A 55,155-nucleotide genomic window follows, 5' to 3' on the forward strand; every position below is an offset into this window, starting at 1 on the left:
GGAGATGCTGGCGGACCGGCACGGCGCCGAGATCGTCGCGCACCGCCTGGACGCCCCGGTGATCCGGGGCGAGGCGCCGGTCCCCGCCCCGGACCTGCTCGACTGGGAGATCCCGCTGTACGAGCACGGTCTGACCGTCCCGGAGGCGCCGCCCACGCGGGTGGACCGGGAGGTGGAGGACGGTGACGGACTCGGCTTCGGTGACGGGGCCGTGGCGGTTCACCTTCCCGGTCACACGCCCGGTTCCATGGCCGTGCATCTGCCCCGGCACGGCGTCCTGTTCGCCGGGGACACGGTGGCGTCGGTGCGGGGCGTGACGTTCGGCGTCTTCCACGTGGACCGGGCGCTCGCCCTGGACTCGATGCGCCGCCTCGCGGCGCTCCGGCCCTCGGTGCTGTGCTGCGGCCACGGCGCGCCCGTGACCTCGGACGCGGCGGACCAGCTGGCGGCGGCTGCCGCGGCCGCGGCTTCCTGAGGGCCGGGGTGCGTCCGGACCCGGACGCACCCCGCGGGGCCCGGCGGACCGACCGGCCCACCGCCTCCCGGCCACCCATCCTGTTCCCCGCCGGTCAGCCCTGTCCCGTACCGGCTTGCCCCGACCCCGGCCGGCCGGCGGACCGGTCGTCAGCCCACCGGAACGCCCGCCTCCAGGTTGAGCACCGTGCCCTGTTCGCGGGCGCGCAGGGCCCAGCGGAGGCGGTCGTAGCGGACGGGGGGCAGGAGGTCGGCGGCCTCGGCCTCGGTGACGAAGCGCCAGTCGCGCAGTTCGGCTCCGGGGAGGCGGAGGCGTGCGGTGTCGGCGGCGTCGAGCCGGCCGCCGTCGTACAGCAGGCGCATCCCGCCGAAGCCGGGCGGCTTCGGCCGTTCCCAGTCGACCAGCAGCAGCCGGGGCACGGCGTCGAGCTGGAGTCCTATCTCCTCGGCGACCTCCCGCATCCCGGCGCGGGCGGGCGGTTCACCGGACTCGACGACCCCGCCGGGGAACTCCCAGCCCGGCTTGTAGGTGGGGTCCACGAGCAGGACGCGGTCCTGCGCGTCGAAGAGGAGGACACCGGCGGCGAGGGTCTCCCGCGTCGGCTCGGGTGTCTGGACGATGCCGCAGGGCGTGGCCCGGCCGGCCAGGACCGCGTCGGCGACGGCCCGGGCGGCCTCGGCCGGGGTGAGCGACGAGTTGTCGACGGTGTACGCGTCGGCGGTGAGCCAGCCGAGGGCCTCCCGGTAGGGGGCGATGTGGCCGTGGCACCAGCGGCGTACCCGTGCGTCGGCCTCGGGGTCGCCGTGCTCGGAGCGGCCGTCGATCCGCTTCCGCAGGATCGTTTCCTCCGGAGCGAGCAGAACGTGCCGCACGTCGATGCGGCGGGCGGCGAGGCCGCCGAAGATCTCGTCCCGGTACTCCTGCCGCAGCAGGGTCATCGGCACCACCAGGACCCCGCCGACCTCGGCCAGCAGGGCGGCGGCGGTGTCGACCACCAGGCGGCGCCAGATGGGCAGGTCCTGGAAGTCGTCGACCTCGGCGAGCCGCCGGGGCGGAAGCAGGGTGCTCAGGGCTCCGCCGACGTGCTCCGGGTCGAAGACGGTGCTGTGCGGGATCAGTCCGACCAGTTCACGCGCGGTCGTGGATTTCCCCGCGCCGAACGTCCCGTTGATCCAGACGATCACGTGTCCCCCTTTGTCGACGGCCCCCAGTGGATTGCCCGCAACACCCTGCCACGGAAACCACCGGCCGGGCCCCGGGGGCCGCCTCCGTGGAGGGTCCCACCGGCGCAGGCGCCCCCCGCACCGGCGCGTGCGCGGCCCCCGGGCGCCCCCGCGCACGCCGGTGTGCCGTCCTGGGATCCCGCGCTCCTGGCCGTCGCCCCGGGGACTCGATCAGTCGTCTCGGGCGCGGGACGGGAGCGGGCGGTGTGGTGAGGACGCGCCGTCAGCGCTGGTCGATCCGCGCGGCGGCCTCCTCCAGGTCGGCGACGCTCCCCGACATGATCGTCCGTACGTGCCTGGTGATGTGCCGCACGGGCCAGTCCCACCACGCCACGGCGAGGAGCCGGTCGACGTCGGCGGCGTCGTAGCGCGTGCGGATGAGCCGGGCGGGGTTGCCGCCGACGATGCCGTAGTCCGGGACGTCGCCGGTGACCACGGCGCCGGCGGCGACGATCGCGCCGTGGCCGATGCGTACACCGGGCATGACCGTGGCGCCGTGGCCGAACCACACGTCGTTGCCGACGACCGTGTCGCCCCGGCCGGGAAGGTCGGTGATCAGGTCGAAGTGCTCCGCCCAGGAGCCCCCCATGGTGGGGAACGGAAAGGTGGAAGGACCGTCCATGCGGTGGTTGGCGCCGTTCATGATGAACCGGGTGCCCGTCCCCAGCGCGCAGTACTTGCCGATGACAAGCCGCTCGGGGCCGTAGTGGTACAGGACGTTGCGCGTCTCGAACGCGGTCGGGTCGTCCGGATCGTCGTAATAGGTGAAGTCACCGACCTCGATCAGCGGTGACTTCACCAGCGGCTTCAGCAGAACCACGCGCGGGTGCTCGGGCATCGGGTGGAGCACGGTCGGGTCGGCGGGAACGGGGGGCATCGCGGCGGCGGTTCCTCTCGGACGAAATAAAGCGACAAGTGTCGCGTTAGGATGCTGGCACAGCTCTGCCACCTCGATCAACCGGATACGGATCGCCGATGACGGACCCACTGGACACGACCTCGGACCGCCGCCCGGGCGGTCGCACCGCCCGCGTCCGCGCCCAGGTTCTCGACGCGGTGCGCGCCGAACTCGCCGAAGGCGGTCACGAAGGACTCACGATGGAGGGTGTCGCGACGCGGGCCGGAGTGCACCGCGCCACGGTCTACCGGCGGTGGCGCGATGTCGGCGGCCTGCTCGTCGACGTCATCGACGCCGCCGGCGACATCGATTGGCAGCCGCCGGACACCGGCTCTCTGCGCGCCGATCTGACGGCCCTCAATCAGGAGATCCAGGAATCCCTGGTCGTACAGCCGTCGCTCGCCGTCGCCCTGATGGCCGCCTCGTTCCACTCCGAACAGGCCGCACGGGCCCAGACGCGGTTGTGGACGGACCGGTACGCCCAGTGCGAGATCCTCGTCGAGCGCGCCATCGAGCGGGGTGAACTCCCCGCACGGCACACGGACGCGCGGAGCCTGCTGATCGCCGCCACGGCGCCGCTCTACCACCGACTGGTGCTCCTGCGTGCCGATCCGGACCCGGAACTCCCGCAACGGGCCGCGGAGGCGGCAGTCCTGGCGGCGGCCGCGGGGGCCTTCTCCGTCCGCCGGGAAGAGAGCGTGTGATCGAGGGGAGGGGGAGCGGACGGAAACCGGATCCTTCGTCAGTTCGCGCCGGAGGCGCGCGGCGTGCGGGCGGCCGCCGCCGCGCCCAGGAGTCCGGCGTCGGTGCCGGTCCGGGCCGGGACGGCCGTCAGGCCGCGGACGAAGGAGAGCGTGGCGTACGTGGCGAGGTGGCGGCGCAGGGGGCCGAAGAGGATCTCGCCCGCGCCCGCCACACCGCCGCCGATGACCGCGATGTCGACCTCCACCAGGGTCGCCGTGGCGGCGATGCCGGCCGCGAGGGCGCGGGCGGCACGGTCGAAGGAGTCGAGGGCGACGGGGTCTCCGGCGCGGGCGGCGGCGGCCACGGCCGCCGCGGAGGTGTCGCCGTCCGGGCCGGGGCGCCAGCCGTTCTCCAGGGCGCGGCGGGCGATGTGCGGCCCGCTGGCGAGGCGTTCGACGCAGCCGCGGCCGCCACAGGCGCAGGGCTCGCCGTCCAGGTCGACGCTGATGTGGCCGAGGTGACCGGCGTTGCCGGTGGGGCCCGGGTGGACGCGGCCGTCGAGGACGAGGCCGCCGCCGACGCCCGTGGAGACCACCAGGCAGAGGGCGTTGTCGTGCCCGCGGGCCGCGCCGAGCCAGTGTTCGGCGGCGGTCATGGCCACACCGTCGCCGACGAGGGTGACGGGGCGTCCGCCGGTGGCCCGGTGGACGCGCTCGACCAGGGGGAAGTCACGCCAGCCCGGTACGTTCACGGGGCTGACGGTGCCCCGGAAGGCGTCCACGGGGCCCGCGCTGCCGATGCCGACACAACCGGCCCCCGGCCAGAGCGGCGATTCGGCCAGACCGGCGAGGACCTCCTCGACCGTCTTCATCACCGTCTCGCCGTCCTCCCGCGCGGGCGTCGGCCGCTGGACCCGGACCCTGATCCGCCCGGTGTCGTCGACCAGCGCGCCGGCGATCTTGGTGCCGCCGATGTCGAGCGCGGCGACGAGACCGGTGGCGGGGCCGCCGGCGAGGCGGGGTTCCGCGGCGGAGTCGGTGTGCATGGGCGGGCGGTCTCCAGTCGGCGGCACGGACGGGCGGAAGGGTGCTCCGTACAGTCTGTCCCGTCGTGACAACGTTGTCCAGGCCCTATGCTCGACCCGACGGCCCCGCGCGGGCCGTCTCCCACCCGCCCCCAGCCGACCGGAGGAACCGCGCACCGTGGCCGAGACCGCCCGCCGCCCCGACCGCCGCTACGGAAACCGGCCCACGATGAAGGACGTCGCCGCACGGGCCGGTGTCGGCCTGAAGACGGTCTCCCGGGTCGTCAACGGCGAACCGGGCGTCACCCCCGACACCGAGCGGCGGGTGCGCGAGGCCATCGACGCCCTCGGCTTCCGCCGCAACGACAGCGCGCGGGTGCTGCGCAAGGGACGGACCGCCACCGTGGGACTCGTCCTGGAGGATCTCGCCGACCCGTTCTACGGGCCGCTCAGCCGCGCGGTCGAGGAAGTGGCCCGCGCGCACGGCGCCCTGCTGATCAACGGCTCCAGCGCCGAGGACCCGGAACGCGAACAGGAGTTGGCGCTGGCGCTCTGCGCCCGGCGGGTGGACGGTCTCATCGTCATCCCGGCGGGCGACGACCACCGCTATCTGGAACCGGAGATGCGCGCCGGCGTAGCCACGGTCTTCGTGGACCGCCCGGCCGGCCGGATCGAGGCCGACGCCGTCCTCTCGGACAGCTTCGGCGGCGCGCGCGACGGCGTCGCCCACCTCGTCGCGCAGGGCCACCGGCGGATCGGCTTCGTCGGCGACCGCCCCCGCATCCACACCGCCGCCGAGCGGCTGCGCGGCTACCGGGCGGCGATGGAGGACGCGGGCCTGCCGGTCGACGACGCGTGGGTGTCGCTGGGGCCGACGGACCCGGAGCGGGTCCGCGGGGCTGTCGAGGAGATGCTGGCGGCGCCCGAGCCGGTCACGGCCCTCTTCGCGGGCAACAACCGGGTCACCGTGACGGCGGTCCGCACGCTCGCGGGACGGCCCCGGCCGGTGGCCCTCGTCGGCTTCGACGACATCGAACTCGCCGACCTGCTCGGCATCACCGTCATCGCCCAGGACGCCGCCGCCCTCGGCCGCACGGCGGCGGAGCGCCTCTTCCGCCGCCTCGACGGCGCCGACGAGCCCCCGGCCCGCACGGTCCTCGGTACGACCCTGATCCCCCGCGGCTCGGGCGAGACCCCGCCGGCCTGACCGCCGGCCCGGCGCCGGGCCCCCACGGGTCCCGCCCGTTCAGCAGACGGGCAGGCCGGGCACGGGGGCGTCGTTGTCTCCGCCCTTGATGTAGACGACGCTGAAGTACACGTCCGTGTTGCCGCTGTCGTCGTCGGTCTTCGCCCACCAGACGTTGGTCCACTCGCCGGAGGTCTCGCGGCGGCCGAGGTCGGCCTGGCAGGAGAAGTAGTTGACACCGGCGTTGAGGATGCCCCGGGGAGTGCCGTCCTGGCTGTACGTCTTCTCGGTGCGCCACACGGTGCAGTCGTACCGGCCGTCGGCGCGCGGGTGGCAGGCGGGGGCCTGAGGCGTGGGCGAGCCGCCGCCCGTGGTGGAGGTCCCCCCGGAGGAGCCACCGGTCGAACCGCCGGTCGCCCCTCCCGTCGTACCGCCGGTGGTGTCCCCGGACGTGCCTCCGCCTCCGGTGGCGCCGCCGGAGCCGCCGGAATCCGTGCCGCCGTCCGTGCCCGTGCCGGCCGTGGCGCCCTTGCCGGGGACGGGCGGCCGCGAGGGCGCAGGGGCCGAGGACGAGGACGAGGGCGTCGAGGGCGTCGAGGGCGAGGCGCTGGGCGAGCCGGTGCCGGCCGTCGACGGGGGCGCCGTGGGGGCCGTGGTGCTCGCCCCCGGCGTGAGGGAACCGGCGTCCAGGGCGCGGCCCGGGTCCTCGCCGGGGGCGACCGGGACCTGGCCGCCGGCGAAGTGGCCGCCCGGGGCGGCGGTCTCACGGCCGACCAGGGCGTACGTCACGCCGCCGCCCGCGAGCAGGACGGCGGCGACGGCCGCCGCGATCAGCGGCGTCGAGCGCTTCCTGGCGGTCGGGGTCGCGGGACGCGCGGCGGCCGTCACGGGCCCGGCCGGCCCGACAGGCCCCGGTCCGGTTCCGGAGGGTCCGAAACCACCACCGCCCGGCCCGGCGACGGGGGCCGGGCCGAATCCGCCGGTGCCCGGCGACGGGACCGGCGCGGGACCGAAACCGGCGCTGTCCGGGCCGCCGAGGGGTGCGGGACCGAAACCGGCGGACCCGCCGAGGGGCGTACCGGCACCGTACGGCGAGGGCTCTGCGCCCGGCCCGTACGAGGCGGCGGGGCCCGCCGAGGCTGCCGCGGCGTCCTGCCCGTGCGGGTCCGCCCCGGCGGTCTCCCGGCCCTCGGCGACCGCCGCCAGGAGGCGGGCCGCCGTCCGGGCGTCGGGGCGGCGGTCCGGGTCCTTGTCCATGAGGAGGCGCAGCACGGGCGCGAGGGGGCCCGCCCGGTGCGGTTCGGGCAGCGGTTCGACCACGATGGCGTTGAGCGTGGACCAGGTCGACGTACGGCGGAACGGGGAGGCCCCCTCGACCGCCGCGTACAGCGTGGCGCCGACGGCCCACACGTCGGAGGCCGGGCCGGGCTGCCGGCCCTGGGCCCGTTCGGGTGCCAGGTAGTCCAGGGAGCCGACGATCTCGCCGCTGCGGGTCAGACGGGTGGCGGAACCATCGCCGGGGTCCTCCATGGTGGCGATGCCGAAGTCGGTGAGGACCACGCGGCCGCCCCGGTCGAGGAGGACGTTGCCGGGCTTGACGTCGCGGTGCAGGACCCCGGCGTCGTGGGCGGCGGCCAGCGCCTCCAGGACGGCGGCGCCGATCCCGGCGGCCTCCCGGGGGTCGAGGGCCCCGCGCTCCCCGAGGACGCCGTCGAGGGAGGGCCCGTCGACCAGCTCCATGACGATGACGGGACGGCCCTCGTGCTCGGTCACGTCGTGCACGGCGACGACCCCGGGGTGCCGGACCCGCGCCGCGGCCCGCGCCTCGCGCTGCATCCGCAGGCGCAGGTCGTCGAGTTCGGGACCCGACGAGTCGTTGTACGCGCGCAGTTCCTTGACGGCCACCTCGCGGCCGAGGACCTCGTCCACGGCACGCCAGACGACGCCCATCCCGCCGCGGCCCAGCTGCGCCACGATCCGGTAGCGGCCGGCCAGCCGCTCGTACTCCCCCGAAGCCGAAGACACCGATGCCCCGTTCCCTGTCGTCCACGATCAACGCGTCACAGAGTACGGGGCGCCGGTGGCGGCTTTGGCGTCGGCCGCCCGGCCGTTATGCCGCCGTTGCCGTGCGGCGGCCCGCCCCGGCTGCCGGGGGCACCGGCACGAGGGGGCGTACCCGGCGGACGTTCGCCGGGGGTCGCGGTCCGGGAGGTCTCGCCCGTCGCGTGGTCTACTGCGCCGTCGCCGTGAGATCGCCGCGGCGCGGGGCGGCGAAGCGGGCGAGGTCGGCGCGGGTCATGCCGGTCAGGGCGTCGACCTCGGCCGTGTCGAGGGCGCCGCAGTCGATGCCGCGCAGCAGGTAGGAGGAGAGGGCCTTGGCGGTGGCCGGCTCGTCCATGACGTCGCCGCCCGCGTGGTTGGCGTAGGCGGAGAGGCGCTTGGCGGCGGTCTCGAAGCCCTCGCGGTAGAAGGCGAAGACGGCGGCGTACCGGGTGGGGATGTGGCCCGGGTGCATGTCCCAGCCCTGGTAGTAGGCCCGGGCGAGGGCGCGGCGGGTGAGGCCGTAGTGCAGGCGCCAGGCCTCGTGGACGTGCTCGGTGGAACCCACCGGCAGCACGTTGGTGGAGCCGTCGGAGACCCGCACGCCGGTGCCGGCGGCGGCGACCTGCATGATCGCCTTGGCGTGGTCGGCGGCGGGGTGGTCGCTGGCCTGGTAGGCGGCGGAGACGCCGAGGCAGGCGCTGTAGTCGAAGGTGCCGTAGTGCAGGCCCGTCGCGCGGCCCTCGGCGGCGCCGATCATGCGGGCGACGGCGGCGGTGCCGTCGGCGGCCAGGATCGCCTGGCTGGTCTCGATCTGGATCTCGAAGCCGAGGCGGCCGTCGTCGAGGCCGTGGGCCTTCTCGAAGGCCTCGAGGAGGCGCACGAAGGCGGAGACCTGCTCGGGGTAGGTGACCTTGGGAAGGGTGAGGACGAGCCCTTCGGGGAGGCCGCCGTTCTCCAGGAGGCCGGTGAGGAAGACGTCCGTGGTGCGGATGCCGCGGTCGCGTACGGCGGCCTCCATGCACTTCATGCGGATGCCCATGTACGGGGCGGCGGTGCCCCCGGCGTACGCCTCGGAGATCAGACGGGCGGCCCGGGCGGCGTCCTGGTCCTCGTCCTGGCCGCCGTAGCCGTCCTCGAAGTCGACGCGCAGGTCCTCGATCGGTTCGCGCTCCAGCTTGGCGCGGACGCGGCCGTACACGTCCGCGGCGAGGTCGTCGGAGAGGCCGAGGACCGAGGCGAAGGAGGCGGCGTCGGGGGCATGCTCGTCGAGGGCGGCCAGCGCCTGGTCGCCCCAGGAGCGGATGGTGCCGGCGTCGAAGAGGTTGCCGGGGACGTAAACGGTGTGGACGGGCTGGCGGGTGCCGGGGTCTCCCGGGTAGCGGCGGTCGAGTTCGGCGTCCACCGCGGCGAGGGAGGCGCTGATGTCCTCGCTGACCGCGCCCGCGAGGCTCGTCGACACCTTCTCCTGCTGACCCATCCCACATCCTCCTGTTTTCCGCTGCACGGAATCAACAATCCGTATAGCGAAGTTAGTAGTCCGCCGGGACTCGCGTCAATGGTTGTCCGAAACGGCCGGGGGCCGCACGGCGACAGATCGCCGTGCGGCCCCCGGGACCACTGGAACCGCAGGTCATCAGCCCTTGCGGGACTTGATCTCCTCGGTCAGCTGCGGGACGACCTCGAAGAGGTCGCCCACGACGCCGTAGTCGACGAGGTCGAAGATCGGCGCCTCGGCGTCCTTGTTGATCGCGACGATCGTCTTCGACGTCTGCATGCCGGCGCGGTGCTGGATCGCGCCGGAGATGCCGGAGGCGATGTACAGCTGCGGCGACACGCTCTTGCCGGTCTGGCCGACCTGGCTGGCGTGCGGGTACCAGCCGGCGTCGACGGCGGCGCGGGAGGCGCCGACGGCCGCGCCGAGCGAGTCGGCGAGCGCCTCGATGATCGCGAAGTTCTCGGCACCGTTGACGCCACGGCCGCCGGAGACGACGATCGCGGCCTCGGTCAGCTCCGGGCGGCCGGTCGACTCGCGCGGGGTGCGGGCGGTCACCTTGGTGCCGGTCGCGAGCGCGCCGAAGGACACCGACAGGGCCTCCACCGTGCCGGCGGCCGGGGCGGCCTCGACGGGAGCCGAGTTCGGCTTGACCGTGATGACCGGAGTGCCCTTGGAGACGCGGGACTTGGTGGTGTACGAGGCGGCGAACGCGGACTGGGTCGCGACCGGGCCCTCGTCACCGGCCTCCAGGTCCACGGCGTCGGTGATCAGGCCGGAGCCGATGCGGACCGCGAGGCGGGCGGCGATCTCCTTGGCCTCCGCGGAGGAGGGGACCAGGACGGCGGCCGGCGAGACGGCCTCGTACGCGGCCTGCAGTGCGTCGACCTTCGGGACCACGAGGTACTCGGCGAACTCGGGCGCGTCGGCGGTGAGGACCTTCACGGCACCGTGCTCGGCGAGCGCGGCGGCGGTGTCGGCGGCGCCGTTGCCCAGCGCGACGGCGACGGGCTCGCCGAGGCGGCGGGCCAGGGTCAGCAGCTCCAGGGTGGGCTTGCGGACGGCTCCGTCGACGTGGTCGACGTAGACGAGAATCTCAGCCATGGGACTTCTCCTGCGAACGAAAGGGGGCGGTCTGGGGGGCTCGCGCGAGCCTCAGATGAACTTCTGGCTCGCGAGGAACTCGGCCAGCTGCTTGCCGCCCTCGCCCTCGTCCTTGACGATCGTGCCCGCGGTGCGCGCCGGACGCTCGGCGGCCGAGTCGACCGCGGTCCAGGCGCCGGCCAGACCGACCTCGTCGGCCTCGATGTCGAGGTCGGAGAGGTCCAGGGACTCCACCGGCTTCTTCTTCGCGGCCATGATGCCCTTGAAGGACGGGTAGCGGGCCTCGCCCGACTGGTCCGTCACGGAGACGACGGCCGGAAGCGCGGCCTCGAGCTGCTCGGAGGCGGCGTCGCCGTCGCGGCGGCCGGTGACCTTGCCGTCCTCGACCTTGACCTCGGAGAGCAGGGTGACCTGCGGGACGCCCAGGCGCTCGGCGAGGATCGCGGGCAGGACGCCCATGGTGCCGTCGGTGGAGGCCATGCCGGCGATGACGATGTCGTAGCCCGTCTTCTCGACGGCCTTGGCGAGGACCAGCGAGGTGCCCATGACGTCGGTGCCGTGCAGGTCGTCGTCCTGGACGTGGACGGCCTTGTCGGCGCCCATGGACAGCGCCTTGCGCAGCGCGTCCTTGGCGTCCTCGGGGCCGACCGTCAGCACGGTGACCTCGGCGTCGTCCGCCTCCTCGGCGATCTGCAGCGCCTGCTCGACCGCGTACTCGTCGAGCTCCGACAGCAGGCCGTCGACGTCGTCACGGTCGACCGTCAGGTCGTCCGCGAACTTCCGGTCGCCGGTGGCGTCGGGCACGTACTTCACACAGACAACGATCCTCAAGCTCACGCCGGCTCTCCTACTGCATCGTCATAACTGGGCTGCCTTGTTGCTCGCAGCATAGGCGCCTGAAGGGCGGGTTTCCGGTCAGGGCGTCCGGTGCCCCACCGAGATATTACTCGTCAGTACACCCAGTTCGTTACCGCTGAGCAAGCGCTCAGGCATGTGACCTTGCCAACGCCCGGAGTGCCGTGGGTACGGGAACTCTCAGTCCCGCAGCGCGTTGAAGCGCCCCTGGTGGTAGAGCAGCGGCCGGCCCGTCCCGCCGGGGTCCCCGGCGACCGCCTCGGCGATGACGATCCGGTGGTCGCCGGCCGGAACCCGGGCGACCACCCGGCAGACCAGCCAGGCCAGGACGCCGTCGAGCACCGGCACGCCCTCGGGGCCCCTGCTCCAGCCGGTGCCCGCGCCGAAGCGGTCGGCGCCGCTGCGCGCGAAGGTGGCCGCGAGGTCCTGCTGGTGCTCCCCGAGTATGTGGACGCCGACGTGCCCGGCCCGCGCCAGGACGGGCCAGCTGGAGGAGCCCGTGCCCACTCCGAAGGAGAGGAGCGGGGGGTCGGCGGCGACGGAGGTGAGCGAGGTGGCGGTGAAGCCGACGGGGTGCTCGCCGTGCGCGGTGACGACCGCGACGCCGGCGGCGTGCCGGCGGAAGACGGAGCGGAGCAGATCGGGGGAGGCCTGCCGGGGCGCACCGAGGGTGGGAACGGTGCGGAGCTCGGGGGAAGCCGTCATGGAACTGTCCTTCTTCGGGGGCGGCGTGCGGCAGGTCCGGGAGGCGTCAGGCACCCGGACAGCGCGCGCTCGCGTGGCGTGCCAGGTCGACGTGGACCCGGCGGTGGAGAAGGAGTTCCTGAGGCACCCCGTCAGGGTGACGACGCGTGGCCGGGGCAGTCAAGTGGGTACCGGGATGTGGGAGGAGTGTCACGGCGTCAGACGGCCTGGCCGAGGGCGGCGATGACATCGGCCTTGCGCGGCTGCCCCGCCGCCCTGCGGACGACACGGCCGGAGCGGTCGAGGACGAGGACGGTGGGGGTCCTGGTGATGCCGAGGGCCCGGACGAGGTCGAGGCGTTCCTCCGCGTCGATCTCCACGTGGCCGACGCCCGGCACCATGGCGGCCACCTCGGCGAGGGTGCGGCGGGTGGCCCGGCAGGGCTGGCAGAAGGCGGTCGAGAACTGGACGAGGGTGGCCCGCTCCCCCAGCGCGGCGCCGAGCGCCTCCGGCCCCAGGACCTCTGCCATGCCGTCCCCTTCCGCCTTGTTCCGTCTCCGGCCGTCGGCCGGAGCACCCCGAGCGCGCCCGGGGTCCCGGCCTGATCAGCGTCCTGGGGACGCTCACGATTCCCGCCGGCCAGCCTCGCACGGGAGGGTTCATTTCCCGCCACCGGGACCTGGAGTGACGAGAATCTCCCCCTACGACGCCACGTGGGCTGGTTATGACGGCGTACTTGGGGCACGATCTGCCCAAAGCCGAAAACCTACGGCCGCGTAACTTCGCCGGGAGAGCCCTCCCCAGGCATTGAAGAAGGGGGTTCCTCTTCCCATGGCAGAACTCGTCTATCGTCCGGTCATCGGCGCCGCCCAGACCCTGTTCAAGGCGCTCGACCTGAAGATCGACAGCCAGGGCTCGGAGCACATCCCGAAGACCGGTGGTGCCGTTCTCGTCAGCAACCACATCAGCTACCTGGACTTCATCTTCACCGGACTCGCGGCCCTGCCGCAGAAGCGCCTGGTGCGGTTCATGGCGAAGGACTCGGTCTTCCGGCACAAGATCTCGGGGCCGCTGATGCGCGGCATGAAGCACATCCCGGTGGACCGTTCGCAGGGCGAGCACGCCTATCAGCACGCGCTGGAGTCGCTGCGGGCCGGAGAGATCGTCGGGGTCTTCCCCGAGGCGACCATCTCCCAGTCGTTCACGCTCAAGAGCTTCAAGTCCGGTGCCGCGCGCCTCGCCCAGGAGGCCGGCGTGCCTCTGATCCCGATGGCCCTGTGGGGTACGCAGCGGATCTGGACCAAGGGCCGCCCGCGGAACTTCCGGCGGAGCCACATCCCGGTGACCATCCGGGTCGGTGAGCCGGTGGAGGCCCCCGCCGACCAGTACGCGGGAGCGATCACGCGGCGGCTGCGCGAGCGCGTGCAGGAGCTCCTGGAAGCGGCGCAGCGCGCCTACCCGGTGCGCCCCAAGGACGCCGGTGACACGTGGTGGATCCCGGCGCACCTGGGTGGTACGGCTCCGACGCCGGCCCAGGTCAAGGAAGCCGGCTGACGCTGCCGCGCGGGTGAGGACGGTCCCCGGCCGGGGCCGCGCCCGCGTCCGGCCCCGTCGGGCCGCAGCCGGACGCGGGCCCTTACGCCGGGTCGCGGACGGTGATCCGCGCCCCGGGGCTGACCCTCCGCAGGGAGTCGGCCAGCTCCGTGCCCGCGGCGAGCAGTTCGTCGCGGGTCATCGGGGCGAGCGACTCCAGCAGGAACAGGGCGTCCGTGGTGTCCTCGTCGATCCGGGTCCGGGGTCCCTGGCGCCAGTTCCAGCGGCGGCAGGTGACCCCGGCCCCGTCGCACCAGACGACCTCGCCCGGCTCGGGACGCTCCACCGTCTCCTCGCCGCCGGCCACGGTGACGAAGGGCTCCTCACCGGTGGCCCGGACCAGTCTCATGCCGCCCCGGATCCTGCCGAGGTCCTCGCCGCCGACCGGGATCAGGTGGGCGACGCTGACCGCGTTGTAGGCGTCGACGAGCCGGTTGATCCGGGGGAGCCCGGCCTCCGTGAGGGCCCGGCGGGCCAGCGCCTCGGCCGAGTTGCGGGTCCGTGAGGGTTTGGCGCCGAAGGCGGAGTACGCGGCCCGCCAGGCGGCGACATGGGGATCCTGGTCCGGGGTCCGCCCGCCGAGGCGGTCGGCGAGGCGCCGTACCGCATCGTCCAGGAGCGCCGAACTCGTTTCGTCGCTGGGCCCGTTGACGAGGTCCCGGGCCTCGATGGCGAGGTGGGTGAAGCCGGGGACGAGGGCGTGGACCTCGTCGGAGACGGTGAGCGTGAGTGTCATGTTCCGCCGTTCGGTCTTCGGGACGTCACAGTTCCGAAGGGAGGGTCTGCCAGAGGTGCGGCCGGTCGGGCGCCTCCTTCAAGGCGCGCAGGACCGCCGGGTGCGGTTCAGTATAGAGCACCGGGTAGTCCACTTCGTTGAACTCCGGGCGTACGGTCCACGCCAGCCTCTCCCGGTCGAGGGAGAACTGGGCGTCGACGCCGGGCTTGTTGCCCCGGACGTCCTGGCGGGCCCAGCCCCGGGCTCCCGGCAGCCGCAGGGCGACCAGCCCGTGGATCGCGGGACGGGAGCCGTCGTCCTCGGCGAGCCGCTGGTAACAAAGGGCGGCGGGAATGCCGCGGGCCCGCAGCAGCGCCGCGTACGCGATCGACTTGGCGTAACAGATGCCGGTACGCCACTCCAGGACGTCGGAGGCGCGCCAGGTGACGCGGAGGTCGCCGGAGTCCTGCGAGTGCGGGATGGCGTCCCGGACGAACACATAGGCGGCTTCGGCGTATGAGTATGCGTCGCCATAGCGCTCTGATAGATGCGTGACGGTCTCACGCACCCGTGGGTGCTCGTGATCGACGGCCTCGCAGGCCGCCAGATACGCGGAGAGTTCGGGGTTCCGCTGGATGAGTTCCATGCGCAGGGAGCATAGGGACGCGGCCGGAGGAAATCAATGTATTTCCATCCGGCCGCATACCTATACAGGCTGTGGAGACGGCGTCAGCGTGCCATCTCCTCCTTGAGCGCCTGGAGGAAGGCGTCGACGTCGTCCTCCGTCGTGTCGAACGAGCACATCCAGCGCACGTCGCCGGCCGCCTCGTCCCAGAAGTAGAACCGGAACCGCTCCTGGAGCCGGCGGCTGACCTCGTGCGGCAGGCGCGCGAAGACCGCGTTGGCCTGGACCGGGTAGAGGACCTCCACCCCGTCGACGGCACGCACACCGTCCGCGAGGCGGCGGGCCATCGCGTTGGCGTGGCGGGCGTTGCGCAGCCACAGGTCCTTGGAGAGCAGCGCCTCCAGCTGCACCGACACGAAGCGCATCTTGGAGGCGAGCTGCATCGACAGCTTGCGCAGGTGCTTCATGTGGCTGACGGCGTCCGGGTTGAGGACGACGACGGCCTCGCCGAAGAGCATGCCGTTCTTCGTGCCGCCGTACGACAGGACGTCCACCCCGACCGCGTTGGTGAAGGCGCGCATCGGCACGTCGAGCGAGGCGGCGGCGTTGGCTATCCGGGCGCCGTCGAGGTGCACCTTCATGCCCTTGGCATGGGCGTGGTCCACGATCGCGCGGATCTCGTCCACGGTGTAGACGGTGCCGAGCTCGGTGTTCTGGGTGATCGAGACGACCTGGGGCATCGCCCGGTGCTCGTCCTCCCAGCCCCAGGCCTGCCGGTCGATCAGCTCGGGGGTGAGCTTGCCGTCCGGGGTGGGCACGGTGAGCAGCTTGAGGCCGCCCATGCGCTCCGGCGCGCCCCCCTCGTCCACGTTGATGTGCGCGGACTCGGCGCAGATCACGGCGCCCCAGCGGTCGGTGAGCGCCTGGAGGGCGGTGACGTTGGCCCCGGTCCCGTTGAAGACGGGGAAGGCCTCGGCCGAGGGACCGAAGTGGCCGTGCATCACGCGCTGGAGGTGCTCGGTGTACTGGTCCTCGCCGTAGGCGACCTGGTGGCCGCCGTTGGCGAGGGCGATGGCCGCGAGGACCTCCGGGTGGGCGCCGGCGTAGTTGTCACTGGCGAAGCCCCGGACCGACGGGTCGTGGTGACGACGTGCGTCGGTCCTGGGGCCGAGAGCCGCGGTCACGGCTTGGGGGTCAGCCACAGGCGCTGTCCATTCACTTCCTGGGCGGGCCTGTCCCACAGGCCGGCGATCTCGTCGGCCAGGTCGTTGACGTCGGTGAAGCCCGCGAACTTCGCGTTGGGGCGCTCGGCGCGCATCGCCTCGTGCACCAATGCCTTGATCACCAGGATCGCAGCCGCCGCCTGCGGGCCCTCGTCGCCCCCCGCCTTGCGGAAGGAGTCCGCCATGGCGAGGGTCCACGCCTCGGCCGCCGCCTTTCCGGCGTTGTACGCGGCGTTGTTGTGCTGCGGCTTGTGCGCGCCCACCTGGCTGATCAGGGCGTAGCGGCCGCGGCCGCCGCTCCTGAGCAGCGCGTCGTGGAAGGCGAGCGAGGTGTGCTGGACGGTGCGGACGAGGAGCTTCTCCAGGAGGTCCCAGTCCTTGAGGTCGGTCTCCGCGAAGGAGGGACTGCCGCGCCAGCCGCCGACGAGGTGCACCAGGCCGTCGATCCGGCCGAACTCCTTCTCGGTCTTCGCCGCCCAGTCGCGGGTGGCGCCGAGGTCGAGGAGGTCGACCGTGTCGCCGACGACCGTGGCGCCGCCGTGGGCGTAGCGGGCGGCGTCCACCGCCTCGGCCAGACGCGCCGGGTCGGCGTCGGAGCCGACGACGGTGGCGCCGGCCTCGGCGAGGCGCAGCAGGGCCGCGCGGCCCGCGGGGCCGGCCGCGCCCGCGACCGCGATGACGGCGCCGTCGAGCGCTCCGCCGTTTCCGTTCGCCTTCATGGGCGTGGCCTCCTCCGTGTGCCGGGGGTCTTCGGTGACTGCGCTCACGCGGCGACCCGCGCGGTCGGCAGGACGTCGGCGGCGGTGATGCCCTTGGTGTCGGCGATCACGCCCTTGAGCTTCTTCGCGAGGGCCTCGAAGAACATGCTGAGGGGAAACTCGTCGGGAAGCACGTCGTCCACGAGCTTGCGCGGCGGGAGGGTGAGGTCCAGGGCGTCGGGGCCCTTGGCCCACTTCGAGCCCGGGTGCGGGGCGAGGTAGGTGGAGACGAGCTCGTACGCCTTGAACCAGTGGACCAGCTTCGGGCGGTCGATGCCCTCGCGGTAGAGCGTCTCGATCTCGGCGCAGAGCTGGTTGGTGACCTCGGGGGCCCGCTTCCAGTCGATCTTGAGCGTGTTGTCCGTCCAGCGCACGACGTCGTGCTGGTGGAGGTAGGCGAAGAGGAGCTGGCCGCCCAGCCCGTCGTAGTTGCGGTTGCGGTCGCCGGAGACCGGGAAGCGGAACATCCGGTCGAAGAGGACGGCGTACTGCACGTCGCGGCCGTGCGTGTTGCCCTCGGCCTCCAGCTTCACGGCCTCCTTGAAGGCGGTGAGGTCGCAGCGGAGCTCCTCCAGGCCGTACATCCAGAAGGGCTGGCGCTGCTTGATCATGAAGGGGTCGAAGGGCAGGTCGCCGTGGCTGTGGGTGCGGTCGTGGACCATGTCCCACAGGACGAAGGCCTGCTCGCAGCGCTGCTGGTCGTCCAGCATGGCGGCGATGTCCTCGGGCAGGTCGAGGCCGAGGATGTCGACGGCGGCCTCGGTGACCTTGCGGAAGCGGGCGGCCTCGCGGTCGCAGAAGATGCCGCCCCAGGTGAAGCGCTCGGGGGCCTCGCGGACGGCGATGGTCTCCGGGAAGAGGACGGCAGAGTGGGTGTCGTACCCGCTGGTGAAGTCCTCGAAGGTGATGCCGCAGAAGAGCGGGTTGTCGTAGCGGGTGCGCTCCAGCTCCGCGAGCCACTCCGGCCAGACCATGCGGAGCACGACGGCCTCGAGGTTGCGGTCCGGGTTGCCGTTCTGCGTGTACATGGGGAAGAGGACGAGGTGCTGGAGGCCGTCGGCGCGGCCGGCGGCCGGCTGGAAGGCCAGCAGCGAGTCCAGGAAGTCCGGGACCGCGAAGCCGCTCTCGGCCCACTTGCGCAGGTCGGCGACGAGCGCGCGGTGGTAGGCGGCGTCGTGCGGCACGAGCGGGGAGAGCTGCTCGACGGCGGCGGTGACCCGGTCGAGGGTCAGCTCGACGAGGGAGCGCGAGGGCGCGCCCTCGGCCTCGAAGTCGATGGAACCGTCCGCGCGCTGCCAGACGCGGATCTCCTCCACCGCGTTCTTGAGCTCGGGCCAGGCCGGGTGGTCGATCACCTTGGCGTCGGTGGCTATCTCCCCACCGGTCACGTCCTGCACAAGAATTTCCGTCATGCCTCTTCCTCCACAGGAGAACCTTGCGTCAAGGAACCGTATCCATGCACGGCTCTCCCTCGCAAGAGCGGGCAAGAGAAATTATCCTGTGCGACCCCCCTGGCGACCGAAGTTTTTCCTGTCGACCAGGGGGAGGGCCACTCTTCCGCCGTCCGTCGGCGGGCGGCCCCGGTGCGCGGCGGGATCAGACCAGCGGCTTCACCAGGAGTTCGAACTCCAGGTCGTCCCGCTGGGGCACGCCGAACCGCTCGTCGCCGTACGGGAACGGCGTCGTCCGCCCGGTACGGCGGTAGCCGCGCCGCTCGTACCAGGCGATGAGCTCCTCACGGACCGAGATCACCGTCATGTGCATCTCGCGCACGTCCCACAGCTCGCGCACCCGGCGCTCCGCCTCCGCGATGATCCGCTTGCCGAGGCCGGCGCCCTGGAGCTCGGGGCGGACGGCGAACATGCCGAAGTAGGCGGCCTCACCCCGGTGCTCCAGCTGGCAGCAGGCGACGGCCTCGCCGTCCCGCTCGACCACCATGAGCCGGCTGCGCGGATCGGCGATGACGGCGGCGACGCCTTCGGCGTCGGTGCGCTGCCCCTGGAGGATGTCCGCCTCGGTGGTCCAGCCGGCCCGGCTGGAGTCGCCCCGGTAGGCCGATTCGACGAGCGGGACGAGCACGGGCACGTCCTCCGGCACCGCGTCGCGGTAGCCGATCCTGCCGGTCTCGTGGGACGTGGCGGTGTCCATCTGTACGGGCTCCCCTCGGGCTCTGACGATCGGCGTCCGCGATCGTCCCGAGCCTAGCGCGCTCCCCCGCGCGCCCCTCGTACGTCTGTACGCACCCGTGCGCCCGCGTGTGCCCGTCCGGAGAGGGGAAGCCTGCGCCGGGGAAGACAGGGGCGAGCCCGGGGGGAAGGCCCGGGGTCGAGGACGGCGTCGAAGGGGAGATGTGCCGTGCACGGACCTGCCCTGCCGGGGTGGTTGCTGGTGGCGCTGTGCGCGCTGAGCGGGGCCTACTGCCTGCTGCGGATCAGGGCCTGCGCCGGGGAGCAGCGGCGGGCGGCGGGCGGCGAGGCGGTGATGGGGTTCGGCATGGCGGCGATGGCCCTGCCGGCCGCGGTCCTCACCCCGCCGGCGTGGAGCTGGGCGGTGTACGCGGCGGTCTTCGGCGCCGCGGCGCTGCACGGTCTCGCGGGCGCCCGGCGCGGCGGTCACCATCTGCACCACGTGGTCGGCTCGCTCGCCATGGTCTACATGGCGGTGGCGATGGCGGCTCCCGGAGCACACGGGGGGCACACGGCGGCGGGGGGCGTCCCCCTTCTGACCGGGGCGCTGCTCCTCTATTACGCGGTGTACGTCCTCCGGGCGGGCCGGCGGCTCGTGCCGGCGCCGGCGGGCGGGGGCGCGGGCACCGGGGACGCGGGGGGCGCGTGGACGCTGCGGCCGGAGTTCACCCTCGTCTGCCGGCTCGCCATGGGCCTGGCCATGCTCGCCATGCTCGTGACGCTGTGACGCTGTGACGCTGTGACGGCATGACACCGTGACGTAAGGCGGCTCCGAGCCGCGCAAACGTGGCGTGCGTCACTTGCGGCGCGAGTCCATACCCCCGAGTAGTACCCGGCTCATAGGCTGGCGGTATGTGGGTCTCCCTCGCGTTGCTCCTGCTCGGCCTTGTGACCGCCCTCGTCGCCCCGCGGCTGCTCGCGCGGGCCGACTGGGTCGAGCGAGAACCCGTGGTGGCCCTGTGGGTCTGGCAGTGCGTGGTGGCGGCGGTCCTGATGAGCTTCGCCCTGTCCATGACCATCAGCGCGGCCGCCGCCTGGCAGGCGGTGCGGGGCCAGGTCTTCGCGGGAGCCCCGCGCGCGGTGGTCGAGGCCTACGAACTCTCCACGCACGGGCCGTGGTCGGCGGTGCTCGCGGTCGTGCTCGCCGCGGGCGGTCTGTGGACCGGGGCGATGCTGGGCCGCGAGATCGGCACCGCCCGCGCCCGCCGGCGGCGGCGCCGCTGCGAACTCCTCGAGCGCGCCCCGCTGTTGCCGGGCGAGGAGCCCGGCGGGGAGCGGCTGGTCGTCCTGGAGGGCGAGCGGGCGCACGCCTGGTGGCTGCCCGGCACGACGCCCCGCCTCGTCATCACCACGGCGGCGCTCCAGCGCCTCAAGGGCCGTCAGCTCGACGCCGTCCTGGCCCATGAGCAGGGGCACGCGCGCGCCCGGCACGACTGGCTGCTGCACTGCTCGGGCGCCCTGGCGGGCGGGTTCCCCGGCATCCCGGTCTTCGCGGCCTTCCGCGCCGAGATGCACCGGCTGGTGGAGCTGGCCGCCGACGACGTGGCCTCGCGCCGGTTCGGGCGGCTGACGATCGCCCTGGCCCTGGTCGGACTCAACGAGGACCGCGGGGTGTTCGGGCCGGGCCCCGCCCCCGACGCCCACCTGCCGCAGCGCGTGCACCGGCTGCTCACGGCGGCCCCCCGCCTGACGGCGGGCCACCGGCTGCGCCTCACCGCCACCGCCGCCCTCGTCCCCGTCTTCCCGGTCCTGGTGGCCTTCGTCCCCGGCCTCGCCGCGCTCGGCTAAAGCCGGACGCGTGCCGCTCCCGGCGCGCGGAGATCACTCCGGAGGGACATCCGGGGGCGATCGTCGGGCAGGATCAGGGAATGCGTTCCTCCGCCGTGGTGTCCGGGGTCCTGGCCGTGCTGTGTCTGCTGCTGGTGGCCGGCGAGTGGCCACCCCTGCTCTCCTTCGACCGCGCGGTCGCCGAGGCGCTGCACCGCAGCGCCGTCGGCCGCCCGGAAGTGACCGCCTTCGCCCGGGTGTTCAGCGACTGGGTGTGGGACCCCCTGACCATGCGGGCCCTGGCGGCGGCCGTGGTGATCGCGCTGTGGTGGCGGGGCGAGCGGCGCCGGGCGGCGTGGGTGGCGGTGACCACGGTCGTCGCCCTGGGGATCCAGCACTTCCTCAAGGCCGCCGTGGGGCGGGAGCGGCCGGTGTGGCCCGACCCGGTGGACTCGGCACGGTTCGCGGCGTTCCCGTCCGGTCACGCGATGGCCGCCACGGTGACCTGCGGGCTGCTGCTGTGGGTGCTCGCGCTGAGTGGGCGGGAGCCGTGGCGGGGCTGGGGCACGGTCGCCGGGCTCTCCGTGGTCTCGGTCCTGGGCGTCGGCTGGACCCGGGTGTACCTGGGCGTGCACTGGCCCTCGGACGTGATCGGAGGCTGGCTGCTCGGCTGGTGCCTGGTGGCCTCGGCCGTCCTCGCGTACCGCTGGAGCGAGCGCCGCTTCCCGCGCCCGCTCCCCCGCTCCGTACCGCCGCCGCCGGCCGCACCGCGGAGCAGAATGGGAGAAAAGGAGTGAGACCGCCTGTTCTGGACGATCCCCCGTGTCGCCCAGAACAGACGGTCAGACCGCCCTCCGACCGGGTCGGCCGGAGTGCGGCATGCGCTGAGTATATTGGCTGGCAGCCAGTCAACGCAGGAGTCCAGCATGTCCCCGCGTAGCCCATCGGTCAACGAGCAGCTCCGAAGGCGTTCGCGCGAGCGGATTCTGCAGGCCACCGTCGAGCTGGTGTCGACGCGTGGTTACGAGGCGACCACGCTCGGCGACATCGCGGAGCGGGCCGGTTCGGCGCGCGGGTTGGTCTCGTACTACTTCCCGGGCAAGCGGCAGCTCCTCCAGTCCGCCGTGCACCGGTTGATGCATCTGACGCTGGAGGAGGCGCTGGAGCGCGAGCCGCGCACGGAGGACGGCCGGGAGCGGCTGGCGCGGGCCATCGACGCGATCCTGGGGCTGGCGGTGGCCCGGCCGACCCTGATGCGGACGCACATGGCGGGCATCCTGCAGGCCGAGGGCTTCGTACGGTGCGAGGAGCAGCAGCGGCTCGCCTTCCTGCTGCGCGACACGGTGGAGCGGTACGGCTCCGAGGACGTGGACACCGACTACCCGCTGCTGCGCGCCCTGCTGATGGGCGCGGTGGTGGCGGTGCTGCTGCCGGGTGCGCCGATGCCGATGGCCCGGCTGCGCGCGGAGCTGTTCCACCGCTACGGCCTCGAGTGGGAGCGGGGTGCGCCGCCGGACGGGGGTCCGCCCGGCGGCACGCCGGTGGTGGGCCCGCCGCTCGGCCGGCCCGTGGACGGTGCGCCCGGTCAGTCCTCGAAGTCCTCGAAGTAGTCGGGCTGCGTCTGGACGTTGAGCTCGTGCATCCGGACGCGAGCGGCCGGGTCCGTGCGGCGGTCGGAGACCTTCAGCACGTCGAGGCCCTTGGCCATGTCGTTCGAGTAGATGTGGCCGTTGTAGTAGTACGCGGACCAGGAGCCGCCCACGGAGAGGGTGGTGGCGGAGAGCGGTCCGCGCTCGAAGTGGCCGATCTCCTTCGGCTTGGCGGAGTCGGTGAAGTCCCAGACGGAGACGCCGCCCTGGTACCAGGCCTGCACCATGAGGTCCTTGCCCTTGACCGGGATGAGCGAGCCGTTGTGGGCGACGCAGTTCTCGGTGGCGGCCTGGTGGCGCGGGATCTTGAAGTAGCTGCGGAAGACCAGGTCGCGCTTCTTGCCCTTGCCGACGATGTCGTAGATGCCGTTGGCACCGCGGTTCGGGCCGACCTGGGCGTTGCAGGTGGCGCCGGTGCCGCCGCCGAGCTCGTCGGTGAAGACGACCTTGTTCGCCTTCTGGTTGAAGGTCGCGGAGTGCCAGAAGGCGAAGTTGACGTTGTCCTGGACCTGGTCGATCACCCGGGGATGCTCGGGGTCCGCGATGTCGAAGAGGATGCCGTCGCCCATGCAGGCGCCGGCGGCGAGGTCCTTGCCGGGCAGCACGGTGATGTCGTGGCAGCCGGTGGTCTTGGAGACGCCGGGGTTGGTGGGGGCGCCGGGGTTGCCGCCGCCGTCCGGACCCTCGCCCGGGAAGAGGACGGGGAAGCCGACGACGCGCGCCTGCTCGGGGGCCTTGCGGGGGACCTTGATGACGGAGATGCCGTCGTGCGGCGGCCGGCAGTCCGGGAAGGCCGCGTTGGGCGAGTAGGACGAGACGTAGACGTACACGTCCTTGCGCTGCGGGACGAGGGTGTGGGTGTGCGAACCGCAGGCGGTCTCGACGGCGGCGACGTACTTGGGGTCGGTGACGTCGCTGATGTCGAAGATCTTCACGCCTTCCCAGGACTCCTTGACGGAGGCCGGCTGGGAGGTGCTGGCGCAGGAGTCGTCGCTGCGGGAGGAGTCGGTGGAGAGGAAGAGGAGGTCCCCCGAGACGGAGATGTCGTTCTGGGCGCCGGGGCAGAGGACCTCGGCGACGCTCCGGGGGGCCTTCGGGTCACTGATGTCGAAGATCCGGAAGCCGTCGTAGTTGCCGGCGAAGGCGTAGCTGCCCTGGAACGCGATGTCGGTGTTGAGGCCCTTGAGCGCGCCCTTGGGGACGTTGGCCAGGTGCTGGATGTTCGAGGTGTGGACGATCTCGTCCACCCCGGGTATCTCACCGCTCTGGATGGCGGCCCGCGCGTCGGCGGCCTGCTCCGCGGAGACGGTGCCTCGGACGGGGGCGTCTCCGGGGTCGGGGGTGGCGACCGCGGAGCCGGTGGCGAGCAGCGTGGCCAGCAGGCCGGCCGCGGCGGATGCCGCTCCGAGCCGTCTCAGGCGCGCGCGCGGACTAGGCGGGGTACGCAACGATGTCACACCGTCCTCCCTGGGTTCCGTTCAGTGTTGAACGGGTGTTGGACCCCGGCAGTATCGTCCCTGGCGTGCACATCTCAACAGATGGCAACACAGATGTCATGAAGGTTTTCGACCAACCACCCTGCGCGGGGTGCTAGGAACGGTCCTTGGCAGCGCACGTCCCCCTGGAGGCCCCCTTGCTGATCCGTCACCGGCGCACCGCGGTCGCCGCCGTCCTCTCCGCCGTCGCCGTTCTCGCCCTGTCCGCCTGCGAGTCGGGGACCGGGGCCGATGCCTCCGAGGGTCCTTCCGCCACCGGTCCCGGGGTGGTGGTTCCGGGGAAACCAGGTGAGCCGGCGCGGCGAATGTCACCGGAGGAGGCGGCCCGCCTGCTGCCCGACGAGCGGCCGAACGGCGCGGACTTCCGTTACGTCCAGATGATGACGGAGCATCACCGACAGGCCCTCACGATGACGGACCTGGCGCCGGAGCGGGCCGCTTCCGCCCAGGTCAGGAAGGTGGCCGAGCGCATAGCGGCGGCTCAGCGGCCGGAGATCGACGCGATGGAAGGCTGGCTGAAATCCCACGGCGGCCCGCGGCGGCAGAGCGGCCACGACCATCACACCATGCCGGGCATGGCGACCGAGGCGCAGCTCGCGGAGCTGCGGAAGGCGAAGGGCGCCGCCTTCGACAAGCTGTTCCTGAAGCTGATGGTGACGCACCACGAGGGTGCGGTGACGATGGCGGCCGAGGTGCTGAGCGAGGGCAACAACGTCCTCGTGGAGGAGATGGCGAACGACGTGATCGCCCAGCAGACCGCCGAGATCAACCGGATGCGCTCGATGTGACCGCGCCGGACCCGGGCAGCGCCCGGCGCGCGGAGTCGGCGAGCGCCGCGGCGAGGACGGTGTCGAGCAGCCCGGGGAAGAGGGCGTCGAGGTCGTCCCGGCGCAGCGCGTTGAGCTTCGTGGTGCCCTGGTAGGTCTGCCGTACGACACCGCTCTCGCGCAGGACGCGGAAGTGGTGCGTCGTCGTGGACTTGGTGACCGGGAGGTCGAAGTACGAGCAGCTGAGGGCGGCTTCCCGGTCGGCCAGTTCCCGCACGATCCGCAGCCGTACGGCGTCGGACAGCGCGTGGAGGACCGCTTCGAGACGGATCTCGTCGCGGGCGGGGTGCGCGAGGACGCGGGGGCTGGGGGCGGCGGTCGTCATGGGCGCGGCTCCACTTCATCGGGACGGCACCCATTGTACGAGACCCTTCGTAGTTTGACAGCCGCCGTACTACGATGGGTATCGTACGAAGGTCCCCGAGGCATTCCCGAAACGGAGTCCGTCATGAGCGCCGCCCTGTTCGAGCCCTACACCCTCCGGTCCCTCACGATCCCGAACCGGGTGTGGATGGCCCCCATGTGCCAGTACTCGGCCGAGGTGTCCGGACCGGACGCGGGCGTCGCCAACGACTGGCACTTCGCGCACTACGCCTCCCGGGCCACCGGCGGCACCGGCCTCATCCTCGTCGAGGCCACGGCCGTCGCGCCCGAGGGGCGGATCAGCCCGCACGACCTGGGACTGTGGAACGACACGCAGACCGAGGGCCTGCGGCGGATCGCCGGCTTCCTCAAGCGGCACGGCACCGTCCCCGGCATCCAGCTCGGACACGCCGGCCGCAAGGCCTCGACCGAGCGCCCGTGGGAGGGCCGCGGCCCGGTCGCGCCCGGTGGCCCCGGCTGGCAGCCGGTCGGCCCCAGCCCCGTCCCGTTCGCCGAGGGCCACCCGGCACCGACCGAGCTGACCGCCGAGGGCATCCAGGAGATCGTCGCCCGGTTCGCGGACGCCGCGCGCCGCGCCCTGGACGCCGGGTTCGAGGTCGTGGAGGTGCACGGCGCCCACGGCTACCTGATCGGCGAGTTCCTCTCCCCGCACAGCAACCACCGCACGGACGCCTACGGCGGCTCCTTCGAGAACCGCACGCGCTTCGCGCTGGAGGTCGTCGACGCGGTGCGCGCGGTCTGGCCCGAGGACCTGCCCGTCTTCTTCCGCGTCTCGGCGACCGACTGGCTCGGTGAGGCGGGCTGGACCGCCGACGAGACCGTACGGTTCGCGCGGCTGCTGCGCGAGCACGGGGTGGACCTGCTCGACGTCTCCTCCGGCGGCAACGGCGGCCCCGCCGACATCCCCGTCGGCCCCGGCTACCAGGTGCCGTTCGCGGCCCGCGTGAAGGCGGAGACGGACCTGCCGGTGGCCGCCGTCGGGCTCATCACCGAGGCCGGGCAGGCCGAGAAGATCCTCGTGAACGGGGAGGCCGACGCGATCCTGCTCGGCCGGGAACTGCTGCGCGACGCCTCCTGGCCGCGCCGCGCGGCCCGCGAACTCGGCGCCACGATCGGTGCCCCGGACCCGTACGCCTGGGCCATCTGACCGGGCGGCGCCCGCTCGGGGGAGGCGCGGGCCGCCGGCCGCGTCCGCGCGGAGGGCGGCGGGTGCGCGCGGGGGCGTGAGTGTCGGCGGAGGCCGTTGTCGGTGGCCGGGTGCAGACTGGCCCGTATCCGCGACAACGGCGTCCTGGAGGTGGCAGCCATGCCCGACGTACTCCTCACCGTAGGCACCCGGAAGGGTCTCTTCATCGGCCGCAGGCACGAGGGGCGGTGGGGGTTCGACGACGATCCGGCCTTTCCCGCGCAGGCGGTGTACTCGGTCGCCATCGACACCCGCCGGCCGGTCCCGCGCCTGCTCGCCGGCGGGGACAGCGCCCACTGGGGGCCCTCCGTCTTCCACTCCGACGACCTCGGCAGGACGTGGACGGAACCGGCCCGTCCTGCGGTGCGGTTCCCCGAGGACACGGGGACCTCGCTGGAGCGGGTCTGGCAGCTGCATCCCGCGCCCGCGCACTCCCCCGGGGTCGTGTACGCGGGGACCGAGCCGGCCGCGCTGTTCCGCTCGGCGGACGGCGGCGAGACCTTCGAGCTGGTACGGCCCCTGTGGGAGCACCCGACCCGCTCCCGGTGGGTGCCCGGCGGAGGCGGTGAGGCCGTGCACACCGTCGTCACGGACCGGCGCACGCCGGAGGCGCTGACGGTCGCGGTCTCGACCGCCGGCGTCTTCCGCTCCCAGGACGGCGGCGCCTCCTGGGACCCCTCGAACCGGGGCGTGTCGGCGGTCTTCCTGCCCGATCCGAACCCGGAGTTCGGGCAGTGCGTCCACAAGATCGCCCAGGACGCGGGGAACCTGGACCGGCTCTACCTCCAGAACCACTGGGGCGTCTTCCGCAGCGACGACGGCGGAGCGGTCTGGACCGACATCGGCGAAGGGCTGCCCTCGGACTTCGGCTTCGCCGTGGCCGCGCACCCGCACCGCCCCGACACCGCCTACGTCTTCCCGATCACCGCCGACTCCGACCGGGTCCCGGCCGGGCGCCGCTGCCGGGTCTACCGCACGACCGACGCCGGGGCGACCTGGGAGCCGCTGACCCGGGGACTGCCGGAGAGCGACCACTACGGGACGGTGCTGCGGGACGCGCTCTGCACGGACGACGCCGACCCGGCGGGCGTCTACTTCGGCAACCGGAACGGCGAGGTGTACGCGAGCGCCGACGACGGCGACAGCTGGCAGCTGCTCGCCGAACACCTCCCCGACGTGCTGTGCGTCAGAGCCGCGGTGGTGTGACCGGGAGTCCTCCCCCGCGGGTCTCCGGCCCGGGCGGAGCCGGAGGGACCGCACGGCCCGGGGAGCCGCCGGTCAGGGCAGGCGCCACTCCACCGGCTGGGCGCCCAGGCCGAGCAGCATCTCGTTGGCCCGGCTGAACGGACGGGAGCCGAAGAAGCCCCGGTCCGCCGACATCGGGGACGGGTGCGCCGACTCGATCGCCGGCAGCCCGCCGAGGAGCGGGCGGGCGTTGCGCGCGTCCCGGCCCCAGAGGATGGAGACCATCGGCTTGCCCCGGGCGGCGAGGGCCCGGATGGCCTGCTCGGTGACCTCCTCCCAGCCCTTGCCCCGGTGGGCGCCCGGCTTGCGGGGCGCCGTGGTGAGGGCCCTGTTGAGCAGGAGGACGCCCTGGCGGGTCCACGGCGTGAGGTCGCCGTTCGACGGTCGGGGCAGGCCGAGATCGGTGTGCAGCTCCCGGAAGATGTTCTCCAGGCTGCCGGGCAGCGAGCGCACCTCGGGCGCGACGGAGAAGCTGAGGCCCATCGCCATCCCCGGCGTCGGATAGGGGTCCTGACCCACGATCAGCACCCGCACCTCGTCGAAGGGCTGCTGGAAGGCCCGCAGCACGTTCTGCCCCGAGGGCAGGTACGTACGGCCGGCGGCGATCTCGGCCCGCAGGAAGTCGCCCATCGCGGCGATCCGTCCCGCCACGGGGCTCAGGGCCTCCGCCCAGCCGGGCTCCACCAGTTCGTTCAAGGGTCGCGCTGTCACGGTCCGTCACTCTACCGGCCTACAGTGACAACGGGTTCCCAACTGCCCGCCGCTCCCCCGCTCCCCCACCCGAGGACGGTGCACCGTGGTCTCCGTGGCTCCCGAGCTCCCCGAACTGCCCGAACTGCCGGAGGTGGTCACGCCGGCTCCCACGGGCCCGGTGGACGAGCCCTCCGGAGGGCTCGTCGTCGGCGTCGACTCCGGGGGCTCCGGATTCCGCCTCGCCGTGGCCGAGGCCGGGACCGGAACCGTCCTGGAGCGCGCCGCCTCGCGGGAGCCGATCCGGACGGGCCCGGGCGGGATCTCCGCCGGACACTTCCTCGAACAGGTCCTTCCGGCCGTCGCCGCCCTGCGGGCCCGCACCGGGCGGCGGCCGGTCCTGGCGGTGGCCGTGGGCGCCGCCGGCATGGCGACCCTGGGCGACGAGCTGCGGGCCGAGCTGCCGGGGGCGCTCGCCGCCGCCTGGGGCGCCCGCCGGCTCGCCCTCGCGGCCGACGCCGTCACCGCCTACGTCGGGGCGATCGGCCGCGGCCCGGGCGCGGTCGTGGCCGGCGGCACGGGGATGATCGCGCTCGGCACGGACCTGAAGACCTGGCGCCGCGCGGACGGCTGGGGCCACCTCCTGGGGGACTGCGGCAGCGGCGCCTGGATCGGGCGGGCGGGTCTGGAGGCGGCGCTGCGCGCCCACGACGGACGGCGCGGGGGGTCGACGGCGCTGCTGGCGCGGGCCGAGCGGCTGTTCGGGCCCGTGCAGGGCCTGCCGGGCACGCTGTACCCGCGGACCGACCGGCCCGCGGTCCTGGCCTCCTTCGCGCCGGAGGTGGCGCGCTGCGCGGCCGAGGACCCGGTGGCGGCGGCCGTCCTGGCGGAGGCCGCCCGGCATGTGGCCGAGGCGGCCGAGGCGGTGTGCCCGCCCGGGGCCGGCGCGGCCGTCGCCCTGACGGGCGGCCTCTTCAGGATCGGCGACCCCCTGCTCGTACCCCTGCGGGCCGAGCTCGCCGAGCGGCTGCCCCACGCCAGGACCGTCGCACCGGCGGGTGATCCGCTGGACGGCGCGGTGGAGCTGGCCACGGCGCTGGCCCGGGACGAACCGGGCCTTCCGGAGGACCCGTCGCTGCTGCGTCTCTTCGCCTAGCCGAACGGTATCCGCCCAGGTGGGGGGCGGTGCGCGCCTCGGACCGGACATATGGGGACGGAAGGCGCTCGACCGCACCTCACCCGACCCGGCGTCGTACGAAACCAGTAGCATGCGGCGCCATGAGCTCCCCCACTGGGCCTGCTTCCGGCCTGCCTGTACGAATGCCGCGCCCCCGTCAGTCCGGGCGGCACCGTCGCCCCGAACCCGCGGCGGCGCCCGAGGGCGCTCCCGCGCTGGTTCTCGCCGTTCCCGGCGTGCCGTCCGACGCCATACGCGCGCTGGCCGACGAGGTCGTCAGCATCGCGCGCTCCGAGCTGCCCGGCCTGGAGGCCGTGGTCGGCTTCCTGGAGGGTGACGACGTCGCGTACCCGGCGCTCGCGACCGTCCTGTCGGCGGCCGACCGGCTGCGCACCGAGCGGTACGAGATCGCGGTGGCGGCCGGCCGCGAGGTCAGCGCCCCCGAGGGCCCGGCCGCGGTCGTGGTGCCGCTGCTCGCCGGCCCCGACAGCGCCCTGATGCGCCAGGTGCGCCAGGCGGTCATGGACAGCGGCAACACCGCCGAGCTGACGGACGTCCTCGGCCCGCACCCGCTGCTGGCGGAGGCCCTGCACGTGCGGCTCTCGGAGGCCGGCCTGGCCCGCGCCGACCGCGCCCGCCTCTTCACGGTCGCGACGGCGGCCGACGGCATCATCCTGGCCACGGTCGGTGGCGAGGAGGCGGTGCAGGCGGCGGGGATCACGGGCATGCTGCTCGCCGCCCGCCTCGCGGTGCCGGTGATGGCCGCCGCGCTCGACCAGGAGGGTTCCATCGCCTCCGTGGCCGAGCAGCTGCGCGGCGCCGGTTCGGCGCAGCTGGCCCTCGCCCCGTACCTGATCGGCCCGGAGCTGGCCGAGGGTCTGCTCGACGAGGCGTCGAAGGAGGCGGGTTGCGCGGCGGCCGAGGCCCTGGGGGCGTACCCGGCCATCGGCAAGCTGGTGCTGTCCCAGTACTCGGCGGCGCTCGGCCTGCCGCGGCAGCCGCAGGGCGCCCCGTCGCTCTGACCGACGACGTCCGCCGCTCGCGGCGCGCGAAGGGCCCGCACCGGACTTCTCCGGTGCGGGCCCTTCGCGTACGGCCGGTCAGCCGAGGACGACGCAGGAGGCCGCCGGGGCCTCGACCGACCCCGCCCGGACCGGGATTCCGGTCGCGGGGTCGACGTCGAACCAGGTGACGTCGCCCGAGCGTTCGTTGGCCGCGTAGAGCCGTGTCCCCGTGGGGTCGAGGGTGAGGTCGCGGGGCCAGGAACCGCCGCACGGCACGGACGTGACGAGCGTGGCCCCGGCGCCGTCGGCGTCGAGGGCGAGCACGGCGAGGGTGTCGTCGCCGCGGACGGCGGCCCACAGGTGGCGGCCGTCCGGTGACACCACCACCTCGGAGGGGTGGCGGGGGCCCGCGGGGGCGCCGTCGGGGACGACCCGGGTCTCACCGAGCGGCGTGAGCACGCCCGCCTCGGCGTCCCAGCGGCAGACGGTGAGGGTGGGTTCCAGCTCGTTCAGTACGTAGGCGTGGCCGCCGGACGGGTGGAAGGCGAGGTGGCGCGGACCGGTGCCCGGGCGCAGGGCGGTCTCCCCGTGGAGGGCCGGCGTGCCCGTCGCGGGGTCGAGCGCGCAGATCCGCACGGAGTCGGTCCCGAGGTCCACGCTCACCACCCACCGCCCGCCGGGCGCGGGCAGCACCTGGTGGGCGTGCGGTCCGGCCTGGCGCTCGCCGACGGGCCCGCCACCCTCGTGCCGCAGCACGCCGGCGACGGGCCGGGGGCCGCCGTCCGCCCCCAGGGGCACGACGCTCACGCTGCCGGAACCGTAGTTGGCGGTGAGGACGTGGCCCGCGTGATGGCTGAGGTGGGTGGGGCTGTCGCCGCCGACCGGGACGGGTTCACCGAGGAGCCGGGGAACGGGGCCGGTGACGTCGAAGGCGGCGACGGCGCCGGGCGCCGTCTCGGAGACGGCGTGGAGGACGGGCCCCGCGAGGGCGAGGAAGGAGGGGTCGGCGACGGCGTCGGTGGCCCCCGTGACGGTCAGCGCGCCGGTCGCCGCGTCCACGTCGGCGGCGATCACCCCCCGTCCACCGGCGGACGTGAACGACCCGATGTACGCCCGCGTGGCGGGCTCGCCGCCCCGGGGGCGCGGGCTCGCTCCTCCGGCCCGGGTCTGCGCCCTTCCACCCCTCACCTGGTCCATGCCGGTCCTCCCTGTCCTGTGCCGCGCTCCCGGGGCGGCCGCCCGTCGGTCGGTCGGTCGGAGCGGCCGTGATCGTCGGGCCGACGGTAGCAAACGGTCTAGACCAAAAGGGCGGGTTCGGGCGACTCGGCGCCGCCCGGGGGGCGGAGGGGTGGGTCGGGCCACGGCCGGCGGGGGTTGCCGGGCGTCCTGCCGGAGACGGTACGGCAGTGCGGGCGCGCCTCCGCGCCGCGGCGGACCTGGGGCGGGCGGGAGCCACCGGAGGCGGAGCCGGGCGAGCGCGGAGGCCGGACCGAGGGGCACTGGGCGGGCCCCGCGGGGCCCGCCCGGTGGAGCCGGGGACGCGGGGAGGGCTCGGCAGGTGGGGCCCGGCGGTCACGGCGAACTGGCCCGAGGGGCCTGCGCAGCGGGACCCAGCGGTCACGAGAACGGGTCTCGGAGGCGGCGCCTGCGGATGCGGGGACGGGACCCGGTGGACGCGGGGACGGGTCGCAGAGACGGGGCCCGCGGACGCGAGGGGCTCGCGGGGCGGGCACGCGAGCGGGGGAAAGGACACGGGAACGCGACCTGGCGCACGCGGGGCGGCCGGCCGAGGAGAGGCGCCATCCCTCGGGCGGGTGCGTCGGTCCGGCCGGCTCCGGGGTCCCGTACCCGCCCGGTCCCCGCGGGTGTCAGGAGCGGAGGATGAAGGAGCCCGGGGGCGTGCGGAGGGGCTCGTGGAGGGCGACGAGGAGCTTCTCCAGGCCGCTGACGTGGCCGAGCGCGGCCTGGCCGGCGACCGGGGGCACCGGTGCGGCGGCGGCCGGGGGCTCCGGCTCGACGGCGGGACCGGCGGCGCCGGCGCCGGTCAGGCGTTCCACGGCCGCCTCCACGCGCCGGCAGGCCGCGGCGAGCCGTTCGTCGTGACCGGCGGCCGGGTCGGCCGCCACGGCCACCAGCCCGCGTACCTCCTCGGCGCACTCGTCCAGGAGGGCGAGGACCTGGCGGGCCCGCTCCTTGCGGCCGCGGAAGGGGCTCAGGGGGTGGACGAGCGGCGCGAGGGAGAGCCGTACGCGGCCGAGGAGCAGCTCCAGTTCGGCGGCGTGCGGCGCGGGGTCGGCGTCGGGGTCGCCGGCGAGCCGACGCAGCGAGACGGAGGTGGCGGCGCGGACGCCCCGCAGGGAGCGCTGGATCCAGGCGTCGTTGATGGCGTGGGTGCGGACGGGGAGGATGAGCAGCACGGCGAGCGCCGCGCAGACGGCACCGACGGCGGTCTCCTCCAGCCGCAGGAGCAGCAGCGCCGGGTCGAGGACGCCGAGGAGCCCGTACAGCAGACCGGCCATGAGGGTGACCGCGAGCATCATCCAGCTGTAGGAGACGGGCGCGGTGTAGAAGATCCCGAAGACGCAGAGGGCCACCAGGGCGGCGGTGGGGGCCACCGCACCGTCGAGCGGGATGGCGACGACCATGCCGACCGCGATGCCGATGACGGTGCCGAGCACCCGGCGGAAGCCACGGACGAGCGTCTCGCCGCGCGACACCGTGTTCACGAAGATCCACCACGTGGTGCCGACGGCCCAGTACCAGCGGTCGGCCGAGAGCAGCTGGCCGACCGTGAGCGCGACGGCGCAGGCCACGGCGGCCTGGACGGCCTGCCGGGTGGTCACGCGGGCGAGGCCGGTGCCGGGGAGCGGCGCGGGCGCGGGGGGCGGCGGAGTGCGGCGCTCCAGGGGCCACAGGACGAACCGCACGGCACCGGCGGCGGCGAGCGAGAGGGCCACGGCGGCGTAGAGCTCGGGCAGCTGGCCGGGCACGGCGTGCAGGAACTGCGTCGTGAAGAAGTTCATGAACGCGAAGATCCCCAGCGCGTGGCCGCGCGGGCCCCAGCGGCGGGCGTAGACCCCGCAGAAGACGACGAGGAGGAAGGCGGCGTCCCTGAGCAGGGTCAGGTCGTGCAGCGCGGTGGCCAGGGCGAGGACGGGGAAGCCGGCCGCCGGCAGCAGGAGCGTGGTGACGGCCTGGGCGCGGACGGTGGTGTCGGTCACCGTGAACAGCGCGAGCAGGGCCGCCAGTCCCCCGGTGATGGAGGCGGACAGGGAGAGCCCCACCAGTTCGGTGAGCGCGACGGCGAGCGCGATGCCGAGAACGGCACGCGACGCGTTCCTCAGTCGGGCGAGCCCCGGATCCGGAGCCACGAACATCCTCTTCACGGCGGTCTGCCGCCCCCTCGCGTGTTGCCGTTCGCCCTCCCGCGCGGACTCCCGGGGTGGTGGGAGCGCGCGGGCACGACGAAGGCGCCGCGGTCCGGACCGGCCTCGTCGCCGCCCCGGCGCTGCGGCGCCGAAAGTACCTGGATACGACAAGGAAACCACCCGGGCGACCCGTGGCTCAACACAACCGTCATCCGCTGGGCCAATGGACCAGTGCCGGGCGGACACATCGGGCCACCAGCTGTCCAACGGCTCAGCGGCCTCGCCGGACCCGGGAAACCGGCGCGGCGACGGTGACGCCCTCCGGCCGGCCGCGGCCGAAGGCACCTCACCGCACTCCCCGGCGCCCCCTGGGCCGCGCCTCCCCGGCACCCGCGCGGCCGCGTCCGTGCGACGCCTCTCCCACGGGGCCGCGGAACGAGGGAAACGGAACGTGTCCGGAACCTTGCCAGGCTCCTCCACCCGCCCCTAACCTCCGACAGCAGAAAGCGCTTTCCCCCTTGCGAGGACAGGCCGGCCGGCCCTGCACGCCGGTTCCGCGACGCCCGGAAACGGGGCGCCGCGGAACGGGACCACGACGACACGAATGGGGAAGACCAGCATGGGACGACCAGCCGCACGACGACTCCAGGCGGCCCTGGCCACGATGACCCTCGCGGCCGCGGCCGGGGTGGCCCTGGCCATGCCCGAGGCCTCGGCCGCCGCGACAGGCGGGGCCACCGGCTACGCCGCCCAGAACGGCGGCACCACCGGCGGCGCGGGCGGACGGACGGTACGCGCCACGACCGGCACCGCCATCCACGCGGCCCTCTGCAACCGGGCCGACAGCAGCACCCCGATCGTCATCGAGGTCGAGGGGACGATCAACCACGGCAACACGAGCAAGGTCTCCGGCACCAGCTGCAACACCGCCGACGGCGTGATCGAACTCAAGCAGATCAGCAACGTGACGCTCGTCGGGGTCGGCGGCGGAGCGGTCTTCGACCAGCTCGGCATCCACATCCGCGAATCGCGCAACATCATCATCCAGAACGTGACCGTCCGGAACGTGAAGAAGTCGGGTTCCCCCGTCTCCAACGGCGGCGACGCCATCGGCATGGAGAGCAACGTCCGCAACGTCTGGGTCGACCACGTCACCCTGGAGGCCTCGGGCGGCGAGTCCGAGGGCTACGACGGCCTCTTCGACATGAAGGACAACACGCAGTACGTGACGCTGTCCTACAGCGTCCTGCGCAATTCGGGGCGCGGCGGCCTCGTCGGCTCCAGCGAGACCGAGCTCTCCAACGGCTTCATCACCTACCACCACAACCGCTACGAGAACATCGACTCCCGGGCCCCCTTGCTGCGCGGCGGCATCGCCCACATGTACAACAACCACTACCTGCGGCTGAACGAGTCCGGCATCAACGCGCGCGCCGGAGCGCGCGCCAAGGTCGAGAACAACTACTTCGAGGACTCGAAGGACGTCCTCGGCACGTTCTACACCGACGCCACCGGCTACTGGCAGGTCGCCGGCAACACCTTCGACAACGTCACCTGGTCCGCCCCCGGCACCGACTACACCCCGGCCGGACCCGACCCGCGCTCCACCACCACGGTCACCGTCCCGTACGCGTACCGGCCGGACCCGGCCGCCTGCGTCCCCGACGTCGTGGCCCGGACGGCCGGCGCGCAGACGGGCCTCAAGGTGTCGGACGGCTCCTGCACGCCGCAGACGCCGACCCCCGCCCCGACCACGGCGACCCCGACTCCCGCGCCCACCTCCACGGGCCCGGCGCCCACGCCCACCCCGGCGCCGACCTCCACCCCGGGCGGGACCAACCTCAGCATCGGAGCCGGCTCCGACGGCTCCAGCAAGGCCGACGGCACCAGCTACGGGAACGTACGGGACGGCAACCTGAGCACGTACTGGTCGCCGGCCGGGACGACGGGCCAGATCTCCATCAAGTGGGGCGCCCCCACCACCGTCTCGGCGCTCACCATCCGTGAGGCCGCGGGCTCCGCGGGCACCATCGGTTCCTGGCGGGTGCTCAACGGCGACACCGGGGCCGTCCTGAAGTCCGGTACCGGGGCCGGCGCGCTCACCGTTCCCCGTACCACTCTGAGCAAGATCACCTTTGAGATCACCGGGGCGTCGGGGGTCCCGAAGGTGGCCGAGTTCGAGACCTACGCCGGATAGGAGGCCGGCCCGGCGGCCGGCCGCTCAGGGCCGCCGGGCCGCCGGGCAGGCCGTCCGGTCCGCCGGGCCGAATCGGGCCATTGGTACAGTCGAACCCTCTTCGAGCAGGCCAGAAGGAGGGTGGACCATGGCGGTGGACGAGCTGGACACCCGGATCCTGCGGCTCCTCATCGAGCAGCCGCGCACCAGCGTCCGGGAGTACGCGCGGATCCTCGGAGTCGCGCGCGGCACCGTGCAGGCGAGGATCGACCGCCTGGAACGGGACGGGGTGATCACCTCCACCGGGCCGGTCCTCTCGCCCGCCGCGCTCGGCCATCCGGTGCTCGCCTTCGTGCACGTCGAGGTCACGCAGGGACACCTCGACGAGGTGGGCGACGCGCTCGCGGCCGTACCGGAGATCGTGGAGGCCTTCTCGATCACCGGCGGCGGCGATCTGCTGACGCGGGTGGTCGCCCGGGACGCCGGGCACCTGGAGGACGTGATCCAGCGGCTGATCCAGCTGCCGGGCGTGGTCCGCACCCGTACCGAGATCGCGCTGCGCGAGCGCGTACCGCACCGGCTGCTGCCCCTCGTGGAAGCGGTGGGACGGCGGACGCGGCCGGCCCCCGAACGCCCCGCGCGCCCCTGACCTCGCGGCTCCCCCTCGTCTCGTCCCGGCGTCCTCCGCGTCCCCGTCCCCTGCCCGTTCGTGGCTTCCTCCCAGGAGGCTGGCAGATGCGACGAGATGTCGCGGTGACGATTGCAGATGGGAGCCACCGCGGCCTAGCGTGGCGCGTATGCAGTCCTACACCATCGGTCAGGCGGCACGGCTCCTCGGCGTGAGCCCCGACACCGCGCGCCGCTGGGCCGACGCGGGCCGGGTGGCGACCCATCGCGACGAGAACGGCCGGCGCCTCATCGACGGCCGCGACCTGGCCGCCTTCTCCGTCGAGGTCGCGCAGAGCGCCGACCGGGGCGACGAGGAGGAGCCGTACACCTCCACCCGCAACGCCTTCCCCGGGATCGTCACCGGCATCAAGCTCGGCGACATCGCCGCGCAGGTCGAGATCCAGGCCGGTCCCCACCGGCTCGTCTCGCTCCTCACCCGGGAGGCGGTCGAGGAGCTGGGTCTGGAGGTCGGCATGCGGGCGACCGCCCGCGTGAAGTCGACCAGCGTGCACATCGACCGCGCGTGACCCCTCCGGCCGGCACCACGGTCCGCCGTACGGGCCGTCCCCGGGCGCGGGCGCACGGCCGCCGCCCTCCCGCACCCGTCCCCAGGAACGAACGATGAGACGCCCGCACCTCCGCCGTACGGACGGACCCCGCGCCGCCGGCCCCCGCACCCCTCTCGCGCTCGCCGTGCCCGCGCTGCTCGCCGTGGCACTGCTGGTGCTACCGCTGGTGGGCGTCCTCGTCCGCACCGAGTGGGGCTCGCTCGGCGCGCACCTGACCGGGCCGGGCACGGTCGAGGCCCTCCGGCTCTCCCTCGTCGTCTCCTTCTGGGCGCTCGCCCTGTCGCTGGTCCTGGGGGTGCCGCTGGCCTGGCTGCTCGCCCGGGTGCCGTTCCGGGGCAAGGCGTTCGTCCGCTCCCTGGTCCTGCTGCCGATGGTGCTCCCTCCGACGGTGGGCGGGGTGGCGCTGCTGCTGGCCTTCGGGCGGCGCGGGATCCTGGGGCCGTGGCTGGAGGAAACCTTCGGCGTCACGCTGCCCTTCCACACCTCGGGCGCGGTCCTCGCGGCCACCTTCGTCGCGATGCCGTTCCTGGTCATCAGCCTGGAGGGCGCGCTCGGCGGGCTCCGCCCCCGCTACGAGGAGACGGCGGCGTCCCTGGGGGCCTCACCGCTCCGGGTCTTCCTCACCGTCACCCTGCCGATGGTCGCCCCCGGGCTGCTGGCCGGGGCGGCACTCACGTGGGCGCGGGCGCTCGGTGAGTTCGGCGCCACCATCACCTTCGCCGGCAATCTGCCGGGCACCACACAGACGCTGCCGCTCCAGGTGTACCTGCTGCTCCAGGAGGAACCGGAGGCGGCGACCTCGGTCTCCCTGCTGCTGCTCGTGATCGCCATGGCCGTGCTCGTCGCGCTGCGGGGCCGGTGGACCGGATCGCCGGCCCCGCGCCGTACCCCCCCTCCCCGGTCGCCGGACGGGACGCCTGCGGAGGCGCCGGAGGCGGCAGCGGGAGAGGCGGACGGCGGGGGCGTTCCGGACGGCGGGCGCTGGTCACTGCACGCCGAGGTCCACGGCTTCACCGAGCTCACCCTCGACGCCGCTCCCGGCACCACGATCGCGGTCGTCGGCCCCAACGGCGCCGGCAAGACCACCCTCCTCCGTGCGCTTCTCGGCCTCACCCCCCGGGCCCGCGCCGCGCTCCGCCTCGGCGACGACGACGTGACGGCACTGCCCCCGCACCGGCGGCAGGTGGCGTGGGTGCCGCAGGACGGGGCGCTGTTCCCGCACCTGTCGAGCCTCGCCAACACCGCGTACGGCCTCCGGGCGCGCGGGGTGTCCCGGTCGGAGGCCCGGCGCGAGGCGCGGCGCTGGCTCGACCGGCTCGGCGTCGGGCAGCTCGCCCACCGGCGCCCGGGCCAGCTGTCCGGCGGGCAGGCCCAGCGGGTCGCCCTGGCCCGGGCCCTGGCGGTCCGGCCCCGGCTGCTGCTGCTCGACGAGCCGCTCGCCGCGCTCGACCAGACGACCCGGGCGCATGTACGGCACACCCTGCGCACGCACCTCGCCGGGTTCGGCGGGGTGTGTCTGATCGTCACGCACGACCCGGTGGAGGCGGTGTCCCTGGCCGACCGGGTGCTCGTCCTGCAGGACGGCCGCACCCTCCAGGACGACTCCCCCGCCGAGGTCTCCCGCCACCCGCGCTCGCCGTGGGTGGCGCGGATGCTGGGCCGCAACGCCTGGCCGGTCACCTCGGGCGCGGAGGGCCTCGCGGTGGAGCGGGGCGGCCTGCTCGTCGCGGCCGAGCCCCCGCCCGCCGGGACACGGGCCCTCGCGATCATCGCGCCCGAGGCGGTGGCCGTGCACCGGGAGAGGCCGGGCGGCAGCCCCCGCAACGTCTGGCCCGGCACCGTACGCGAGATCACCGTGAGCGGCGGCCGGCTGCGGGTCCTCGTGACCTCGGACCAGGTGCCGCCGCTCGTCGCCGAGATCACCCCGCAGGCGGCGGCCGAACTGGGCCTGGCGGAGGGCGTGCCGGTCTGGACCGGAGTGAAGGCGACGGAGGTGACGGTCGTCCCGCTGTGACGGTGGCACGGGCGCGACCACCGGAGCGGGAAGCCCCACGGACCCGGGGCACGGCCCGGTGGAAGCCGGGAGCCACAGGCCCCGGCCCGGCTCCCGGACGCCCCCGCTCCCGCGCGCCCCCGGCGAAATTCGCGGGCGGCGGCGCGGACGCTGTGGCAGGGTTCGGGCGGCCCGTCCCCCCGTGATCCGGAGCGTCCCATGGCGGTACCCGCGCGTCTCGTGCCCCTCCTCGACCAGTTCGACTTCGCCCGGCAGCGGCTGGTGGACCGGATGTCCGGTCCGGTCGTGGACAGTGGCAACGGCACCGGCGTGCCGGTGGGCCCGATGACCGATGCCGAGTATTTCTGGGAGCCAGGACCGGGCTGCTGGTCGGTGCGGCGGCACGCCGACGGGCCGGGGGCGCGGGCGACGCTGCTGACGGGTGCGGGCGCGTGGGGGCGGGACGCGACGCCGCCGCCGCATCCGGCGCCGCCGCCGTTCACGACGATCGCGTGGCGCCTGAGCCACCTCACCGAACTCCTCGCCCTCCGCGCCGACCACACGGCGGGCGGGCGCAGCATGACCCGGGAGGACTTCCGGGTGAGCGGGGACGCGGCCTCGGCCGTCGCCGACTTCGACCGGGCGGCGGGTGCCTGGCGGGCGGCGCTCGTGGCCGCCGACGACGCGGCGCTCGACGCGGTCGGCCACAGTACCTATCCGTACGGCAGCGACCCGGAGGACCCGTTCCTGGACGTCGTCTGGTGGGTGAACCAGGAACTCCTGCATCACGGGGCCGAGATCGCCCTGCTGCGTGATCTGTACCGGCTGCTGAACAGCGGGGCCTGACGCCCCCTCAGCCCGTACCGGAGCCGGTCGCGGTGGTGCGGGCGAGGAGCATCGCCACGTCGTCCTGCGCGGGCGCCGACAGGACCCGCGCCAGGACCTCGTCGCAGAGGGTCTCCAGGGGACTGGAGAGGAAGGGGCGCAGGGCGCGGGCCAGTTCGTCCATGCCCTGGTCGAGGTCGCGGTGGCGGGCCTCGATGAGCCCGTCCGTGTAGAGCACGAGAAGGCCTCCGGGCGGCAGGGCGACCTCCTCGGTGGCGAAGTCGTGGCCGCCGGTGCCCAGGGGCGTGCCGGGCGGGCCGTCGAGGAAGGTGATGGTGCCGTCGGGGGTGGCGACGGCGGGCGGTGGGTGCCCGGCGCGGGCGATGACCCAGGTGCCGGCGGCCGGGTCGTGGACGGCGTACACGCAGGTGGCCATCGTGTCCTCACCGAGGTCGGAGACGACGGCGTCGAGGGAGCTGAGCATCCGGGCGGGTGCGATGTCGTGCCGGGCCAGCGTCCGTACGGCGGTGCGGAGTTGGCCCATGACGGCGGCGGCGTGGATGCCGTGGCCCATGACGTCCCCGATGACGAGTCCGGTGCGGCCGCCGGGCAGGGCGATGGCGTCGAACCAGTCCCCGCCCACGTCGTGGGCGCTGGCCGGGAGGTAGCGGCCGGTGAGTTCCAGTCCGGTGACGTCAGGAAGGGCGCTGTTGGTCAGGCTGCGCTGGAGGGTGAGGGCGGCCTCACGCTGGGTGGTGTAGAGGCGGGCGTTGTCGATGTTGAGGGCGGCGCGGGCGACGACCTCGTCGATGAGGACGCCGTCCTCCTCGTCGAAGGGTTCCCGGGTGCGCAGCCGGGTCACGGTGACGGCGCCGAGGACCGTGCCGCGGGCGACGAGGGGGACGAGCCGGGCCGAGCCGATGCGGGTGGCGAGGTAGGAACGCAGGGCCTCGGCCCGGGGGTCGGTGAAGAGGGCCGGGATGTCGGAGGTACGGAGCCGGGTGGGCCGGCCGCGGGCGACGACCTCCTCGTACACCGAGCCCGGGGGCAGCTGGAAGGTCTGTCCGGCGGCGAGCAGGGCGGTGGGGGCGGAGGGGTCGGGGAAGCGGGCGGCGAGCCGGCGCAGGAGGCCGCGGGTGGATTCGGCGGGGTCGTCCGGGGCGAGGACGGAGGTGAGGATCTGGACGTCGGCGGAGTCGGCGAGCTGCGGTACGAGGAAGTCGACGACCTCCTCGGCGGTCTGCCGCAGGTCCAGGGTGGTGCCGATCCGGGCGCCGGCCTCGGCGAGCAGGGCGAAGCGGTGCCGGGCCCGCTCGACCTCGATGTGGGCCTCCTGGCTCTCGGTGATGTCGACCAGGGAGGCGATGAGGCCGAGGTGCTGCCCGGTGCGGTCGAGCAGCGGAGCGTAGGAGCAGGACCAGATGTGGTCGCGGCCGGGGTCGGCGGGGGTGCGGCCGACCCGGCGGGCGTCCACGACGGCGGTGCCGCTCTCCAGGACCTGGCTCATCAGGGATTCGAGGGCGACGGCGTTGACGCCGGGGACGACCTCGGTGAGGCGGCGGCCGAGGTGTTCGGCGGCGGACACGCCGTTCATCAGGGCGAGGGCGTCGTTGACACGGAGGAACCGCAGGTCGGGGCCGAGCAGGGCGAGGCCGATGGGAGACTGGGTGAAGAGGCTCTCCATCGCCGCGAGGTTGTCCCGCATTCGCAGGACCTCGGAGGTCTCGACGGCGATCAGCATGGCCCCGGGCCGGCCCCGGGGGTCGGCCGCCGGGACGATCCACATCTCCATGGCGACGTTGTGGCCGTCGCGGTGGCGTACCGGCAGGGTGCCGACCATCGTCTCGCCCGCCTGGACGCGCCGGGTGAGCCGGCCGGCGAGTTCGCGGTTGGCGTCGGGGACGAGGAGCGGGGTGGCGAGGCGCCCGAGCACGTGCTCGGGCCGGTGGCCGAGGAGGTCCTGGGCGGCGAGCGACCACTCGACGATGCGGCCTTCGGCGTCCTCGCGCCAGAGCGCGATGGGGAGCAGTTCCCGGAGCACACCGGCGTCCCCGACGGCCGCCCGGGGCGGCTGCGGAACCCTGTTCGGAAACTGATGAGTGCCCACCGCATCGACCTACGCATCGGTCTGGCCCCCGGGGGGCGATCCCTACCGCCTCACCCTAGCCGAGGACGCCCGGCCGGGCGCTGTGCGGCAGGGCCGAACGGTGGCCCGCCGCCGTGCCGGCCGGGAGGGCGCTCCGCGCCGGGACACGGCCCCCTTCCGTTCGCCGCACCCGCTACGGGTGTCCGGAGGGGGCCCGTGTGGCCACGCGAAGCCTGACAGCGCTCACCCCCGAGCCGGCTCCGGTTTCGGGCGGCGGGCTGCTCGGGGACAGCGCCCGCGGCACGGCTCCGCCGGGGAGAGGGTGTCGGCCGGGGCGCGCTCGCCCGCGCTGCTCGACGGCTGTCCGGCCTTCTGCGGGCCATGAAGCGGGTGAAGATCCCCCGCGCCGTCAGCGAGAAGCCGTCGCCGTTCAGAAGTGGAACGGCTGCGGCCCCTGCCGGCAGGCGCACATGGCGGCGGCGTGCGCGGCGGGGCCGAGCGAGACCGGCATCGAACCGGCCCGGCCAGGGCGGGCCGGGCGACGTCCGCGAGGCGGCGCCGGTGGCGCTCGCGCTGCGGGTGCCGGCCGAGCCGGCGCCGCTCTCCGACGAGGACGGCGCGGAGGTACGGGCGCAGGGGTGGAGCGACCGCGTGATCACGGAGGTGGCGGAGGCACTCCCGCCCTGCTGAGACGCCTTCCACCCGCTCGCGGGCACCGGCCGCCGCCTCCGGCCGACCGGGGGCTTTCAACGACCCCCGGGGGCCGCGAAGGTGACGGCGGAGGCCGGCACGGTGACCTCCGCGTCCGAGCCCAGGGCGTACGCGGCGACACGCGAGGCGACCGCGGCCGGGACCGCCTCGCAGACGCCGGGCACGGCGGGGACGTCCTGCGTGGCGTGGGCGTCGTACGGCACGACGACCCGGTGGCCGAGCTCCAGGGCCGTACGGGCCGTCGCCTGCACGCACATCTCCGACATCACGCCGCAGACGGCGACCGCGCGCACGCCCAGGCCGGTCAGCAGGCCGCCGAGCGGCGTGTCCTCGAAGCCGTCGTCGTACGTCTTGCGCACGACCGTCTCGCGCGGTCCGGGCAGGACGGGGTGGTGGAGCTCCCAGCCGGGCGTGTGGGGCTCGTCCTCCGCGCCGGGCGGTCCGTCGTTCTGGAGGTGGACGACGAGCGCGCCGGCCACCCGGGCCCGCGCTATCAGGTCGGCCGTACGATCCACCAGGCGGCGCGCGTCGGGCACGGCGCCGGGGCCGGTGACGAAGGCGGACTGCACGTCCACGACGAGCAGGGCGTCCACCGGAGGCAGGGAAGAGACCATCCGCCCATCATCACGGGCCGGCCCCCGGCACGGCCACGGAATAAACGCCCGGCCTCCGAGCCGCGGCCGGGCCCAGGGGGTGCCTTATCGATCTGGCCGGATCAGGGAGCGGCGTCCGGTGCCCGGGGTCTCCCCCGGCCCTCCGGGCCCAGGGGAAGAGCGCAAGGCGGAGGAGAGAGTCCACGCGGTGAGACACCCCCTAGCATGGCGGCCATGAGCACCGTCGAGAAGACCCCCGCGGCAGCCCGTCGCCCCGACCGGCTCAGGCCGCGGTCCGACGACGACCTGGAGGCGTGCGTAAGGGTCCTCGCCGAGGTCCACCGCGCCGACGGGTACCCGGTCGACTGGCCCGCGCGGCCCGGCGCGTGGCTGGCACCCGCCGCCGCGCTGGGGGCCTGGGTCGCGGAGCGCGAGGGTGCCGTGACCGGGCACGTGGCTCTGGCCGCCGCCGGGGACGGCGATCTCGCCCCGGCGCTGTGGAGCGGGCGGAACGGCTCACGGGCCGCCGCGACGGCGGTCGTCGGCCGGCTGTTCGTCGCCCCGTGGGCCAGGGGCCGTGGCCTCGGCGCCCTCCTGCTGGGCCGGGCCGTGGAGGAGGCCCGGGGCCGGGGTCTCCATCCGGTGCTCGACGTCGTGGCCTCCGACACCGCCGCGACGGCCCTCTACGAGCGGCTCGGCTGGCGGCGGCTGGCCACCGTCGCCCAGCGCTGGGGCCCCTCGCGGGAGGTGTCCGTCCACTGCTACGCGGCTCCGCTCCCCTCGGAGCCGCCGTCCTCGGCGAGCGCGGTCAGACGCTTGTAGAAGTGGACGTCCTCCGCGCCGCCGGGGATGCCGAGAGTGCGGCCGGTCTCGACGTATCCGTGGCGCCGGTAGAAGTCGGGGGCCTGGAAGGTGAACGAGGAGACGGTCGCGCGGTCGCAGCCGCGCCGCCGGGCCTCCTCCTCGGCGGCGCGCAGGAGCCGGCTCCCCCAGCCGTCGCGGCGGCTGTCCTCGCGGATCCACAGCATCTCGATGCCGAGCAGCCCGCCCCATGTCCAGGCGGTCAGACCGCCGATCACCTCGCCGGACTCGTCGACGGCCTTCACCGACAGCTCTCCCTGGTCCTCGGGCGTGGTGCCGGTCGCCGGGAAGTTGAAGGCGTCGAGGCCCTTGTCGAGGACCGCCTGGAGCTCGGGGTCACCGTGGCCGACGGACAGACGCGGCGCGTCATGATCATGCTTCATGCGGCCCGATTCTGGCACAGCCGTTCGGACGCCGGAGGGTGCCCGGCGGTGCGCGGGAACCGGGTCACGGGGTCCAGGGCGCCCCGGTGGACGCGGCGGCCCGCCACCGGGGAGCCGGAGCCGCCCCGGTCCGCCGGACGTGCCCCCTCGCGCCGCTCCCCCGCCTCACCCGCCCCGCGTGGCCGGGGTGAGCAGCCAGTGGCCGGCGATGCCGGTGAGGAGGAGTCCGGCGAGGAGGGTCCGCCCGCCAGGGCCGCCTCCGCGTGCCATGACGTCCGGCGTCGCTCATCGGCCTTCTCCTTCGCTCGCGGCGGGCACACGGGCGCCGGTGTCCCGGTCGGCCGGGTGACGCCGGACCGGTCCGCGATCGGCCGTCGGCGCCGGAGGCATCGACCGGAAGGGCGCCACCGTACGGGCGGCCTCGACCTTCACGTCGTACGGACTGGCCTCGCCCAGCTGGTCGATGATGCCGAGCACGAGGAACGAGGGCGTGGTCCACCGGACTTCAGGCACACGGCGACGATATCGCGGCGCCCTCCGCCGGAAGCCTTCGGTGATCGACTTGCCGGTGCATGGCTCAAGGCACCACCTCGCCGCACCGTCCGGGGTCGAGCGGCCCGGGAGGGCGGGAGGGCAGCACGGGGTCGAGCGACCCGTAAGGGGCGAAGGGGCGGGGGCGCAGCAGTTCGTCGAGGGCGGTCAGCCGGATGAGCCGGAGCAGCCAGGGCTGGTCGCACACCAGCCACCAGCGGACTCCGCTCTCCCGTGCCCGTCCCGCTCCGTGGGCGAGGAGGCCGAGCCCCGTCGCGTCGCAGAAGGCGAGCCGGCGGACGTCGACGGTCAGGGCGTCCGACTCGCGGACGAGGGCGTCGAGCTCGGGGCGCAGGCGGCGGACCTGCACGAGGTCGAGTTCGCCGAGGAGCGCCGCGACGGTGTGGCCGTCGGACGAGCGGACGAGGAGGTGCGGGTCGTGACGGGGGATCAGCTGCATCGGACGCTCCACAGGGTGGGGCCAGGTGTCACGACGAGCGTGGCCGCCCCGTCCAGGAGAGGCACGTTTCGCCTGGTCCACTGTCACCTGAATCGGTGAATGTACGGCTCCGGCCCGCTCACCCGTTCGCCTCGGGCGTCCCCCTCCCGCCCCACCGGCCGCAGCCGTCCCGCCCCCGCCGCGGCGGACACGTCCCGCCGGGCGGTGCCGGCCGGTGCGGGTGCGCGCAGCGGCCGGCACCGTCAGGGGCGGATCTCCTTCGCCTCGAAACGGCCCTCTCCGAGGACCAGCACGAACGAGACCTGCTGCCCTTCCGAAAGGGCCTGGGCCCCGCCTTCCACGTCCTCGGCCCGGAAGTAGACCGGGTCCTCGGAGCCCACGGCGAGGACGAACCCGTAACCGGCGTGACGGTTGAAGGACTGAACGAAACCGGTGACCCTGTTTTCCACGACGCCTCCTCGGCTCCCGGCGCGCACGCGCCTTCCGAGGAGATCCCTACCCCGTGACGGCGGAACCGTCTGTCCGCCCCCCGGGCGAGGCGGGCGGGCCGGGTGCGGGGGTCACCCCGCGAAACGGGCCATCCACGCCTCGACCTCGTCGGCGGTGCGCGGCAGGCCGGCCGAGAGGTTCTCGTGCCCGTCGGCGGTGACCAGCAGGTCGTCCTCGATCCGTACCCCGATGCCGCGCCACTCCTCCGGCACCGTGAGGTCGTCGGCCTGGAAGTACAGGCCGGGCTCGACGGTGAGCACCATGCCCGGCTCCAGGACGCCGTCGACGTACTGCTCCGTCCGGGCGGTGGCGCAGTCGTGCACGTCGAGGCCGAGCATGTGCCCGGTACCGGCCATGGTGAAGCGGCGCTGGAGGCCGAGGGCGTACGCCCGGTCCACGGGACCCTCGATGAAACCCCACTCGACCAGGCGCGCGGTGAGACTGCGCTGGGCCGCCTCGTGGAAGGCGCGGTAGGGGGCGCCGGGCTCGACCGCGGCCATGCCGGCCTCCTGGGCCTCGTACACCGCCTCGTACACCCGCCGCTGGAGCGGGCTGAAGGTGCCGGAGACCGGCAGGGTGCGGGTGACGTCGGCGGTGTAGAGCGTACGGGTCTCCACGCCGGCGTCGAGCAGGAGGAGGTCGCCGGGGCGGACCGGGCCGTCGTTGTCGGTCCAGTGCATGATCGTGGCGTGCTCACCGGCGGCGCAGATCGAGCCGTAGCCGACGGAGTTCCCCTCGAGGCGGGCGCGGCGGAAGAAGGTGCCCTCGATCCACCGCTCGGAGGTGGCGACCGCCCGGGACAGCTCCCCCACGACGTCGGTGAAGCCGCGCACGGTGGAGTCGCAGGCCTTGCGGAGCTCGGCGATCTCCCAGTCGTCCTTGACGAGCCGGAGCTCGCCGAGGGCCGTCTCCAGCTCGGCGTCCCGCTCCTCGTCGGTGGTGACGGCCGCCTCCAGGGCCGGGTCGTGCCCGCGGACGATCCGGGTCGGCGCGCCGGAGCCCGCCGCCAGGTCCCGGGCGGCCGTCCGCACGTCGCGGCAGGGCAGGCCGAGGACGCGCTCGGACTCGGCGAGGGAGCGGCGGCGGCCCGTCCACAGCTCGGCGTGGTAGCCGGTCCAGAACTCGTCGTCGTCGCGGCTGTCGCGCGGGAGCTGGTAGCAGTAGGCGTCGTGGCCGCCGTCGGCGCGCGGTTCGAGGACGAGGGCACCGTCCCGGGCCTGGTCACCGGTCATGTGCACGTAACCGGAGTAGGGACGGAAGGGGTACGGATCGTCGTTCGAACGCGTCTTTAGGTTGCCGGACGGGACAACGAGGCGTTCGCCGGGGAAGCGCGCGGAGAGCGCGGCGCGGCGCCGGGCCGCGTACGGGGCCTGCTCGTCCGGCTCCAGGTCGTGCCGTTCGGTGTCCGCCCAGCCCGTGCGCATGAGCGCGGACAGTTCCTCGGAGATGCCGTCGTACAGCCCGTTCTTGCGGCGCTTGGCCATGAGGTGCTCCTTTCGTCCCGGTGGGTGACCGGATGTGCGTGACCGGGTGTGCGTCCGTGCGGTGCGGTGCCGATGGCCACCGGGTGGCGGGCGGGCGCCGCGGCCCGGGGTCGTCCCGGTGACCGGTGAGTGCCGGTGGCCGCGGCGGTGCCGGACGGCCTGCCGGTGGCGCGGGCGACGGCGGCGCCAGGGGTCCTGGCGTGGCGATGAAACGTGACGGTGGCGGGGTCCCGGTCGTGGCGGTGCCAGGAGCCGCCGTGAAGCCGTTGCCGCCGTTCCCCTCCCCCGGGCCGGCCGGTGGTGCGTGTCCGAGCCCGGACGGTACCGGCGGGCGAGCCGCCGCGGGGCCCGGAAGTGCCAGTGGCACGGATCGGCCATCCGCCCCCGCCCCACCCGCCTCCGACCCGGCGGCCGCCGTCGATAATGCGGCCATGACTTCTGCCTCCCCGGCCCCCGCCTCCCCGCCCCGGGCGGACACCGCGTTCTCCCCCCGGGCGGCCTCCGCGCACGGCCGGCTCGCCGGCGCCCTGCGGCTGCTGGGGGTCGGCGAGGTCGCGAGCCGGGTCTACCTGGCCCTGCTGGAGCGGGCGCCCGCGCCTCTCGACGCGGTCGGGGAGGCGGCCGGGCTGGGCGGCGCGGCGCTCACCGCGGCGTATGGCGAACTGGTCGACGCCGGTCTGGCGAGTGCCGCCACGGGGCCGGGGGACGTCGTGGCGCCGGTGCCGCCCGCCGCGGGCCTGGAGATCCTGGGCCGGCACCGGGCGGCGGAGCTGGACGAGTCGCGCATCACCGTCGGGGGCGCCTTCGAGTCCTTCCGGCGGCAGCGCCTGGCCTCGTACAACGACCATCTGGTGGAGGTCGTGACCGGAGACGCCGTGGGCCCGCGGATGCGGCAGGCGTGGGCCAGTGCCCGGGAGCAGATCCGGCAGCTCGACTCGCCGCCCTACTTCCCCCTGCCCGGGGCGACGGAGGACGCCCTGGCCACGCTGGCGCGCGGCGTGACGCAGCGGGTCGTGTACTCGCGCGCCTCGCTGGAGCACCCGGGCAACCTGACGGCGAGCATCGAGCCCTGCATCGAGGCCGGTGAACAGGCGCGGGTGCTGCCCTCCGTCCCGGTCAAACTGGTGATCATCGACGAGGCGTACGCGCTGGTGTCGCTCTCCATCCGGGAGGCCGACGTCCACAACACGATGCTGGTGGTGCAGCCGTGCGGCCTGCTCTCCGCCCTCGTGGCCCTCTTCGAGCAGACCTGGAACAGCGCCCTGCCCTTCCACGGCGGCTCCGCCCCGCGCCCGGGCGGTCCGCCGCCCGCCGACCGGCGTCTCCTGGGCCTCCTCGCGGCCGGCGCGCCCGACGAGGTCATCGCCCGCGAGCTCGGCATCAGCCGCCGCACGCTCTTCCGCCGGGTCCAGATCCTGATGGCCAGGCTGGGGGCCACCAGCCGTTTCCAGATGGCCCTTCAGGCGCAGCGCGCGGGCTGGCTCTGACCCGGAGTCCGCACGCGCCGGCGCCCCCTCCCCCGCACTGGGGGCGTCCCGCCTCCCTCAGGCCGGGCCGGTGAGGATCAGGCGGGGCCCGGCTCGATCAGGCCGGCCTCGTGGGCGGCGACGGCCGCCTCCACCCGGTTGCGTACGCCCAGTTTGGTGAGGACGGCGCTGACGTGGGCCTTGACCGTGCCCTCGACCAGGTGCAGCCGGTTCGCGATCTCCGCGTTGGACAGCCCCGCGCCGAGTGCGGCCAGTACCTCGCGCTCCCGTTCCGTCAGCCGGTGCAGCGGACGGCGGGGGTGCGCCGACCGGTGGGCGCGCAGGCCGGCGATGACGCGGCCGGCGACCCGGGGGGACAGGTAGGCGCCGCCGGTGCCCACCGCCCGTACGCCGTTGAGGAGTTCGCGCGGGTCGTCCGCCTTCAGCAGGAAGCCGTCGGCGCCTTCCTCCAGAGCGCGGGTGATGTACGCGTCCTGCCCGAAGGTGGTCAGCATGATCACGCCGACCGCCGGCAGCTCCCTGCGGAACCGGGCCACCGCCGACAGACCGTCGAGGCCGGGCATCTGGATGTCCAGCAGAACCACGTCCGGCCGGTGCCGGTGGGCGAGCGCGAGGGCCTCGTGCCCGTCGCCCGCCTCCGCGACCACCTCGGTGTGCGCATCCCGCGCCAGGACGGCCCGGATGCCCGCCCTGACCAGGGCCTCGTCGTCCGCGACCAGGATCCTCACCGCTCGGCCGCCCGCCGTCTTCTCGTCCACACGGACGAGCCTAGGGCCAGGTCCCGCCGTTCGGGCGCGGGTCGCCGGAGATCCTCCCGGGGGACGAGGGCACCCCTGACGAACGGCGGGAAGCCGCTGCCCTTCGGCCGATGGGCGCGGCCCCCGCCCGCTCCTAGCGTCGGTGCCGTACGGGAAAGGCGGCGGGCCACCCGCCGTCTCCGTGAACCGCGCCCCCTTCCCGTACGCCGACCGCGCCACGCCGTTCCGGCACGCCGCGAGGGCGGCGCGACCACCGACCGACTGTGAGGAACTTCTGTGATCAGCCTCAGAGGACTGACGAAGCGTTACGGCGACAAGCTCGCCGTGGACGATCTGACCCTGGACGTCCGCTCCGGCCGTGTGACCGGCTTCCTCGGTCCCAACGGGGCCGGGAAGTCCACCACCATGCGCATGATCCTGGGGCTCGACCATCCCACGCGCGGGCGGGCTCTGATCGCCGGCCAGCCCTACTCCGATCTGCGCCGGCCGCTGCGGGCGGTCGGCGCGATGCTGGACGCCCGGGCCGTCCATCCCGCGCGTTCCGGCCGCGCGCATCTGATCGCCCAGGCCAGGGCCAACGGCATCCCGGTGCGCCGGGTGGACGAGGTGCTGGAGACGGTGGGCCTCGGTGAGGCCGCCCGCCGGCCGGCGGGGACGTACTCGCTGGGCATGAGCGGCCGGCTGGGGGTGGCGGGCGCGCTGCTCGGTGATCCCCCGGTGCTGATCCTGGACGAGCCGGTGAACGGCCTCGACCCCGACGGCGTGCGGTGGATCCGGCGGCTCGTGCGGGACCGGGCGGCGGAGGGGCGCACCGTCTTCCTCTCCAGCCATCTGATGAGCGAGATGCAGCTGACCGCCGATCACCTCGTCGTCATCGGCCGCGGCCGGCTGCTCGACGACACCTCCATGGCCGATTTCCTGGCCTCCGCCTCCCCCGCCTCCGCGCGTGCCTCGGTGCCCGACCCGCAGGAGCGGGCGGTGCTGGTCCGCCGCCTGACGGCGTTCGACGGGGTGGGCGTGGAGACGTCGGCGGACGGCACGCTCCTGGTCGAGGGCCGCACGGCCGCCGAGGTCGGGGACCTCGCCCACCACTGCGGCGTACGGCTGCACGGTCTGGGCGATGTCCGCGTGTCCCTGGAGCAGGCGTACATGGATCTGACCGCGCGGAGCGTCGAGTACGTGACGGGCGGACCCGCCTCGAAGACCACGGAGCCACCGGACGGCACGGACGGCGGGAGCAGCCGGAGCGGCAGGGGCGGCGGCGCGGAAGGGGACGGGCGATGAGCACGACGACGAGGCACGGCGGATCGACGGGACCGGAGGAAACGGGGACCGCGCCGGTCAGGCCCGGGCCCAGGGAGGCGCGCGGGTCCGGCGGGTTCGCGGGCGCCGTGGCCGCCGAGTGGAGCAAGTTGTGGTCCGTCAGGTCCGCGTGGATCTGTCTCGCCGCCGGGCTCCTGGTCACGGGCGTGTTCACCTTCTACTACGCCTCGATCGCCCGCATCAACGGCCATCCGGTGCAGCCGGTCGCGAACGCGGCGGCCGCCTCCGCCATGATCTCGCAGTTCGCCGTGGTCGTCCTCGCCACGGTCGCGGTCACCTCGGAGTACGCGACCGGGAGCGTGCGGTCCTCGCTCCTGGCGGTGCCGCGCCGGCACCTCGTCCAGGGGGCGAAGGCGCTCGTGGCGGGCGCCGTCGCCTTCCTCGGCGGTGCCGTGTACGGGGTCGTGGGTACGGCGGTGGCGTGGGGACCGTTCGAGGGGCGGGCCTCGTTCGAGCCGGGGACGGCCCTCGGGCAGGTCCTCGGGCTGGCGGTCTACGAGGCGCTCGTCGCCGTGCTCACCGTCGGCGTGGCCTTCGCGGCCCGGCACGCGGCCGGCGCCCTCTCCGTCCTTGTCCTCCTGCTGTGGGGGCTGCCCAGTGTGCTCCTCGGGCTCGGCGGCGAGACGCTCGCGGCCGTCGAGGACCGTCTCCCCTACGGGGCGGGCGACCACCTCATGCGGGCCGGCGCCGACGCTCCGTACGGCACGACGACGGCCGTCCTCGTGGTGGCGGCGTGGGCCGCGGCGGCCCACCTCACCGGTCTGTACGTGCTGCGGCGCAGGGACGCCTGAGACCGGGCGGGCCGCCCGGCACGGCCGCCCGCCCGGTGCCGGTGCCCGACAATCGAACGGAACGCATCGCGCGGGCGGCGTGCGGGGACCGCACGTGCCGAGACGACCGGAAAGGACGCCGATCCCTCATGCGGCATCTCCGCACACCCCCGGTCCGGCACCTGCTCGTCGACGTGACGCTGTGGGCGGCGCTCGCCGCCGCCACCTGGTACGGCTTCCGGGACGCGGGCGGGGCCTCGCCGGTGACGGGCCTGCTGCTCCCGGCGGCCGTCCTGGCGGTGGCAGTACCGCTGTCGCGGGCCCGGCCGGGGGTGGCGGTGTGTCTCGCGAACGGTCTGTGCGCCCTGGGGCTCGCGGGCTCCTCGACCCCCGCCAACGCGCAGGTCCTTTCGGTGGCCGTGCTGAGCTGTCTGCTGGGCGCCCGGGTCGGGCCGGCCCGGGGTCCCTCGCTGGTGCTGGCCGGGTGCCTGGCCGTCGACGTGGCGGTCTGCGCGGTGCTGCGGGTGCCGCCGGTGTGGTGGTTCTACGCCGTGACCGTCCTGCCCGCCGCCCTGCTGCTGCCGTGGCTGGCCGGCCGGCAGTGGCGCGGCCGGCGGGAGCTCGTCCGCGAGGGGTGGCGGCTGGCCCGGAGCCTGGAGGAGCGGCAGCACCTGGTCGCGGAGCGGGCCCGGCTGACCGAACGCGCCGCCATCGCCGCCGACATGCACGACTCCCTGGGGCACGCGCTCAGCCTGGTCGCGCTGCGGGCCGGCGCCCTGGAGCTCTCCCCCGACCTCACCGCGCGCGACCGCGCCGACCTGGCCGACCTGCGCGGGACCGTCGTGGACGCCGTCGAACAGCTGCGGGAGACGGTAGCCGCGCTGCACGAGCCCCGTGAGCCGGGTACGGCGGACACCGCCGTACCGGAGACGGTGGACGACCTCCTGGCGCGGGCGGTCGCCTCCGGGGTGCCGCTGCGCTGGGAGCGGCGCGGACCGGCTCCCGTGCTGTCGCCGCTGGTCGCGCGCGGGCTGTACCGGGTGGTGCAGGAGGCGCTGACCAACGCCGTGAAGCACGCGCCGGGCGGCACGGTCCGGGTGACCCTCGTCCACGAGGCCGACCGCACCCGGGTGACCGTGGTCAACACGGTTCCCGCGCCGGGGGCCGGCCGGACCGCCGGACCGGGCCGCCGGGGCCTGCCGGGGTTGCGGGAGCGGGTGGCCGTGCTCGGCGGTTCGCTGACGGCCGGTCCGCACCGGGACGGGTTCCGGCTCACCGCCGTCCTCCCCCACCGGGCACCGGACCGCCGGACGCCCGGCGCGGGCGGTGACGGCTCCGCGACCGCCCCCGAATCGGCCGCACGCCTCGCGCGGGCCCGGCGCAGCGCCCGCCGCCGCTCCGCCCTCGCCTTCGCGGCACCGGTCGCGGCGGCGGTCTTCTTCGTCCCGGCCGCCGTCCTCCTGGCCTGGCAGCTGACGACCGGGGTGCTGCCGCCTTCGCGGTTCGCGGACCTGGAGCCGGGGCGGTCGCGTACGGACCTCGCCCCGGTCCTGCCGGAGCGTCCCTTCCCGTACCCGCCCGATCACGCCCGCTCGGCACCCGCCCCGGCGGGGACGCGCTGCGAGTTCTACCGCTCCGGCCGCGATCTGTGGGGGCCGGTCGACCTGTACCGGCTGTGCTGGTCGGGCGATGTCCTGCGGAGCAAGGACACACTGCCGGCGGAACCCGCCCCGTAGGCCGGCCGTCCCGGCTCCGCGCCGGCGCGGGGCAGGAGCCGCTCCGCGGCCGACGGCGCTCACGCCTCGCGTACGGGCCCGGCAGGCGGGTTCAGGACTCCTCGTCCCCGGCGTCGGGGGGAGCCGGCGGCGCCGCCCTTCTTCTTCTGCGGTACGCCACCCCGCCGCCCACGGCGAGGACGAGTCCGGCCACGGCGGCCACCCCGAGCGCCGGGTGCGCGGCGAACAGTCCGAGCAGCACTTCGAGCGCGCCGAGGCCCGCCGTCGCGTAGATCAGCGCCCAGGCCGCTCCCCCGAGGAACAGGGCGGGGAGGTATCGGGTCAGCGGCATGCGCATGCTGCCGGCCAGGAGGTTGGCGACGGTCTGAAAGCCGACGGTCAGGAAGGAGACGGCCACCACCGGCGCGCCCCACCGCTGGATCGCCCGTTCCACGCGCGCGAACTTGGCCGACGAGACGCGCTCCGCGAGTCTGCTCCGGCGGGCTCCTGCACCGGCCAGCCACCCGACGGCGAAGGTTCCTCCGGCGCGGAGCAGGACGATGACGTAGAGGGCGGCTGCCGTGAGCGCGACCTTACCCATGGCGTCTCACCCGGGCCGCCGGACCGCGGCCCGCGCCACCCCTCGACCGCCGCAGGGGCGCCGCCCCTGCGGCGCCACGACGGGCCCGAGCCCGGTCTCCGTCCGTCACCTGCGCGCTACCTCTGCCCGTTCCGTCCGTCCCGTGCCTTCCCCCTCGGCGGCCCCGTCACCCGGTCCGACGCCGAGCCGGGCCCGCCCGGCACGGCCAGACTAACCGAACGCCCGTGCGCCAGAGACCCACCGTGGTGCGCGGCGGGCGCACCCGGGAGGAGCGCGGTCGCGGCGGTGGGGTGCGTCGGCTCAGCGAACGTGCGCGGGACGGACGCCCTAAGCGCGGTCCCCGCCCGCGGAGTCGGACAGGCCGGCGGAGACGTCATGCTCGTTCTCGAGTGCAGGTTCCTCTTCGACGACCTGCACTCCGGAAGAAGGAAGCAGCTGAGGAATGCCGTCGACGATCGGATAGCGACGACGCAGGCGCGGGTTGTAGAGCGCGCCCCCGCTCTCGTCGAGGATCAGCGGCCCCTTGTCGAGCGGGCAGGCGAGGATCTTCAGCAGCGGGTTGTCAGGGGTCATGACCGGGTTCCTTCGGAAGTGGGGGTGTCCGCGTCGTGTCGCGGCAGGGTGAGCAGGACCGTCAGTGCGAGCACGATGCCGCCGAGACGCAGTATCAGTCGCAACGCGTCGTCGGGCAGCGGCTCGTCGAACGCGATCGTGCCGCTCACGACGGTGAACACACAGGTCACCGTCGAGCACACCGGCACGATCAGCGAGGCCCGGCAACGCTGGAGCGCGGTCTGTGACAGCACCAGACCACTGACCCCTGTCAGCAGGAGGAGGTACGGGTACGGGGAGGAGACCAGGGCGGGCACGCCACCCAGGAGGTCCGACGTGTCCAGATGTCCGGAGACGCCCTTGATGGCGAGCGAGCTGACGCCGTAGATCAGACCGACCGCGACCGCGTAGGCCACTCCTGTGGTCGGCTGCCGATGGCGCCGGCGGGCGCGCCGCTCCGCGGCCGTGTAGAGCGCCAGTCCGGCCACGAGGGTCGGCACGCACAGTGCCAGCAGGGTACCCGTGGGCGCGCTGCGGCTGATCTCCTCGCCGGACCCG

55 protein-coding genes (2 of these 55 only partly in view) are annotated in these 55,155 nt (G+C 74.4%); 24 read left to right on the plus strand and 31 right to left on the minus strand.

Annotated features, from left to right (window positions below):
* Positions 1–475: the 3' portion of an MBL fold metallo-hydrolase gene (locus ABTY40_RS05925; RefSeq protein WP_352058371.1), read on the plus strand. 242 nt of this gene lie to the left of the window's left edge; only the last 475 of its 717 coding nucleotides appear in the window; its start codon lies off the left edge, out of view; it ends in the stop codon at positions 473–475.
* 149 nt (positions 476–624) lie between these two features.
* On the opposite strand, the gene ABTY40_RS05930 is transcribed toward ABTY40_RS05925, so the two are convergent.
* Together ABTY40_RS05930 and ABTY40_RS05935 are read right to left on the minus strand one after the other, a co-directional pair.
* Positions 625–1,659, minus strand: a complete 1,035-nt coding sequence (locus tag ABTY40_RS05930; RefSeq protein ID WP_352058372.1) for an NUDIX hydrolase — start codon at positions 1,657–1,659, stop codon at positions 625–627.
* Positions 1,660–1,921: 262 nt separating this feature from the next.
* Entirely contained in the window at positions 1,922–2,575 is a 654-nt protein-coding gene (locus ABTY40_RS05935) for a CatB-related O-acetyltransferase (protein ID WP_352058373.1), read from the minus strand.
* Positions 2,576–2,673: 98 nt separating this feature from the next.
* Between ABTY40_RS05935 and ABTY40_RS05940 the strand changes: the two genes are divergently transcribed.
* Positions 2,674–3,300, plus strand: a complete 627-nt coding sequence (locus ABTY40_RS05940) for a TetR/AcrR family transcriptional regulator (RefSeq protein ID WP_352058374.1) — start codon at positions 2,674–2,676, stop codon at positions 3,298–3,300.
* A gap of 38 nt (positions 3,301–3,338) precedes the next feature.
* Here ABTY40_RS05940 and ABTY40_RS05945 read toward each other — a convergent pair whose 3' ends face one another.
* Positions 3,339–4,325 carry an ROK family protein gene (locus tag ABTY40_RS05945; protein WP_352058375.1) on the minus strand — a complete coding sequence of 329 codons (987 nt, stop codon included), beginning with the start codon at positions 4,323–4,325 and terminating at the stop codon, positions 3,339–3,341.
* Positions 4,326–4,533: 208 nt separating this feature from the next.
* Between ABTY40_RS05945 and ABTY40_RS05950 the strand changes: the two genes are divergently transcribed.
* On the plus strand, positions 4,534–5,511 hold the full coding sequence (locus tag ABTY40_RS05950) for a LacI family DNA-binding transcriptional regulator (RefSeq protein WP_352058550.1): 978 nt from the start codon (positions 4,534–4,536) through the stop codon (positions 5,509–5,511).
* 39 nt (positions 5,512–5,550) lie between these two features.
* Here the strand turns inward: ABTY40_RS05950 and ABTY40_RS05955 are convergent, their stop codons facing one another.
* The 6 genes from ABTY40_RS05955 to ABTY40_RS05980 form a co-directional block, all read right to left on the minus strand.
* The gene (locus tag ABTY40_RS05955) at positions 5,551–7,515 is read right to left on the minus strand and encodes a serine/threonine-protein kinase (RefSeq protein WP_352058376.1); all 1,965 of its coding nucleotides are present in this window, start codon (positions 7,513–7,515) and stop codon (positions 5,551–5,553) included.
* Between the two features lie 205 nt (positions 7,516–7,720).
* A complete protein-coding gene (locus ABTY40_RS05960; protein WP_352058377.1) occupies positions 7,721–9,010 on the minus strand; it encodes a DUF6986 family protein in 1,290 nt (429 codons plus the stop codon).
* A gap of 156 nt (positions 9,011–9,166) precedes the next feature.
* Complete coding sequence (locus tag ABTY40_RS05965) at positions 9,167–10,129, minus strand: electron transfer flavoprotein subunit alpha/FixB family protein (protein WP_345284558.1); 963 nt, start codon at positions 10,127–10,129, stop codon at positions 9,167–9,169.
* A 51-nt stretch (positions 10,130–10,180) separates the two neighbouring features.
* The gene (locus tag ABTY40_RS05970; protein ID WP_352058378.1) at positions 10,181–10,966 is read right to left on the minus strand and encodes an electron transfer flavoprotein subunit beta/FixA family protein; all 786 of its coding nucleotides are present in this window, start codon (positions 10,964–10,966) and stop codon (positions 10,181–10,183) included.
* A gap of 198 nt (positions 10,967–11,164) precedes the next feature.
* A complete protein-coding gene (locus tag ABTY40_RS05975; RefSeq protein WP_352058379.1) occupies positions 11,165–11,689 on the minus strand; it encodes a flavin reductase family protein in 525 nt (174 codons plus the stop codon).
* Positions 11,690–11,886: 197 nt separating this feature from the next.
* Entirely contained in the window at positions 11,887–12,198 is a 312-nt protein-coding gene (locus ABTY40_RS05980) for a TlpA family protein disulfide reductase (protein ID WP_352058380.1), read from the minus strand.
* A 301-nt stretch (positions 12,199–12,499) separates the two neighbouring features.
* On the opposite strand from ABTY40_RS05980, the gene ABTY40_RS05985 reads away from it, so the two are divergent.
* Positions 12,500–13,222: a lysophospholipid acyltransferase family protein gene (locus ABTY40_RS05985; protein WP_345284567.1), complete on the plus strand. Its 723-nt coding sequence runs from the start codon at positions 12,500–12,502 to the stop codon at positions 13,220–13,222.
* An 82-nt stretch (positions 13,223–13,304) separates the two neighbouring features.
* Here ABTY40_RS05985 and ABTY40_RS05990 read toward each other — a convergent pair whose 3' ends face one another.
* The 6 genes from ABTY40_RS05990 to ABTY40_RS06015 form a co-directional block, all read right to left on the minus strand.
* Positions 13,305–13,997: a B3/B4 domain-containing protein gene (locus ABTY40_RS05990; RefSeq protein WP_352058381.1), complete on the minus strand. Its 693-nt coding sequence runs from the start codon at positions 13,995–13,997 to the stop codon at positions 13,305–13,307.
* A 25-nt stretch (positions 13,998–14,022) separates the two neighbouring features.
* Positions 14,023–14,622: a transglutaminase-like domain-containing protein gene (locus ABTY40_RS05995; RefSeq protein WP_352058382.1), complete on the minus strand. Its 600-nt coding sequence runs from the start codon at positions 14,620–14,622 to the stop codon at positions 14,023–14,025.
* Between the two features lie 83 nt (positions 14,623–14,705).
* Positions 14,706–15,785: a threonine aldolase family protein gene (locus tag ABTY40_RS06000; protein ID WP_352058551.1), complete on the minus strand. Its 1,080-nt coding sequence runs from the start codon at positions 15,783–15,785 to the stop codon at positions 14,706–14,708.
* Positions 15,782–16,543 carry an SDR family NAD(P)-dependent oxidoreductase gene (locus ABTY40_RS06005; protein ID WP_352058383.1) on the minus strand — a complete coding sequence of 254 codons (762 nt, stop codon included), beginning with the start codon at positions 16,541–16,543 and terminating at the stop codon, positions 15,782–15,784. The genes ABTY40_RS06000 and ABTY40_RS06005 overlap by 4 nt, the downstream gene beginning before the upstream one ends.
* A gap of 44 nt (positions 16,544–16,587) precedes the next feature.
* Positions 16,588–17,994: a DUF6421 family protein gene (locus tag ABTY40_RS06010; RefSeq protein WP_352058384.1), complete on the minus strand. Its 1,407-nt coding sequence runs from the start codon at positions 17,992–17,994 to the stop codon at positions 16,588–16,590.
* 184 nt (positions 17,995–18,178) lie between these two features.
* Entirely contained in the window at positions 18,179–18,730 is a 552-nt protein-coding gene (locus tag ABTY40_RS06015; protein WP_352058385.1) for a GNAT family N-acetyltransferase, read from the minus strand.
* A 207-nt stretch (positions 18,731–18,937) separates the two neighbouring features.
* Between ABTY40_RS06015 and ABTY40_RS06020 the strand changes: the two genes are divergently transcribed.
* From ABTY40_RS06020 to ABTY40_RS06035, 4 genes are all read left to right on the plus strand, one after another.
* Positions 18,938–19,495 carry a DUF5134 domain-containing protein gene (locus ABTY40_RS06020; RefSeq protein WP_352058386.1) on the plus strand — a complete coding sequence of 186 codons (558 nt, stop codon included), beginning with the start codon at positions 18,938–18,940 and terminating at the stop codon, positions 19,493–19,495.
* A gap of 125 nt (positions 19,496–19,620) precedes the next feature.
* Positions 19,621–20,556 carry a M56 family metallopeptidase gene (locus ABTY40_RS06025; RefSeq protein ID WP_352058387.1) on the plus strand — a complete coding sequence of 312 codons (936 nt, stop codon included), beginning with the start codon at positions 19,621–19,623 and terminating at the stop codon, positions 20,554–20,556.
* 80 nt (positions 20,557–20,636) lie between these two features.
* Positions 20,637–21,332 carry a phosphatase PAP2 family protein gene (locus tag ABTY40_RS06030; RefSeq protein ID WP_352058388.1) on the plus strand — a complete coding sequence of 232 codons (696 nt, stop codon included), beginning with the start codon at positions 20,637–20,639 and terminating at the stop codon, positions 21,330–21,332.
* A gap of 129 nt (positions 21,333–21,461) precedes the next feature.
* Positions 21,462–22,145 (plus strand): TetR/AcrR family transcriptional regulator, encoded by a 684-nt coding sequence (locus ABTY40_RS06035; protein ID WP_352058389.1) that lies wholly within the window; start codon positions 21,462–21,464, stop codon positions 22,143–22,145.
* Here the strand turns inward: ABTY40_RS06035 and ABTY40_RS06040 are convergent.
* A complete protein-coding gene (locus tag ABTY40_RS06040; RefSeq protein ID WP_352058390.1) occupies positions 22,121–23,641 on the minus strand; it encodes an LVIVD repeat-containing protein in 1,521 nt (506 codons plus the stop codon). The genes ABTY40_RS06035 and ABTY40_RS06040 overlap by 25 nt on opposite strands.
* Before the next feature lie 146 nt (positions 23,642–23,787).
* On the opposite strand from ABTY40_RS06040, the gene ABTY40_RS06045 reads away from it, so the two are divergent.
* Positions 23,788–24,468: a DUF305 domain-containing protein gene (locus ABTY40_RS06045; RefSeq protein WP_502990497.1), complete on the plus strand. Its 681-nt coding sequence runs from the start codon at positions 23,788–23,790 to the stop codon at positions 24,466–24,468.
* Here the strand turns inward: ABTY40_RS06045 and ABTY40_RS06050 are convergent.
* Positions 24,446–24,832, minus strand: coding sequence for an ArsR/SmtB family transcription factor (locus tag ABTY40_RS06050; RefSeq protein ID WP_352058391.1), 387 nt, complete (start codon positions 24,830–24,832; stop codon positions 24,446–24,448). The genes ABTY40_RS06045 and ABTY40_RS06050 overlap by 23 nt on opposite strands.
* Positions 24,833–24,955: 123 nt before the next feature.
* On the opposite strand from ABTY40_RS06050, the gene ABTY40_RS06055 reads away from it, so the two are divergent.
* The gene (locus ABTY40_RS06055) at positions 24,956–26,038 is read left to right on the plus strand and encodes an NADH:flavin oxidoreductase/NADH oxidase (RefSeq protein ID WP_352058392.1); all 1,083 of its coding nucleotides are present in this window, start codon (positions 24,956–24,958) and stop codon (positions 26,036–26,038) included.
* 159 nt (positions 26,039–26,197) lie between these two features.
* Positions 26,198–27,283 (plus strand): WD40/YVTN/BNR-like repeat-containing protein, encoded by a 1,086-nt coding sequence (locus ABTY40_RS06060; protein WP_352058393.1) that lies wholly within the window; start codon positions 26,198–26,200, stop codon positions 27,281–27,283.
* A gap of 72 nt (positions 27,284–27,355) precedes the next feature.
* Here ABTY40_RS06060 and ABTY40_RS06065 read toward each other — a convergent pair whose 3' ends face one another.
* The gene (locus ABTY40_RS06065; protein ID WP_352058394.1) at positions 27,356–28,033 is read right to left on the minus strand and encodes a uracil-DNA glycosylase; all 678 of its coding nucleotides are present in this window, start codon (positions 28,031–28,033) and stop codon (positions 27,356–27,358) included.
* 133 nt (positions 28,034–28,166) lie between these two features.
* Here ABTY40_RS06065 and ABTY40_RS06070 point away from each other — a divergent pair, with 133 nt between their 5' ends.
* On the plus strand, positions 28,167–29,168 hold the full coding sequence (locus ABTY40_RS06070; RefSeq protein WP_502990504.1) for an N-acetylglucosamine kinase: 1,002 nt from the start codon (positions 28,167–28,169) through the stop codon (positions 29,166–29,168).
* Between the two features lie 122 nt (positions 29,169–29,290).
* Positions 29,291–30,211 (plus strand): sirohydrochlorin chelatase, encoded by a 921-nt coding sequence (locus ABTY40_RS06075; RefSeq protein WP_352058395.1) that lies wholly within the window; start codon positions 29,291–29,293, stop codon positions 30,209–30,211.
* 78 nt (positions 30,212–30,289) lie between these two features.
* Here ABTY40_RS06075 and ABTY40_RS06080 read toward each other — a convergent pair whose 3' ends face one another.
* Both ABTY40_RS06080 and ABTY40_RS06085 read right to left on the minus strand, forming a co-directional pair.
* Complete coding sequence (locus ABTY40_RS06080) at positions 30,290–31,390, minus strand: lactonase family protein (RefSeq protein WP_352058396.1); 1,101 nt, start codon at positions 31,388–31,390, stop codon at positions 30,290–30,292.
* Positions 31,391–32,061: 671 nt separating this feature from the next.
* Positions 32,062–33,570, minus strand: a complete 1,509-nt coding sequence (locus tag ABTY40_RS06085) for an FUSC family protein (protein WP_352058397.1) — start codon at positions 33,568–33,570, stop codon at positions 32,062–32,064.
* A gap of 610 nt (positions 33,571–34,180) precedes the next feature.
* Between ABTY40_RS06085 and ABTY40_RS06090 the strand changes: the two genes are divergently transcribed.
* From ABTY40_RS06090 to ABTY40_RS06110, 5 genes are all read left to right on the plus strand, one after another.
* Positions 34,181–35,758: a pectate lyase family protein gene (locus tag ABTY40_RS06090; protein ID WP_352058398.1), complete on the plus strand. Its 1,578-nt coding sequence runs from the start codon at positions 34,181–34,183 to the stop codon at positions 35,756–35,758.
* Between the two features lie 127 nt (positions 35,759–35,885).
* Positions 35,886–36,386: an Lrp/AsnC family transcriptional regulator gene (locus tag ABTY40_RS06095; RefSeq protein ID WP_352058399.1), complete on the plus strand. Its 501-nt coding sequence runs from the start codon at positions 35,886–35,888 to the stop codon at positions 36,384–36,386.
* A gap of 148 nt (positions 36,387–36,534) precedes the next feature.
* Entirely contained in the window at positions 36,535–36,933 is a 399-nt protein-coding gene (locus ABTY40_RS06100; protein ID WP_345284601.1) for a TOBE domain-containing protein, read from the plus strand.
* 94 nt (positions 36,934–37,027) lie between these two features.
* Positions 37,028–38,989 carry an ABC transporter permease gene (locus ABTY40_RS06105; protein ID WP_352058400.1) on the plus strand — a complete coding sequence of 654 codons (1,962 nt, stop codon included), beginning with the start codon at positions 37,028–37,030 and terminating at the stop codon, positions 38,987–38,989.
* A 198-nt stretch (positions 38,990–39,187) separates the two neighbouring features.
* The gene (locus tag ABTY40_RS06110; RefSeq protein ID WP_352058401.1) at positions 39,188–39,814 is read left to right on the plus strand and encodes a DinB family protein; all 627 of its coding nucleotides are present in this window, start codon (positions 39,188–39,190) and stop codon (positions 39,812–39,814) included.
* Positions 39,815–39,821: 7 nt separating this feature from the next.
* Here ABTY40_RS06110 and ABTY40_RS06115 read toward each other — a convergent pair whose 3' ends face one another.
* Entirely contained in the window at positions 39,822–41,834 is a 2,013-nt protein-coding gene (locus ABTY40_RS06115; RefSeq protein WP_352058402.1) for a SpoIIE family protein phosphatase, read from the minus strand.
* Positions 41,835–42,440: 606 nt separating this feature from the next.
* Here ABTY40_RS06115 and ABTY40_RS06120 point away from each other — a divergent pair.
* The gene (locus ABTY40_RS06120) at positions 42,441–42,569 is read left to right on the plus strand and encodes a hypothetical protein (RefSeq protein WP_352058403.1); all 129 of its coding nucleotides are present in this window, start codon (positions 42,441–42,443) and stop codon (positions 42,567–42,569) included.
* Between the two features lie 56 nt (positions 42,570–42,625).
* Here the strand turns inward: ABTY40_RS06120 and ABTY40_RS06125 are convergent, their stop codons facing one another.
* The gene (locus ABTY40_RS06125) at positions 42,626–43,204 is read right to left on the minus strand and encodes an isochorismatase family protein (protein WP_352058404.1); all 579 of its coding nucleotides are present in this window, start codon (positions 43,202–43,204) and stop codon (positions 42,626–42,628) included.
* A gap of 213 nt (positions 43,205–43,417) precedes the next feature.
* Between ABTY40_RS06125 and ABTY40_RS06130 the strand changes: the two genes are divergently transcribed.
* Positions 43,418–44,005 (plus strand): GNAT family N-acetyltransferase, encoded by a 588-nt coding sequence (locus tag ABTY40_RS06130; RefSeq protein ID WP_352058405.1) that lies wholly within the window; start codon positions 43,418–43,420, stop codon positions 44,003–44,005.
* Here ABTY40_RS06130 and ABTY40_RS06135 read toward each other — a convergent pair.
* The 5 genes from ABTY40_RS06135 to ABTY40_RS06155 form a co-directional block, all read right to left on the minus strand.
* Positions 43,945–44,427, minus strand: a complete 483-nt coding sequence (locus ABTY40_RS06135) for a GNAT family N-acetyltransferase (RefSeq protein WP_352058406.1) — start codon at positions 44,425–44,427, stop codon at positions 43,945–43,947. The genes ABTY40_RS06130 and ABTY40_RS06135 overlap by 61 nt on opposite strands.
* Positions 44,428–44,712: 285 nt before the next feature.
* Positions 44,713–44,940, minus strand: coding sequence for a hypothetical protein (locus ABTY40_RS06140; RefSeq protein WP_352058407.1), 228 nt, complete (start codon positions 44,938–44,940; stop codon positions 44,713–44,715).
* 64 nt (positions 44,941–45,004) lie between these two features.
* Positions 45,005–45,418, minus strand: coding sequence for an STAS domain-containing protein (locus ABTY40_RS06145; RefSeq protein WP_352058408.1), 414 nt, complete (start codon positions 45,416–45,418; stop codon positions 45,005–45,007).
* Positions 45,419–45,660: 242 nt separating this feature from the next.
* Entirely contained in the window at positions 45,661–45,867 is a 207-nt protein-coding gene (locus ABTY40_RS06150; RefSeq protein ID WP_345284619.1) for a cold-shock protein, read from the minus strand.
* Positions 45,868–45,978: 111 nt separating this feature from the next.
* A complete protein-coding gene (locus ABTY40_RS06155; RefSeq protein ID WP_352058409.1) occupies positions 45,979–47,391 on the minus strand; it encodes an aminopeptidase P family protein in 1,413 nt (470 codons plus the stop codon).
* Positions 47,392–47,822: 431 nt separating this feature from the next.
* Here ABTY40_RS06155 and ABTY40_RS06160 point away from each other — a divergent pair, with 431 nt between their 5' ends.
* Positions 47,823–48,878, plus strand: a complete 1,056-nt coding sequence (locus tag ABTY40_RS06160) for a LuxR family transcriptional regulator (RefSeq protein ID WP_352058410.1) — start codon at positions 47,823–47,825, stop codon at positions 48,876–48,878.
* A gap of 77 nt (positions 48,879–48,955) precedes the next feature.
* Here ABTY40_RS06160 and ABTY40_RS06165 read toward each other — a convergent pair whose 3' ends face one another.
* Positions 48,956–49,600 carry a response regulator gene (locus ABTY40_RS06165; protein ID WP_352058554.1) on the minus strand — a complete coding sequence of 215 codons (645 nt, stop codon included), beginning with the start codon at positions 49,598–49,600 and terminating at the stop codon, positions 48,956–48,958.
* A 312-nt stretch (positions 49,601–49,912) separates the two neighbouring features.
* Between ABTY40_RS06165 and ABTY40_RS06170 the strand changes: the two genes are divergently transcribed.
* The 3 genes from ABTY40_RS06170 to ABTY40_RS06180 all read left to right on the plus strand — a co-directional run bounded on the left by ABTY40_RS06170 (position 49,913) and on the right by ABTY40_RS06180 (position 53,465).
* Entirely contained in the window at positions 49,913–50,920 is a 1,008-nt protein-coding gene (locus ABTY40_RS06170; protein ID WP_352058411.1) for an ABC transporter ATP-binding protein, read from the plus strand.
* Entirely contained in the window at positions 50,917–51,750 is an 834-nt protein-coding gene (locus ABTY40_RS06175; RefSeq protein WP_352058412.1) for an ABC transporter permease, read from the plus strand. The genes ABTY40_RS06170 and ABTY40_RS06175 overlap by 4 nt, the downstream gene beginning before the upstream one ends.
* Before the next feature lie 128 nt (positions 51,751–51,878).
* On the plus strand, positions 51,879–53,465 hold the full coding sequence (locus ABTY40_RS06180) for a sensor histidine kinase (RefSeq protein WP_352058413.1): 1,587 nt from the start codon (positions 51,879–51,881) through the stop codon (positions 53,463–53,465).
* Positions 53,466–53,556: 91 nt separating this feature from the next.
* On the opposite strand, the gene ABTY40_RS06185 is transcribed toward ABTY40_RS06180, so the two are convergent.
* The 3 genes from ABTY40_RS06185 to ABTY40_RS06195 all read right to left on the minus strand — a co-directional run.
* Positions 53,557–54,045 (minus strand): DedA family protein, encoded by a 489-nt coding sequence (locus ABTY40_RS06185; protein WP_352058414.1) that lies wholly within the window; start codon positions 54,043–54,045, stop codon positions 53,557–53,559.
* A 327-nt stretch (positions 54,046–54,372) separates the two neighbouring features.
* Positions 54,373–54,618, minus strand: a complete 246-nt coding sequence (locus ABTY40_RS06190) for a Trm112 family protein (protein ID WP_352058415.1) — start codon at positions 54,616–54,618, stop codon at positions 54,373–54,375.
* Positions 54,615–55,155, minus strand: partial view of a DMT family transporter gene (locus ABTY40_RS06195; protein ID WP_352058416.1) — the 3' portion only. It continues 365 nt past the right edge of the window; 541 of the gene's 906 nt are visible here — the last part of the coding sequence; its start codon lies beyond the right edge, outside the window; its stop codon occupies positions 54,615–54,617. Before ABTY40_RS06195 ends, ABTY40_RS06190 begins: the two co-directional genes overlap by 4 nt.

Source organism: Streptomyces sp. NPDC126503, from assembly GCF_040302405.1.
GTDB classification, from domain to species: domain Bacteria; phylum Actinomycetota; class Actinomycetes; order Streptomycetales; family Streptomycetaceae; genus Streptomyces; species Streptomyces gulbargensis.

Bases quoted from the DNA above. Each gene is read 5' to 3' on its own strand.
- ABTY40_RS05935 (WP_352058373.1), bottom strand. From the start codon at position 2,575: ATGCCCCCCGTTCCCGCCGACCCGACCGTGCTCCACCCGATGCCCGAG.
- ABTY40_RS05940 (WP_352058374.1), top strand. From the start codon at position 2,674: ATGACGGACCCACTGGACACGACCTCGGACCGCCGCCCGGGCGGTCGC.
- ABTY40_RS05945 (WP_352058375.1), bottom strand. From the start codon at position 4,325: ATGCACACCGACTCCGCCGCGGAACCCCGCCTCGCCGGCGGCCCCGCC.
- ABTY40_RS05950 (WP_352058550.1), top strand. From the start codon at position 4,534: ATGAAGGACGTCGCCGCACGGGCCGGTGTCGGCCTGAAGACGGTCTCC.
- ABTY40_RS05960 (WP_352058377.1), bottom strand. From the start codon at position 9,010: ATGGGTCAGCAGGAGAAGGTGTCGACGAGCCTCGCGGGCGCGGTCAGC.
- ABTY40_RS05965 (WP_345284558.1), bottom strand. From the start codon at position 10,129: ATGGCTGAGATTCTCGTCTACGTCGACCACGTCGACGGAGCCGTCCGC.
- ABTY40_RS05975 (WP_352058379.1), bottom strand. From the start codon at position 11,689: ATGACGGCTTCCCCCGAGCTCCGCACCGTTCCCACCCTCGGTGCGCCC.
- ABTY40_RS05980 (WP_352058380.1), bottom strand. From the start codon at position 12,198: ATGGCAGAGGTCCTGGGGCCGGAGGCGCTCGGCGCCGCGCTGGGGGAG.
- ABTY40_RS05985 (WP_345284567.1), top strand. From the start codon at position 12,500: ATGGCAGAACTCGTCTATCGTCCGGTCATCGGCGCCGCCCAGACCCTG.
- ABTY40_RS05990 (WP_352058381.1), bottom strand. From the start codon at position 13,997: ATGACACTCACGCTCACCGTCTCCGACGAGGTCCACGCCCTCGTCCCC.
- ABTY40_RS05995 (WP_352058382.1), bottom strand. From the start codon at position 14,622: ATGGAACTCATCCAGCGGAACCCCGAACTCTCCGCGTATCTGGCGGCC.
- ABTY40_RS06005 (WP_352058383.1), bottom strand. From the start codon at position 16,543: ATGAAGGCGAACGGAAACGGCGGAGCGCTCGACGGCGCCGTCATCGCG.
- ABTY40_RS06010 (WP_352058384.1), bottom strand. From the start codon at position 17,994: ATGACGGAAATTCTTGTGCAGGACGTGACCGGTGGGGAGATAGCCACC.
- ABTY40_RS06015 (WP_352058385.1), bottom strand. From the start codon at position 18,730: ATGGACACCGCCACGTCCCACGAGACCGGCAGGATCGGCTACCGCGAC.
- ABTY40_RS06025 (WP_352058387.1), top strand. From the start codon at position 19,621: ATGTGGGTCTCCCTCGCGTTGCTCCTGCTCGGCCTTGTGACCGCCCTC.
- ABTY40_RS06030 (WP_352058388.1), top strand. From the start codon at position 20,637: ATGCGTTCCTCCGCCGTGGTGTCCGGGGTCCTGGCCGTGCTGTGTCTG.
- ABTY40_RS06035 (WP_352058389.1), top strand. From the start codon at position 21,462: ATGTCCCCGCGTAGCCCATCGGTCAACGAGCAGCTCCGAAGGCGTTCG.
- ABTY40_RS06050 (WP_352058391.1), bottom strand. From the start codon at position 24,832: ATGACGACCGCCGCCCCCAGCCCCCGCGTCCTCGCGCACCCCGCCCGC.
- ABTY40_RS06055 (WP_352058392.1), top strand. From the start codon at position 24,956: ATGAGCGCCGCCCTGTTCGAGCCCTACACCCTCCGGTCCCTCACGATC.
- ABTY40_RS06060 (WP_352058393.1), top strand. From the start codon at position 26,198: ATGCCCGACGTACTCCTCACCGTAGGCACCCGGAAGGGTCTCTTCATC.
- ABTY40_RS06075 (WP_352058395.1), top strand. From the start codon at position 29,291: ATGAGCTCCCCCACTGGGCCTGCTTCCGGCCTGCCTGTACGAATGCCG.
- ABTY40_RS06080 (WP_352058396.1), bottom strand. From the start codon at position 31,390: ATGGACCAGGTGAGGGGTGGAAGGGCGCAGACCCGGGCCGGAGGAGCG.
- ABTY40_RS06085 (WP_352058397.1), bottom strand. From the start codon at position 33,570: ATGTTCGTGGCTCCGGATCCGGGGCTCGCCCGACTGAGGAACGCGTCG.
- ABTY40_RS06090 (WP_352058398.1), top strand. From the start codon at position 34,181: ATGGGACGACCAGCCGCACGACGACTCCAGGCGGCCCTGGCCACGATG.
- ABTY40_RS06095 (WP_352058399.1), top strand. From the start codon at position 35,886: ATGGCGGTGGACGAGCTGGACACCCGGATCCTGCGGCTCCTCATCGAG.
- ABTY40_RS06100 (WP_345284601.1), top strand. From the start codon at position 36,535: ATGCAGTCCTACACCATCGGTCAGGCGGCACGGCTCCTCGGCGTGAGC.
- ABTY40_RS06105 (WP_352058400.1), top strand. From the start codon at position 37,028: ATGAGACGCCCGCACCTCCGCCGTACGGACGGACCCCGCGCCGCCGGC.
- ABTY40_RS06110 (WP_352058401.1), top strand. From the start codon at position 39,188: ATGGCGGTACCCGCGCGTCTCGTGCCCCTCCTCGACCAGTTCGACTTC.
- ABTY40_RS06125 (WP_352058404.1), bottom strand. From the start codon at position 43,204: ATGGTCTCTTCCCTGCCTCCGGTGGACGCCCTGCTCGTCGTGGACGTG.
- ABTY40_RS06130 (WP_352058405.1), top strand. From the start codon at position 43,418: ATGAGCACCGTCGAGAAGACCCCCGCGGCAGCCCGTCGCCCCGACCGG.
- ABTY40_RS06135 (WP_352058406.1), bottom strand. From the start codon at position 44,427: ATGAAGCATGATCATGACGCGCCGCGTCTGTCCGTCGGCCACGGTGAC.
- ABTY40_RS06145 (WP_352058408.1), bottom strand. From the start codon at position 45,418: ATGCAGCTGATCCCCCGTCACGACCCGCACCTCCTCGTCCGCTCGTCC.
- ABTY40_RS06155 (WP_352058409.1), bottom strand. From the start codon at position 47,391: ATGGCCAAGCGCCGCAAGAACGGGCTGTACGACGGCATCTCCGAGGAA.
- ABTY40_RS06160 (WP_352058410.1), top strand. From the start codon at position 47,823: ATGACTTCTGCCTCCCCGGCCCCCGCCTCCCCGCCCCGGGCGGACACC.
- ABTY40_RS06175 (WP_352058412.1), top strand. From the start codon at position 50,917: ATGAGCACGACGACGAGGCACGGCGGATCGACGGGACCGGAGGAAACG.
- ABTY40_RS06180 (WP_352058413.1), top strand. From the start codon at position 51,879: ATGCGGCATCTCCGCACACCCCCGGTCCGGCACCTGCTCGTCGACGTG.
- ABTY40_RS06185 (WP_352058414.1), bottom strand. From the start codon at position 54,045: ATGGGTAAGGTCGCGCTCACGGCAGCCGCCCTCTACGTCATCGTCCTG.
- ABTY40_RS06190 (WP_352058415.1), bottom strand. From the start codon at position 54,618: ATGACCCCTGACAACCCGCTGCTGAAGATCCTCGCCTGCCCGCTCGAC.